This window comes from Curtobacterium sp. C2H10, assembly GCF_025407985.1.
Lineage (GTDB): Bacteria > Actinomycetota > Actinomycetes > Actinomycetales > Microbacteriaceae > Curtobacterium.
This window is the reverse complement of sequence record NZ_JABXGF010000005.1, coordinates 1-56,991: the sequence shown is the minus strand read 5'-3', so window position 1 is coordinate 56,991 and position 56,991 is coordinate 1. Positions and strand designations below refer to the sequence as shown.

Annotated in this window: 52 protein-coding genes and 1 tRNA gene (1 of these 53 only partly in view); 20 read left to right on the top strand and 33 right to left on the bottom strand. The window is 72.2% G+C overall.

Translation table 11 applies throughout. From position 1 onward, the window contains the following. Both HWD93_RS04280 and HWD93_RS04275 read left to right on the top strand, forming a co-directional pair. On the top strand, positions 1-219 hold the 3' portion of the coding sequence (locus HWD93_RS04280) for a TetR/AcrR family transcriptional regulator (protein WP_071295424.1). Its footprint begins 429 nt before the window's first position; 219 of the gene's 648 nt are visible here — the last part of the coding sequence; the start codon falls outside the window, past its left edge; the stop codon is at positions 217-219. A 127-nt stretch (positions 220-346) separates the two neighbouring features. After that, complete coding sequence (locus HWD93_RS04275; protein WP_261646127.1) at positions 347-874, top strand: YbhB/YbcL family Raf kinase inhibitor-like protein; 528 nt, start codon at positions 347-349, stop codon at positions 872-874. A gap of 70 nt (positions 875-944) precedes the next feature. Here the strand turns inward: HWD93_RS04275 and HWD93_RS04270 are convergent, their stop codons facing one another. Beyond that, the gene (locus HWD93_RS04270) at positions 945-3,218 is read right to left on the bottom strand and encodes a polyribonucleotide nucleotidyltransferase (RefSeq protein ID WP_071295422.1); all 2,274 of its coding nucleotides are present in this window, start codon (positions 3,216-3,218) and stop codon (positions 945-947) included. A 279-nt stretch (positions 3,219-3,497) separates the two neighbouring features. Between HWD93_RS04270 and HWD93_RS04265 the strand changes: the two genes are divergently transcribed. Then, a complete protein-coding gene (locus HWD93_RS04265; RefSeq protein WP_261646126.1) occupies positions 3,498-4,691 on the top strand; it encodes a hypothetical protein in 1,194 nt (397 codons plus the stop codon). Here the strand turns inward: HWD93_RS04265 and HWD93_RS04260 are convergent, their stop codons facing one another. The 5 genes from HWD93_RS04260 to HWD93_RS04240 form a co-directional block, all read right to left on the bottom strand. Further along, a complete protein-coding gene (locus HWD93_RS04260; protein ID WP_261646125.1) occupies positions 4,692-5,612 on the bottom strand; it encodes an FAD:protein FMN transferase in 921 nt (306 codons plus the stop codon). Further along, positions 5,609-5,917: a hypothetical protein gene (locus HWD93_RS04255; RefSeq protein ID WP_261646124.1), complete on the bottom strand. Its 309-nt coding sequence runs from the start codon at positions 5,915-5,917 to the stop codon at positions 5,609-5,611. Before HWD93_RS04255 ends, HWD93_RS04260 begins: the two co-directional genes overlap by 4 nt. A gap of 107 nt (positions 5,918-6,024) precedes the next feature. Continuing rightward, positions 6,025-6,675 carry a CE1759 family FMN reductase gene (locus HWD93_RS04250; protein ID WP_070416522.1) on the bottom strand — a complete coding sequence of 217 codons (651 nt, stop codon included), beginning with the start codon at positions 6,673-6,675 and terminating at the stop codon, positions 6,025-6,027. 139 nt (positions 6,676-6,814) lie between these two features. Further along, positions 6,815-7,084: a 30S ribosomal protein S15 gene (gene rpsO / locus HWD93_RS04245; protein ID WP_070416523.1), complete on the bottom strand. Its 270-nt coding sequence runs from the start codon at positions 7,082-7,084 to the stop codon at positions 6,815-6,817. A gap of 102 nt (positions 7,085-7,186) precedes the next feature. Then, on the bottom strand, positions 7,187-7,633 hold the full coding sequence (locus tag HWD93_RS04240; protein ID WP_175473608.1) for a VanZ family protein: 447 nt from the start codon (positions 7,631-7,633) through the stop codon (positions 7,187-7,189). A 112-nt stretch (positions 7,634-7,745) separates the two neighbouring features. Between HWD93_RS04240 and HWD93_RS04235 the strand changes: the two genes are divergently transcribed. Genes HWD93_RS04235 through HWD93_RS04225 form a run of 3 tightly spaced genes read left to right on the top strand, consistent with a single transcriptional unit; the run spans position 7,746 to position 10,177 of the window. Continuing rightward, positions 7,746-8,792, top strand: coding sequence for a glycoside hydrolase family 6 protein (locus HWD93_RS04235; protein ID WP_261646123.1), 1,047 nt, complete (start codon positions 7,746-7,748; stop codon positions 8,790-8,792). A gap of 34 nt (positions 8,793-8,826) precedes the next feature. Beyond that, complete coding sequence (locus tag HWD93_RS04230) at positions 8,827-9,876, top strand: M4 family metallopeptidase (RefSeq protein WP_261646122.1); 1,050 nt, start codon at positions 8,827-8,829, stop codon at positions 9,874-9,876. Between the two features lie 28 nt (positions 9,877-9,904). Further along, positions 9,905-10,177, top strand: coding sequence for a protealysin inhibitor emfourin (locus tag HWD93_RS04225; protein ID WP_092383984.1), 273 nt, complete (start codon positions 9,905-9,907; stop codon positions 10,175-10,177). A gap of 166 nt (positions 10,178-10,343) precedes the next feature. Here HWD93_RS04225 and HWD93_RS04220 read toward each other — a convergent pair whose 3' ends face one another. Genes HWD93_RS04220 through HWD93_RS04210 form a run of 3 tightly spaced genes read right to left on the bottom strand, consistent with a single transcriptional unit; the run spans position 10,344 to position 13,854 of the window. After that, a complete protein-coding gene (locus HWD93_RS04220) occupies positions 10,344-12,587 on the bottom strand; it encodes an ATP-binding domain-containing protein (protein WP_261646121.1) in 2,244 nt (747 codons plus the stop codon). A 59-nt stretch (positions 12,588-12,646) separates the two neighbouring features. Further along, positions 12,647-13,483, bottom strand: coding sequence for an aldo/keto reductase (locus HWD93_RS04215; protein ID WP_070416527.1), 837 nt, complete (start codon positions 13,481-13,483; stop codon positions 12,647-12,649). Beyond that, a complete protein-coding gene (locus tag HWD93_RS04210) occupies positions 13,483-13,854 on the bottom strand; it encodes an FKBP-type peptidyl-prolyl cis-trans isomerase (RefSeq protein ID WP_092094011.1) in 372 nt (123 codons plus the stop codon). The genes HWD93_RS04215 and HWD93_RS04210 overlap by 1 nt, the downstream gene beginning before the upstream one ends. A gap of 79 nt (positions 13,855-13,933) precedes the next feature. Here HWD93_RS04210 and HWD93_RS04205 point away from each other — a divergent pair, with 79 nt between their 5' ends. Further along, positions 13,934-15,256, top strand: coding sequence for an MFS transporter (locus HWD93_RS04205; protein WP_083403314.1), 1,323 nt, complete (start codon positions 13,934-13,936; stop codon positions 15,254-15,256). 102 nt (positions 15,257-15,358) lie between these two features. Then, a complete protein-coding gene (locus HWD93_RS04200; protein WP_070416528.1) occupies positions 15,359-16,450 on the top strand; it encodes a YihY/virulence factor BrkB family protein in 1,092 nt (363 codons plus the stop codon). 146 nt (positions 16,451-16,596) lie between these two features. On the opposite strand, the gene HWD93_RS04195 is transcribed toward HWD93_RS04200, so the two are convergent. The 3 genes from HWD93_RS04195 to HWD93_RS04185 form a co-directional block, all read right to left on the bottom strand. Beyond that, positions 16,597-18,069: an aspartate ammonia-lyase gene (locus HWD93_RS04195; protein WP_070419138.1), complete on the bottom strand. Its 1,473-nt coding sequence runs from the start codon at positions 18,067-18,069 to the stop codon at positions 16,597-16,599. Between the two features lie 198 nt (positions 18,070-18,267). After that, on the bottom strand, positions 18,268-18,564 hold the full coding sequence (locus HWD93_RS04190) for a hypothetical protein (RefSeq protein WP_070416529.1): 297 nt from the start codon (positions 18,562-18,564) through the stop codon (positions 18,268-18,270). Then, the gene (locus HWD93_RS04185; RefSeq protein ID WP_083294992.1) at positions 18,564-19,820 is read right to left on the bottom strand and encodes an inorganic phosphate transporter; all 1,257 of its coding nucleotides are present in this window, start codon (positions 19,818-19,820) and stop codon (positions 18,564-18,566) included. Before HWD93_RS04185 ends, HWD93_RS04190 begins: the two co-directional genes overlap by 1 nt. Before the next feature lie 116 nt (positions 19,821-19,936). Between HWD93_RS04185 and HWD93_RS04180 the strand changes: the two genes are divergently transcribed. From HWD93_RS04180 to HWD93_RS04170, 3 genes are all read left to right on the top strand, one after another. Next, the gene (locus HWD93_RS04180; protein WP_071295413.1) at positions 19,937-21,625 is read left to right on the top strand and encodes a sodium:proton antiporter; all 1,689 of its coding nucleotides are present in this window, start codon (positions 19,937-19,939) and stop codon (positions 21,623-21,625) included. 61 nt (positions 21,626-21,686) lie between these two features. Further along, positions 21,687-23,297 carry an ABC transporter permease gene (locus HWD93_RS04175; protein ID WP_261646120.1) on the top strand — a complete coding sequence of 537 codons (1,611 nt, stop codon included), beginning with the start codon at positions 21,687-21,689 and terminating at the stop codon, positions 23,295-23,297. 27 nt (positions 23,298-23,324) lie between these two features. Next, positions 23,325-23,615, top strand: coding sequence for a hypothetical protein (locus HWD93_RS04170; protein WP_071295411.1), 291 nt, complete (start codon positions 23,325-23,327; stop codon positions 23,613-23,615). Positions 23,616-23,640: 25 nt separating this feature from the next. On the opposite strand, the gene HWD93_RS04165 is transcribed toward HWD93_RS04170, so the two are convergent. Further along, a complete protein-coding gene (locus HWD93_RS04165; protein ID WP_261646119.1) occupies positions 23,641-24,165 on the bottom strand; it encodes an 8-oxo-dGTP diphosphatase in 525 nt (174 codons plus the stop codon). A gap of 64 nt (positions 24,166-24,229) precedes the next feature. On the opposite strand from HWD93_RS04165, the gene HWD93_RS04160 reads away from it, so the two are divergent. Both HWD93_RS04160 and HWD93_RS04155 read left to right on the top strand, forming a co-directional pair. Continuing rightward, positions 24,230-24,580, top strand: coding sequence for a tryptophan synthase subunit alpha (locus HWD93_RS04160; protein WP_070416534.1), 351 nt, complete (start codon positions 24,230-24,232; stop codon positions 24,578-24,580). A 34-nt stretch (positions 24,581-24,614) separates the two neighbouring features. After that, positions 24,615-25,505, top strand: a complete 891-nt coding sequence (locus tag HWD93_RS04155) for an aminodeoxychorismate lyase (RefSeq protein ID WP_070416535.1) — start codon at positions 24,615-24,617, stop codon at positions 25,503-25,505. 72 nt (positions 25,506-25,577) lie between these two features. Here the strand turns inward: HWD93_RS04155 and HWD93_RS04150 are convergent, their stop codons facing one another. Then, positions 25,578-26,777 (bottom strand): amidohydrolase, encoded by a 1,200-nt coding sequence (locus tag HWD93_RS04150; RefSeq protein ID WP_261646118.1) that lies wholly within the window; start codon positions 26,775-26,777, stop codon positions 25,578-25,580. A gap of 183 nt (positions 26,778-26,960) precedes the next feature. Here HWD93_RS04150 and HWD93_RS04145 point away from each other — a divergent pair, with 183 nt between their 5' ends. Continuing rightward, entirely contained in the window at positions 26,961-28,175 is a 1,215-nt protein-coding gene (locus HWD93_RS04145) for a Fic family protein (RefSeq protein ID WP_261646117.1), read from the top strand. Continuing rightward, positions 28,172-30,316: a S9 family peptidase gene (locus HWD93_RS04140; RefSeq protein ID WP_261646116.1), complete on the top strand. Its 2,145-nt coding sequence runs from the start codon at positions 28,172-28,174 to the stop codon at positions 30,314-30,316. The genes HWD93_RS04145 and HWD93_RS04140 overlap by 4 nt, the downstream gene beginning before the upstream one ends. Positions 30,317-30,393: 77 nt before the next feature. On the opposite strand, the gene HWD93_RS04135 is transcribed toward HWD93_RS04140, so the two are convergent. Continuing rightward, positions 30,394-31,923, bottom strand: coding sequence for a CYTH domain-containing protein (locus tag HWD93_RS04135; RefSeq protein WP_071301692.1), 1,530 nt, complete (start codon positions 31,921-31,923; stop codon positions 30,394-30,396). Positions 31,924-31,983: 60 nt separating this feature from the next. On the opposite strand from HWD93_RS04135, the gene HWD93_RS04130 reads away from it, so the two are divergent. Next, a complete protein-coding gene (locus HWD93_RS04130) occupies positions 31,984-32,256 on the top strand; it encodes a mycoredoxin (protein ID WP_261646115.1) in 273 nt (90 codons plus the stop codon). 126 nt (positions 32,257-32,382) lie between these two features. On the opposite strand, the gene HWD93_RS04125 is transcribed toward HWD93_RS04130, so the two are convergent. Beyond that, entirely contained in the window at positions 32,383-34,512 is a 2,130-nt protein-coding gene (locus HWD93_RS04125) for a DEAD/DEAH box helicase (protein ID WP_261646114.1), read from the bottom strand. Between the two features lie 466 nt (positions 34,513-34,978). Continuing rightward, positions 34,979-36,223, bottom strand: a complete 1,245-nt coding sequence (locus HWD93_RS04120; RefSeq protein ID WP_071295406.1) for an aminoglycoside phosphotransferase family protein — start codon at positions 36,221-36,223, stop codon at positions 34,979-34,981. 80 nt (positions 36,224-36,303) lie between these two features. On the opposite strand from HWD93_RS04120, the gene HWD93_RS04115 reads away from it, so the two are divergent. After that, entirely contained in the window at positions 36,304-37,398 is a 1,095-nt protein-coding gene (locus HWD93_RS04115) for an aromatic acid exporter family protein (RefSeq protein ID WP_092384860.1), read from the top strand. A 44-nt stretch (positions 37,399-37,442) separates the two neighbouring features. Here the strand turns inward: HWD93_RS04115 and HWD93_RS04110 are convergent, their stop codons facing one another. Further along, complete coding sequence (locus tag HWD93_RS04110) at positions 37,443-37,742, bottom strand: hypothetical protein (protein WP_261646113.1); 300 nt, start codon at positions 37,740-37,742, stop codon at positions 37,443-37,445. A 216-nt stretch (positions 37,743-37,958) separates the two neighbouring features. Here HWD93_RS04110 and HWD93_RS04105 point away from each other — a divergent pair, with 216 nt between their 5' ends. Next, positions 37,959-38,636, top strand: coding sequence for a response regulator transcription factor (locus HWD93_RS04105; protein WP_070416542.1), 678 nt, complete (start codon positions 37,959-37,961; stop codon positions 38,634-38,636). Continuing rightward, the gene (locus HWD93_RS04100; protein ID WP_083413697.1) at positions 38,633-40,117 is read left to right on the top strand and encodes a cell wall metabolism sensor histidine kinase WalK; all 1,485 of its coding nucleotides are present in this window, start codon (positions 38,633-38,635) and stop codon (positions 40,115-40,117) included. Before HWD93_RS04105 ends, HWD93_RS04100 begins: the two co-directional genes overlap by 4 nt. A gap of 8 nt (positions 40,118-40,125) precedes the next feature. Here the strand turns inward: HWD93_RS04100 and HWD93_RS04095 are convergent, their stop codons facing one another. The 15 genes from HWD93_RS04095 to rplU all read right to left on the bottom strand — a co-directional run bounded on the left by HWD93_RS04095 (position 40,126) and on the right by rplU (position 56,403). After that, the gene (locus HWD93_RS04095) at positions 40,126-43,590 is read right to left on the bottom strand and encodes an error-prone DNA polymerase (protein ID WP_261646112.1); all 3,465 of its coding nucleotides are present in this window, start codon (positions 43,588-43,590) and stop codon (positions 40,126-40,128) included. 22 nt (positions 43,591-43,612) lie between these two features. Continuing rightward, a complete protein-coding gene (locus tag HWD93_RS04090) occupies positions 43,613-45,223 on the bottom strand; it encodes a DNA polymerase Y family protein (RefSeq protein WP_070419144.1) in 1,611 nt (536 codons plus the stop codon). A gap of 113 nt (positions 45,224-45,336) precedes the next feature. Next, positions 45,337-46,161 (bottom strand): hypothetical protein, encoded by an 825-nt coding sequence (locus tag HWD93_RS04085; protein ID WP_175473611.1) that lies wholly within the window; start codon positions 46,159-46,161, stop codon positions 45,337-45,339. Between the two features lie 131 nt (positions 46,162-46,292). After that, entirely contained in the window at positions 46,293-47,822 is a 1,530-nt protein-coding gene (locus tag HWD93_RS04080; protein ID WP_261646111.1) for an anthranilate synthase component I family protein, read from the bottom strand. After that, positions 47,801-48,724, bottom strand: coding sequence for an aldose 1-epimerase family protein (locus tag HWD93_RS04075; protein ID WP_261646110.1), 924 nt, complete (start codon positions 48,722-48,724; stop codon positions 47,801-47,803). The genes HWD93_RS04080 and HWD93_RS04075 overlap by 22 nt, the downstream gene beginning before the upstream one ends. 96 nt (positions 48,725-48,820) lie before the next feature. After that, a tRNA-Ala gene (locus HWD93_RS04070) sits at positions 48,821-48,896 on the bottom strand. Between the two features lie 118 nt (positions 48,897-49,014). After that, positions 49,015-49,389 carry a ribosome silencing factor gene (rsfS, locus tag HWD93_RS04065; protein ID WP_070416546.1) on the bottom strand — a complete coding sequence of 125 codons (375 nt, stop codon included), beginning with the start codon at positions 49,387-49,389 and terminating at the stop codon, positions 49,015-49,017. Between the two features lie 106 nt (positions 49,390-49,495). Next, positions 49,496-50,962, bottom strand: a complete 1,467-nt coding sequence (locus HWD93_RS04060; RefSeq protein ID WP_261646109.1) for a hypothetical protein — start codon at positions 50,960-50,962, stop codon at positions 49,496-49,498. Beyond that, the gene (gene nadD, locus HWD93_RS04055; protein WP_022907294.1) at positions 50,959-51,558 is read right to left on the bottom strand and encodes a nicotinate-nucleotide adenylyltransferase; all 600 of its coding nucleotides are present in this window, start codon (positions 51,556-51,558) and stop codon (positions 50,959-50,961) included. The genes HWD93_RS04060 and nadD overlap by 4 nt, the downstream gene beginning before the upstream one ends. Positions 51,559-51,569: 11 nt before the next feature. Next, on the bottom strand, positions 51,570-51,770 hold the full coding sequence (locus tag HWD93_RS04050; RefSeq protein WP_070416548.1) for a hypothetical protein: 201 nt from the start codon (positions 51,768-51,770) through the stop codon (positions 51,570-51,572). A 42-nt stretch (positions 51,771-51,812) separates the two neighbouring features. Further along, complete coding sequence (locus HWD93_RS04045; protein WP_261646108.1) at positions 51,813-53,078, bottom strand: glutamate-5-semialdehyde dehydrogenase; 1,266 nt, start codon at positions 53,076-53,078, stop codon at positions 51,813-51,815. A 296-nt stretch (positions 53,079-53,374) separates the two neighbouring features. Then, positions 53,375-54,193 (bottom strand): glutamate 5-kinase, encoded by an 819-nt coding sequence (proB, locus tag HWD93_RS04040; protein WP_261646107.1) that lies wholly within the window; start codon positions 54,191-54,193, stop codon positions 53,375-53,377. Positions 54,194-54,200: 7 nt separating this feature from the next. Beyond that, complete coding sequence (obgE, locus tag HWD93_RS04035) at positions 54,201-55,742, bottom strand: GTPase ObgE (protein WP_261646106.1); 1,542 nt, start codon at positions 55,740-55,742, stop codon at positions 54,201-54,203. Positions 55,743-55,828: 86 nt separating this feature from the next. Then, complete coding sequence (gene rpmA / locus HWD93_RS04030; protein WP_070416551.1) at positions 55,829-56,080, bottom strand: 50S ribosomal protein L27; 252 nt, start codon at positions 56,078-56,080, stop codon at positions 55,829-55,831. A gap of 14 nt (positions 56,081-56,094) precedes the next feature. Further along, positions 56,095-56,403: a 50S ribosomal protein L21 gene (rplU, locus tag HWD93_RS04025; RefSeq protein WP_022905369.1), complete on the bottom strand. Its 309-nt coding sequence runs from the start codon at positions 56,401-56,403 to the stop codon at positions 56,095-56,097. Positions 56,404-56,591: 188 nt separating this feature from the next. Here rplU and HWD93_RS04020 point away from each other — a divergent pair, with 188 nt between their 5' ends. Continuing rightward, the gene (locus HWD93_RS04020) at positions 56,592-56,855 is read left to right on the top strand and encodes a DUF4031 domain-containing protein (protein WP_229085138.1); all 264 of its coding nucleotides are present in this window, start codon (positions 56,592-56,594) and stop codon (positions 56,853-56,855) included. Positions 56,856-56,991: the final 136 nt, after the last annotated feature.

Below are 56,991 nucleotides of genomic sequence, written 5' to 3'. Positions count from 1 at the left end.
CCGCGCGACCCCGTGCGCGAGGTCGTCGCGATGCACCGCGACTGGTACACCGAGCGACTGGCCGACCTGCTGCAGGAGTCCGGCCACACCCTGCCGGGCGACGGTGCGGACGAGCTCATGCTCGCGCGCGACGGCGCCATGTCCGGCGCGTACGCCGGTGACGCGATCGCGGCGACGGCGGCCCTCGGCCGCGTCGTCGAGCGCGTGCTCGCCGCCTGACGACGCACGTCGCGTCGACGAACGCGACCGTCTGTCGGCCTGGAGGCACGGGTCGGCCCCGCACCGCGCCTCCCGTCCGCCGGTGGGCACCGAGCGACATCCGAGCACGCGGGTGTTGGCTGGGGACATGGCCAACGACCCCAACTGGAACCTCCCCGAGGTCCCGTCCTTCACCCTGACCAGCCCCGACTTCATCGACGGCGGCGCGCTCCCGACGTCCGCCCGCGGCACCGACGTCGGCGGCGAGGACCGCTCCCCCGCGCTCGAGTGGTCCGGCGCTCCGGAGGGCACGCAGAGCTTCGTGCTCACGGTGTACGACCCCGATGCCCCGACGGGGTCCGGGTTCTGGCACTGGAGCCTCACGGACGTCCCGGCGTCGGCGACCTCGCTACCGGCCGGTGCCGGGACCGACGACGCGCTGCTCCCAGCCGAGGCGCTGCGCCGCCGCAACGAGTTCGGGACGGACACGTTCCTCGGCGCGGCACCGCCCGCCGGGCACGGTCCGCACCGGTACTTCTTCACGCTGAGCGCGCTCGACGTGCCCGTCCTCGAGGCGCCCGCGGACGCGACGCCCGCGGTGGTCGGCTTCGTGCTCCGCGAGCACCTGCTCGGCCGCGCGCAGCTCGTCGGCACCCAGGAGACCCCCGCCGCGTAGTCCCGCAACGGCGAACGGCCGCCGCCCCGGAAGGGACGGCGGCCGTTCGTGCGTCAGGACGCGGGAGGGATCAGCCCTCGGCCGGGGCCTCGGCGTGGGACTCGTGTCCCTTGCCGCCCTCGGTGTCCACCTCGTCGGCGACGACCGGCGCGAGCGACAGCTTGCCGCGGTCGTCCACCTTGGTGACCTCGACCAGGATCTTCTGGCCGACGCCGAGGACGTCCTCGACGTTCTCCACACGCTTGCCGCCGGCGAGCTTGCGCACCTCGGAGACGTGGAGCAGACCGTCGCGGCCCGGGAGCAGCGACACGAACGCACCGAACGTGGCGATCTTGACGACCGTGCCGAGGAACTGGTCCCCGATCTCCGGGTTCGTCGGGTTCGCGATCGCGTTGACCTGGGCGCGAGCGGCCTCGGCCGACGGACCGTCGACGGCGCCGATGTACACGGTGCCGTCGTCCTCGATCGAGATGTCGGCGCCGGTCTCGTCCTGGATGCCGTTGATCGTCTTGCCCTTCGGGCCGATCAGCTCGCCGATCTTGTCGACGGGGATCTGCACCGAGATGACACGAGGAGCGGTGTCCGCCATCTCGTCGGGGGCGTCGATCGCCTCGTTCAGCACGCCGAGGATGGCCGAGCGGGCCTCCTTGGCCTGCTTGAGCGCGGCGTCGAGGACGGACGAGGGGATGCCGTCGAGCTTCGTGTCCAGCTGGATGGCCGTGACGAAGTCCGAGGTACCGGCGACCTTGAAGTCCATGTCGCCGAGCGCGTCTTCGGCACCGAGGATGTCGGTCAGCGCCGCGTAGCGGGTCTGGCCGTCGACGGTGTCGGAGACGAGGCCCATCGCGATGCCCGCGACCGGGGCCTTGAGGGGCACACCGGCGTTGAGGAGCGACAGGGTCGAGGCGCAGACGGAACCCATCGACGTCGAACCGTTGGAGCCGAGGGCCTCGGACACCTGACGGATGGCGTAGGGGAACTCCTCGCGCGACGGCAGCACCGGCACGAGGGCGCGCTCGGCGAGGAAGCCGTGCCCGATCTCGCGACGCTTCGGCGAACCGACACGACCGGTCTCACCCGTCGAGTACGGCGGGAAGTTGTAGTGGTGCAGGTAGCGCTTCTTCGTGACGGGCGACAGCGAGTCGATCTGCTGCTCCATCTTGAGCATGTTCAGCGTGGTGACGCCCAGGATCTGGGTCTCGCCGCGCTGGAAGATCGCCGAACCGTGGACGCGCGGGATCACGGCGACCTCGGCGTCGAGCGGACGGATGTCGGCGAGGCCGCGACCGTCCATGCGGACCTGCTCGGTCAGGATCCGGCCGCGGACGACCTTCTTCGTGACCGACTTGTAGGCACCGCTGACCTGGCCGTTGGCGCTCTCGGGGAGCTCGCCGGCCGTCACCTTGGCGGCGATGGCCTCCTTGACGCGGGCCTTCAGGGCGTCGTCGGCGTCCTGACGCTCGAGCTTGCCGGCGATCTTGTAGACGTCGCCGAGCTCGGACAGCGCGATGGCCTCGACCGCGTCGTAGACCTCGGGGGCGTACGGCGGGAAGACCGGGTAGTCCTGGATCTCCTTGGCCGACTGGGCGGCCATCTTCGCCTGCGCCTCGACGAGCTGCTTGAGGAACGGCTTCGCCGCCTCGAGCCCCTGCGCGACGACGGCCTCGTCGGGCTTGGTCGCGCCGCCCTGGATGAGGTCCCAGCTGTGCTCGGTGGCCTCGGCCTCGACCATCATGATGGCGACGTCCTCGTTGCCGGCCTCGTCCGTGACGACACGTCCCGCGACGGTGAGGTCGAAGACGGCCTCGGCGAGCTGCGACGCCTTCGGGAACGCGACCCACTGGTCACCGATGAGCGCGAGGCGCACACCGGCGATCGGGCCGGAGAACGGCAGACCGGAGATCTGCGTCGACGCGGACGCCGCGTTGATCGCGAGCGCGTCGTAGAACTCGTCCGGAGCGATGCTCAGGACGGTGATGACGATCTGGACCTCGTTGCGGAGGCCGTCGACGAACGACGGGCGCAGCGGCCGGTCGATGAGGCGGCAGACGAGGATCGCCTCGGTGCTGGGACGGCCTTCACGACGGAAGAACGAACCGGGGATCTTGCCGGCGGCGTACGAGCGCTCCTCGACGTCGACGGTCAGCGGGAAGAAGTCGAACCCTTCACGCGGGTGCTTGCCGGCGCTGGTGGCCGAGAGGAGCATGGTGTCCTCGTCGAGGTACGCGGCGACCGCGCCCTGCGCCTGCTGTGCGAGCCGACCGGTCTCGAACCGGACGGTGCGCTTGCCGTACTTGCCGTTGTCGAGAACGGCCTCGGCGAACTTGATCTCGGGACCCTCCAAAAGGGTGCCTCCTTGATGTGTTCGGCAGGCTGGGGCCACGGCACCCGATGGTGCGTGCGCGCCGAAGGGATCGGGACGCATGTCTGGCCAGCAGTAGAAGCACTCGGGAAACCGTCCGGCCCGCGAGCCACCACCGATGACCAGCTCCGTGCCCGGCCTGCGCAGTGTTTGTCGTAACGCCCGGGGAAACGGTCCCTGGACGTGATGGACTTTACCAGTCCTCAGGGATTCGGCGGCGAGGCTCACGGCGAACCGGAGTGTCCTCGCTAGCCTGCTGCCATGCGCCTCACCCCCTCCCGGGGCTGGTTCGTCGCGGCCGCAGTGGTCGTCGGCGCGCTCGTCGCCCCCGTCGTCACCGCTGTCCCGGCGAACGCGACGGAGTACCCGAGCTGGCAGGACGTCGAGCACGCGAAGGGCAACGAGCAGACCAAGAAGGCCGAGGTCGCCAGGGTCCAGGCGGCACTGGAGTCCGCCCAGCAGGCCGCAGCCGTGAAGTCGCAGGCCGCGCTCGTGGCGTCCCAGCGTGCGGACGCGGCCGAGGCGGCACTGGCGTCGGCCACCCAGGCCTCCACGAGCCTCCAGACCCAGGCGGACCAGGCGGCGAAGACCGCGGACCGCGCCCAACAGCGCGCCGGCCAGCTCGCCGCGAACCTCTACCGCGACGGCAGCTCGAGCCAGATGACCACGCGCATCGCGACGGCGAAGGACCCCTCCCAGCTGCTGTACCAGCTCGGCGCGCTCGACCAGCTGTCGTCGACGTGGGCCGGCGTGATGGACGACGCCTCGGTCGCCGCGAGGACCGCGTCCTCGCTGCACGACCAGGCCACCCGTGCCGAGGACGAACGCGCCGACCTGGCCGACGCCGCCGAGACGAAGGCGAGTGCGGCGAAGGACGCCGAGGCCGCCGCGGACGCCGCGGTCGACGACACGCAGCAGCACAGCGACGAGCTGTACGCCCAGCTGGCGTCGCTCAAGGACACCACCGCGAAGACCGAGCAGCGCTACCAGCTCGGCGTGCAGGTCGCGGCGCAGAAGGCCGAACAGCAGCGGAAGCGCGAGGAGGCGGCCGCGGCAGCAGCAGCCGAGGCGGCACCGAGCTCCGCCGTGCCGTCGACGAGCGGCGGCGGTTCGTCCTACCCGAGCACGGGCGGCGTCGTGGTCGATCCGGCGGGTGCCCAGGCCTACGCCCGCAGCGCCATCGGGTCGTACGGGTGGGGGTCGGACCAGTTCTCGTGCCTGGTGTCCCTGTGGACGCAGGAGTCCGGCTGGCGCGCGAACGCCCTGAACGTCTCGAGCGGTGCGTACGGCATCCCCCAGTCGCTCCCGGCGGAGAAGATGTCCGTCGCCGGCGCGGACTGGCGGACGAACGCGGCGACCCAGATCAACTGGGGCCTCGCCTACATCCACGACGCCTACGGCTCGCCGTGCGGGGCGTGGAACCACGAGATGAGCGTCAACCCGCACTGGTACTGATCAGCCGTCGTCGGCGGGCCAGCCCCCGATCCGGACGACGGTGCCGTCCGCAGCGACCAGGCGTGCCGCGCGGCCGCTCCGCCGGAGCATCTCGGTGGCACCGTGTCCGCGGACGACCGCGGCGGTCGTCATCGTGTTCGCGGTGACGCACGACGGCGCGACCACGGTCACCGAGCGCCAGACCGGCTCGGCCGGCAGCCCCCACCGCGGGTCGAGGATGTGGTGCCGGGCGTGGCCGTCCTGCTCCCACCGCCGCTTCCGGGTGCTCGAGGTCGCGACGGACCAGCCGGAAGCGATCCGCACCTGGTCGGCGGGGTCGTCGTCGAGGTCCTGCACCCGGACCTGCCAGCCGCCGGACGGGTCGGGCCCGGCCGTCGCCACGTCCCCGCCGAGCGAGACGAGCGCGCCGATGCCGAGGCGGGCGGTGATGCTCGCCGCGGCCATGTCGGCAGCGGCGGCCTTGGCGGTGGCTCCGAGGTCGAGCGTGACGCCCTCGGGCACACGCAGGAAGGTGCCGGACAGCAGGACCCGCTGCCACGCCGGGCGACCGTCGAGCGCTCGGGCCACGGCCTCGGGCGTCGGCACGGGTGGGGCGTCGGCGAACGCGGCGTCGTAGCCCAGCGACGCCATGCGGGCGCCGAGGGTCGGGTCGACGTCGCCGTCGGAGGCGCGTGCGGCGTCGAGCGCGTGGTGCACGAGTGCGGCGAGGAGCGGGGAGACCTCGGCGCCGCGGACCAGGTCGGCGGCGCGGGCGACGAGCTCGGAGTCGCTGCGGAAGCGGCTGCACGCCGCGTCGACGGCGGCGGTGACCTCGACGACGCATGCCCGTGCGGCGGCGAGGTGGCGGCGGTCTCGGTGGTCGAGGACGACGCGGGCGGTGGTGGTCCAGAGGTCCCACTCGGCTGCGGCACGCACGGTCACGATCCCGTCGTGGTCGCGTCCGAGGAGCCGGAGCCACCGGTCGTGCCCTGGCTCACGCCCTGGTCGGACGAGGTCCCGGAGTCGGTCGAGCTCCCCGTGTCGGACGAGGTCCCGGAGTCGGTCGCGGTCCCGGCGTCGGACGAGGTCCCGGCGTCACTCGTCGACGAGTCGGCCGAGCCCGTCGTGGCCTGCTCGTGCCCGAACCACACCCCGGCCCCGGTCAGGGCCGCGACCACGAGCCCGCCCACGCTGACGAGCGCACTCGTCGTCCAGCCGGGTCGCCGGCCGTTGCCCCTGGTGTCCATCGGTCCTCCTCGTCGTCACGATCGGTCGTCACGACGAGGTTCCCGAGCCGACCGGTGAGCGGGCCGGGCAGGGGCTGCACCCCCGCCCGACGACCCCTGTGGCCGGCCTAAGAGCGCACGGCCGAGTGGCCGAGCCCACCGAGCAGGGACGCGAAGTCCGCCGTCTCGGGGAGCGCGTCGGCTTCCTGCGGGGTCCGACGGGAGGCGCGGATCGCCCAGGCAAGGTCTTCCCCGGCCCGGCGGATGCGACCGTCCAGTGCGGCCGAGTCGCCCTCGCTCCCCCAGTCGTCGGTGGCGGCGAACACACCGGTGGGGACGACCGCGGCGCGGAGGTACGCGAACACCGGACGCAGCGCGTGCTCGATCGCGAGCGAGTGCCGTGCGGTGCCGCCGGTGGCTCCGAGCAGGACCGGCATGTCGGCGAGCGAGTCCTTGTCGAGCACGTCGAGGAACGACTTCGCCAGACCGCTCACGCCGGCGGTGAAGATCGGCGTGACGAACACCACGGCGTCGGCCTCGACGACCGTCGCCATCGCGGCGGACAGCGCCGGTGCGGCGAACCCGGTGAGCATCGCGTCGGTGATCTCGTGCGCCAGCGGACGCAGGTCGACGTGCAGGACGTGCGCCGCGCCTCCTGGCAGGCCGGACGGGCTCGGTGCGGCGAGCGCCGCGATCGTGGCCTCGCCCAGGCGGTCGGCGAGCAGGCGGGTGGAGCTGGGCTCGGAGAGCCCGGCGGAGACGACGGCGATGGTGGTCATGGTGAGTCCCGACTTTCGATGCGTTTGCATGAACATCGTACCCAACCGCACGTCCCCCGCAACCATTCCCGGGGGAACGGAGAACGCCCCGGTCCTCGTGTGAGGGCCGGGGCGTTCGGTCAAGCCGTGGGTCGGTCGACTAGCGACGCAGGCCGAGACGCTCGATGAGCGCACGGTAGCGGGCGATGTCGACGTCGGAGAGGTAACCGAGGAGACGGCGACGCTGACCGACCATGAGCAGCAGACCACGACGCGAGTGGTGGTCGTGCTTGTGCTCCTTGAGGTGCTCGTTCAGGTCGTTGATACGACGCGTCAGAACGGCGACCTGGACCTCGGGGGAACCGGTGTCGCCCGGGTGGGTCGCGTACTCTTCGATGATCTCCTGCTTGACCTTCGCGTCAAGTGCCATGCGTAGATCCCCTTTCAGTCCGTTGCGCGGTGCCCGTGCCTGATGCACGAGCGCTCTTTGTCCGCGGCCGTTCGACGGCAACCGCGCAAGACTACCAGATCGCTAGACGGTCCTGGCGCGCAGCCGACGTCGACGCGGTGCCGGCAAGAGACTGCGGACGAGGCCGACGAGCGTCGCGCCGAGCAGGCCGCCGAGGCCGTTCGACAGGACGTCGCGCGGATCGGCCACGCGGTAGGGCAGGTAGGTCGCCTGCGCGAACTCGATGCCGGTGGAGAGCACGACCGCGACGACCGCACCGAGGATCCACCACCGGCGCGGGAGCCAGAGCGCGGCGAGCATCCCCACGGGCACGAACATCGCGATGTTGGCGAGGAACTCCACGCGGTCGTAGCTGAACCACGTGCCGTGCGGGAGCTGCTGCACCCAGGCGATCGCGTGCAGGACGAGGGAGTTCTGCGCCGCCGAGAAGACCTGCGGGGTCAGCGTCATCCGCCAGATCACCCAGGCGTACGCCGCGGTCAGGGCGAGGAGGAGGAGCTTCCGGAACATCCGGCTAGTCTGGGACACGGTCCTGGCAAGAACCGGCGGCGACGCTGGGTGAACGCCCGGCGGGACGGGCCGGGCCTGGGCACGCCGGGGGCGCACCTGCGAGCATGGGCGCATGCCGAGTCTCGAGGGAACCCGTGCACGCCGCAGCCCCGGCCGTCGTCAGTGGACGTGGATCGGGCTTGCCGCGGTCGTCGTCGCCGCGCTCGTCGTGACGCTCGTGCTGGTGCTCCCCCGCGGCACCGAGCCCACCGGCAGGCAGGTCGCCGAGCGGAAGACGGCGTCCGAGGCGTTCCCCGGCGGCCTCGCGGAGCAGCCCGAGGCCGAGAACCAACCCGGCAAGCGGGAGTCCGAGGCCCGTGCCGACGGCGACGACACCACGGCCCGGAAGATCGCCGTCATCGCGGACGAGCCGATCGCCACCTGGCTGACGAACACCTCGGTGTCCGAGACGCGTCAGACCATCCGGGACGTCGTCCGCAGCGCCGAGCGGCAGCAGAAGACACCGGTGTTCGTCCTCTACAACGTCCCGGACCGCGACTGCGGCAGCTACTCCAAGGGCGGGACCGCCGCGGACGAGTACCTGCCGTGGGTCCGGTCGGCGGTGCGGGCCATGGCGGGTTCCCGGGCCGTCGTGCTCGTCGAGCCGGACGCCATCGCCCAGATCCAGGTGTGCAAGCGCCTCGAGCAGGACCGCCTGCCCCTGATCCGCAAGGCCGTCGACGAGCTCAGCGGCCACGGCCTCACCGTGTACCTCGACGGCGGGAACGAGAACCGCGTGCCGACGGCGACGATGGCGAAGTGGCTGCGCGAGGCCGGGGTCGACCGGGTGCAGGGCTTCTTCACGAACGTCTCGAACTTCTACCGGGTCGACCAGGAACGCGCCTACGCCGATCGGCTCGCGGACGCGATCGGCGGCGACCCGCACTTCGTCATCGACGTCTCGCGCAACGGTCAGGGCTGGCGCGGCACGTGGTGCAACCCGGACGGCGCCGGCCTCGGCCAGGCCCCGCACGTCACCCGCGGTTCCACCCGGCTCGACGCGCTGCTGTGGGTGAAGACGCCGGGGCTGAGCGACGGCACCTGCAACGGCGGGCCGGCCGCCGGACAGTGGTGGGAGTCGTACGCCCTCGGGCTCGTGGACAACCGCAAGCAGGACTGACCGCGGTGTCGGTGCCCGGTGGTTGCATGACGCCATGACCCCGACCGACCGCATCCGATCCGTCGTCCCGCCCTACCTGCTCCGCGCCGTTGCCGACGCCCAGGGCTTCCCACGCGCGGCCTCGGCGGCACGGACGGCGCTGGCGTCGCTCGACACCGTCCAGCGTCCGAAGCACGAGCACCGGATCCGTCCGCAGGGCGTGAGCGGCGCGGTCGACCGGTCGCCGCAGCGGACCATCTCCGACGCGCACGGCAGCACCACGCTCCCGGGCACCCCGGTCCGGCGCGAGGGCGACCCGGACTCCGGCGACCCCGCGGTGGACGAGGCCTACACGGGCCTCGGCGACACCCACGCCTTCTGGCTCGAGGTCTTCGGCCGGGTGTCGATCGACGGCGCAGGCCTCCCCCTCGACGCCACGGTGCACTACGGGCAGGACTACGACAACGCCTACTGGGACGGCAGCCGGATGGTGTTCGGCGACGGCGACGGCGAGGTCTTCAACCGCTTCACGATCGCGGTCGACGTCATCGGCCACGAACTCGCGCACGGCGTGACCCAGTACACCGCCGACCTCACGTACGAGGGGCAGTCCGGGGCGCTGAACGAGTCGATCAGCGACGTCTTCGGCTCGCTCGTCGCCCAGTACGCCCGACGCCAGAGCGCCGACCAGGCGTCGTGGCTCATCGGCGAGGGGCTCTTCACGCCGGCCGTGCACGGCGTCGCACTGCGGTCGATGCAGGCCCCCGGCACCGCCTACGCTGACCCGGCGCTCGGCAAGGACCCGCAGCCCGCGACGATGGCCGGGTACGTCGACACCACCGAGGACTCCGGCGGCGTGCACACGAACTCCGGCATCCCGAACCACGCCTTCTACCTGGCCGCCACGGCGATCGGCGGCAACGCGTGGGAAGGCGCCGGAGCCGTCTGGTGGGACGCCCTCACGTCCGACGCCGTCACCGCCTCGATCGACTTCGCCGGGTTCGCCACCGTCACCGTCGACGCCGCCCGCACGCGCTTCGGGGACGGGTCGGCGCAGCACACCGCGGTGCAGGACGCCTGGCGCACGGTCGGCGTGCTCGACTGAGCCGGGCTGCCGGCGTACCGTCGGGGGCATGCACATCGACGTCCGCCGCAGTGGGGGCATCGCCGGCACCACCAGGGGTTGGCGCGTCGACACCGATGCCTGCGACGACCCGGGCGGGTGGTCGGCGCTCGTCGGTGCCCTGCCCCGCGACGCCCCGAGTGCCCCTGCGCCGGGTGTCCGCGACGACTTCACGTGGACGATCACGGTCGAACGGACGACGGTCACGATCCCCGGCACCCGCCTCGACGGCCCGTGGGCGGCGCTGGTGACGCGCGTGCGGGCCGAGGGCACCCCGACCTGACGGACGTGCGCCGCGCCTCCCGTGCGCCCGCGCGCTCGTGCGCCCGCTTCGTGAGCAGAAACGGTCGGGTCGCCCGCGCGCACCCGACCATTCCTGCTCACGAAGTGATGCGCGCCGCGCTCACGAAGTGACGCGCGCCGCGCTCACGAAGTGACGCGCGCCGCGCTCAGGCGACGTCGACGACGGTCAGGCGGCGCGTCGGGCGCGTCATGGCGACGTACACGGCGGCAGCCGCACGCGCCGCGTCCGCACCGACCCGCTCCGGGTCGACCAGCAGCACGCCGTCGAACTCGAGCCCCTTCGCATCGGCGCCCGTGAGCACCGTGACGGATCCCGGCCGGGGCGACCCGAGCGACCGGACGTCCACCTCGGTCCGGGCCAACCGCTCGCGGACCGCGTCCACGTCGGCCTCGGGCACGATGACGCCGATCGTGCCGGCGCCGATGTGCTCCCGCTCGCTGCCGACGATCGCGGCGACCGTGTCGAGCACCTCGGCCCGGCTGGACGTGACGCGCACCACGGGGTCGCCGTCGCGCACGGCCTCGGTCCGGGTCACCGCGAGGCCGGCGGCGTCCGCGAAGGCCCCGGCGGCCTCGACGATCGAGCGCGGCGTGCGGTAGTTCACCGTGAGTTCCTCGACGCGGTGCTCGATCGGCACCTGGGGCGCGCGGCCCCGACGACGGCGGGCGAGGGCGCCGACGACGTCGTCCCACGTGCGGGCGGCCCCGGGCGAGGACCCCTGCGCCATGTCCCCCACGATGGTGAACGAGCGGAGCGGGTTCCGGCGGGCGAGCACCCGCCACTGCATCGGGGAGAGCTCCTGCGCCTCGTCGACGACGATGTGGCCGTAGGTCCACTCCCGGTCCTCGGCGGCGCGCTCGGCGGTGGAGCGGGGGTCGCCGCCCTCGGCGAAGGAGCCGGCGACCTGCTCGGCGGTGACGATGCCCTCGACGCCCATGTTCTCGATGGCCTGGCGGGCGTTCTCGATGTCGCGGTTGCGGCTGGCCTTCGCCGCGCGCTTGGCGGCACCGCCGGTGGGGTCGAACGGGCCGAGGAGCTCCGCGGCCTCGTCGAGGAGCGGGACGTCCTCGACCGTGAACGCGGCTCCCCGCTCACGCAGCAGCAGGGCCCGGCGCTCCGGGGTCCAGTGGGGGGTGAGCGAGGCGAGCCAGTTCGGCCGGGCGTACAGGTCCTCGAGGAGCTTCTCCGGCGGCAGCGGGAGCCACGCGGTGTTGAGGAGCACGCGGGCGTCGTACGACGACCGGATGTCCTCGCGCAGGACCTTCTCGTCCGCCTCGTCGACGGTGGTCCCGCGCTGGCGGAGCTGCTCGGCGAGCAACCGCGTCATGGCGTCGAGCGCGGTCTTGTTGAACGTGACGCGGGCGGCGTTGTGGGGCTTCCCGCGGTCCTGCGCACGCTTCATGGCGTCGGCGACGAGCTCGGGCGGCACGACGAGCCGCTCCCCCTCGACGTCGAGCGTGACCGACTCGGTCGGGACGACCTGGCGGGACCGCACCGCGCGACGGAGCAGCTGCGCCATCTCGGCCGAGCCCTTCACCGCGGCGACGTCGCGCTGGTCGTGCTTCGTCGCGTGCACGCCCGGGTAGAGCGAGCCGAGCGAGGCCATCACCACGCCGGTCTCGCCGAGCGACGGGAGCACCTGCTCGATGTAGGTCAGGAACGCCGGCGACGGGCCGACCATGAGCACGCCGGACCCCCGGAGCCGCTCGCGGTACGAGTACAGCAGGTAGGCCGCACGGTGCAGGGCCACGGCGGTCTTGCCCGTGCCGGGGCCGCCCTGGACGATGAGGACGCCCTCGAGCGGGGAGCGGATGATCCGGTCCTGCTCGCCCTGGATCGTCGCGACGATGTCCGTCATCCGGCCGGTGCGCTCGGCGGTGACCGCGGCGAGGAGCGCGCCCTCGCCCTGCAGGTGCGTGCGCTCGTCGTCGTAGAGCGTGGCGTCGAAGACCTCGTCCTCGATGCCGACGACGCTGCGGCCGTCGAGGGTCAGGTGCCGGCGGGCGCGCATGCCCATCGGGTGCGCGGCGGTCGCCTGGTAGAAGGCGCTGGCACCGGGGACGCGCCAGTCGAGCAGGAGCGGTCGGTGGTCGCGGTCCCGAAGGCCCACGCGACCGATGTAGCGGAACGAGTCCTCGTCGTTGTCCGGCTCGGACACCTCGAGCCGCCCGAAGACCAGGCGGTCGCCGACGCGCTCGAGCGTCGCGATGGTGTCCTCGTAGAGCCGGGCGTACGCATCGCGCTCACTGCGGCTCTGGTGGTTCCCGCCGACCGCTTGACGACGGGTTTCGGCGAGACGCTGCTCGGCCTCGGCGGTCAGCTCGTCGAGACGGCCGAACAGGCCGTCCACGTAGCCGCGCTCGCGGTCGATCTCGGTCGGTTCTGACACACACAACCCTTCGGGACAGGGGAACCCAGTGTAGTCCCCCCATCCCGAAGTGAGGCTTCCTACATCTCTTCGTGCGTGTCCGGGTCGCCGTCCCAGAGGCGTCCGCGCTCGAGGCCGGAGATCGCCGCGACCTCGGCGTCGGTCAGCTCGAAGCCGAAGACGTCGAGGTTCTCGCGCTGCCGGGCCGCGTCGCCGGACTTCGGCACCGGGACGGCACCGATCTGGACGTGCCAGCGGAGCACGACCTGCCCGGGGGTGACCCCGTGCGCGGCGGCGGCGTCGACGATCGGCTGCTCCGTGAGGAGTTCCGACCGCTTCGCGAGGGGGCTCCAGCTCTCGGTGACGATGCCGAGCTCCTGGTGCACCTTCCGCAGTTCGCCCTGCGGGAAGTACGGGTGCAGCTCGACCTGGTTCACGGCCGGGGCGACACCCGTGGCGTCCACGATGCGACGCAGGTGCTCCGGGGTGAAGTTCGAGACGCCGATCGAGCGGACCTTGCCGCTGTCGCGGAGGTCGACGAAGGCCTTCCAGGTGTCGACGAACTTGTCCACGGACGGGTTCGGCCAGTGGATGAGGTACAGGTCGACCGAGTCGAGGCCCAGGTTGCCGAGGGTCTCGTCGATCGAGCGGTGCGCCTCGTCGTAGCCGTGGTGGCGGCCGGGGAGCTTCGACGTGACGACGAGGTCCTCGCGCGCCACCTCCGACTCGCGGACGGCCTTGCCGACGGCGTCCTCGTTGCCGTAGTTGAGCGCGGTGTCGAGCAGCCGGTAGCCGCCCGCGATCGCCGTCCCGACGGCCGCCGCGCCCTCGTCGCCGTTCAGCCCGTAGGTGCCGAGGCCGAGCTCCGGGAACCGGTGTCCGTCGTTCAGCTCGATGGTCGGTGCGCCGACCTGCATCAGCGGACCCCGAGCAGGTCGATGACGAAGATCAGGGTCTTGCCGGACAGGAAGTGGCCGCCGCCGGCGGGGCCGTAGGCGAGCTCCGGCGGGACGACGAGCTTGCGGCGCCCGCCGACCTTCATGCCGGGGATGCCCTCCTGCCAGCCGCGCACCAGGGCGGCGAGCGGGAAGTCGATCGGTTCGCCGCGGTTCCACGAGCTGTCGAACTCCTCGCCGGTCTCGTACTCGACGCCGGCGTAGTGCACCTTGACGGTCGACCCGGCGGAGGCCACGTCGCCGGAGCCCTCGACGATGTCGGTGATGACGAGCTCGGTGGGGGCGGGGCCCTCGGGGGCGTCGAACTCGGGCTTGCTGTTCAGGTCAGTCATGCCCGCCAGTCAACCAGAGAGCGCGGACATGGCCCCGCACGTCCACGGACGGCGCCGCAGCCCCCAGAATGGTTCCACCGTGACATCATCCACACCGACCGGCGAGCGCCGACGCCGTCTCCTCGCCGACCTCACCCCGCTCCGCCGCTCCCCCGCGTTCGCCCGGCTCTGGCTCGGCACCGCCATCGCCGGCATCGGCACGCAGATGACCACCGTCGCCGTCGGCCTCGAGGTCTACGACATCACCGGCTCGACCTTCGCGGTCGCCCTCGTCGGCGTGATCGCGCTCCTGCCGATGATCGTCGCCGGCCTCTACGGCGGGATGCTCGCCGACGCGTTCGACCGGCGCACCGTCGCACTCGTGTCCGCCGTGATCGCCTGGGCCGCCGTGGCCCTGATCGCCACGCACGCCTGGCTCGGACTGCACAGCGTCGCCCTGCTCTACGTCCTCGCCACGGTCAACGCCGTCGCCGCGACCGTGAGCAACGCGTCCCGCTCCGCGATCGTGCCCCGGCTCGTGGGCACGGACCTGCTGCCGGCGGCGAGCGCCCTCGGCGGCATCGCCTCGGGGTTCCAGGTCACGGTGGGTCCCGCGGTCGCGGGCGTGCTCATCGCGGCCGTCGGCTTCGCCCCGACGTACACGATCGACGTGGTCCTGTTCACGTTCGCGTTCCTCGGGGTGTTCACCCTGCCGCGGATGGCCGCCGACCGGGACGCGCTCCGTCCGGGGCTCAGCTCGCTCGTCGAGGGGGCGCGGTTCCTCCGACGGTCGCGGAACATCACCATGACGTTCGTGCTCGACATCGTCGCGATGACGTTCGGGCAGCCCCGCGTGCTCTTCCCCGCGATCGGTGCGCTCGTGATCGGCGGCGGGTCGATCACCGTCGGCACCCTCACCGCGGCGTACGCGATCGGAGCCCTGCTCTCGAGCGTCTTCTCCGGTCCGCTCGGACACGTCCGCCGCCAGGGCGAGGCGGTCGGCTGGGCGATCACCGCTTACGGTGGCGCCATCGCGGCGTTCGGCGTGGTCATCGCCTGCGCCCACGCGCTCGGCGGCCGCGAGGGCGACGCGTTCAGCACCGGCATCCTGCCCGCGCTCGGCCTCGCGGCGCTCTTCCTCGCGGCGGCCGGCGGCGCCGACAACGTCAGCTCGGTGTTCCGGAACACGATCCTGCAGGCCGCCTCCCCGGACGGCATGCGCGGACGCCTGCAGGGCATCTTCATCGTCGTCGTCACCGGTGGACCGCGGCTGGGCGACCTCTACGCGGGGCTGGTGGTCGCCGCCGGCATCGCGTACCCGCCGATCATCGGCGGCGTGCTGATCATCGGCCTGGTCGCGCTGCTCCTCCGCGCGGTGCCGTCCTTCCGCCGGTACGACGCACGGCACCCGCACGCGAACTGACGAGCGGAGCGGCCGCCGGACGCGACCGTCGGCCGGACGGGAGGCGCGGTGCGGGCTGCCACCGCGCCTCCTGGCCCGCAGGTGTCGGGTACCGTACAACGCATGCCGGACAGCGCATCGCGCGACCTCCAGCGGACGGGAGTCCGCGCCGTGGTCCGGCGCACCTACCACTCGGTCATCCGGCACCGCGTCGTCGACGCGGCGGCGTCGCTGACGTTCTTCGCGCTGCTCACGGTGTTCCCGACGACGCTGACCGTGGTGTCGGCCCTGTCGATCGTGGACCGGCAGGGCGACAGCCTCGAGGACATCATCGGGATCCTCGGGTTCATCGTCCGCCCCGAGACGGCGTCGCACCTCGAGGGTCCGCTCCGGCAGCTCCTCACCCTGGACAACCCGTGGCTCGGCTTCGCGATCGGCGTCGTGCTGACGCTGTGGTCGCTCTCCGGGTACGCGACGGCGTTCGGCCGGGCGATGAACACCGCCTACGAGGTCGAGGAGGGGCGTCGCATCTGGAAGTTCCGCAGCATGATGCTCCTCGTCACGCTGCTCGTGATGGCCGGCGGTGCGATCGCGATCGTGATCCTGCTCGGCACCCCGACGATCTCCGCCGCGGTCATCCGGTCCTTCGGGTGGGCGCCGTGGATCGACGACCTCTGGAACGTGGTGAAGTGGCCGATCCTCGCCGCCGACCTCGTCGTGATGGTCGCGGTGCTGTACTACGCGACGCCGAACGTGAAGACGCCGCAGCTGCGGTGGGTGTCCGCCGGTGCCGGGTTCGCCATCGTGACGTGGGCGCTGGCGACGCTCGGGTTCTCGCTCTACGTCGAGACGATCGGCGGCGGCAACAAGGCCTACGGGTGGCTCGGTGGCGCGATCCTGCTGCTCGTGTACCTGTACATCTCGAACTTCGTCCTCGTGGTGGGCGGTGAGCTCGACTCCGAGGTGATCCGGATGCGCCAGCTCCTCGCCGGGATCGAGGCCGACGAGTCCATCCGGCTGCCGCTGCGCGACGTCACGCGGAACTTCACGCTCGCCCGGTGGCGGGACGCCGACATCGCCGCCGCACACCACGTCCGGACGATCGCGGCGCAGCGGGCGGCCGAGGACGACGCCGATCCCGCCCGTGCCGAGGCGGCGGAACACCTGCGGGACCTGTCCCGGCAGGTGCGGGTCGGCGAGCCGCCGATGCCGTAGGCGCCGGGTGAACGCTGCTCGCACGGTGCGAGCCCGCGATCGCAGTGTGCGAGGTTCCGACCGGTGTGGGAGCGCGATTGCCCCGCACCGTGCGCGGAACCTCGCACACTGCGGAGGCGCGGCGCGGCGCGGCGCCGCGCCGCGCGTCAGCGCTCGCGCGCCGCCCGGTCGAGCATCTCCTCGGTGACGACCGGGATCGCCCCCGTGGCCAGCTCGATGCCCGACAGCCGCGCCGGGCTCAGGACGCGCTGGACCTGGTCCTCCTCCATGAGCCCCGCCGCGGTCACGAGCGTCGAGATGGGCGTCGAGGTCGTCAACGCCGTGTGCGCGATCGACGCCGCGGCCGCGTACCCGATGTACGGCGTGAGCGCGGTGACGACGCCGACGTTCGTGTCGACCTGGGCCGCGAGCTTCGCCTCGTTCGCCTCGATCCCGGCCACGCAGTTCACCCGGAGCGTCGCGCACCCGCTCGCCATCCACTGCAGCGACTGCAGGATCGAGTGGGCGATGATCGGCTCGAACGCGTTGAGCTGCAGCTGCCCGCCCTCGGCTGCCATCGTGACCGTGGTGTCCGCCCCCACGACCGCGAACGCGATCTGGTTCACGACCTCGGGGATGACCGGGTTCACCTTGCCCGGCATGATCGAGGACCCTGCCTGCCGCGCCGGGAGCGTGATCTCCCCCAGGCCGGCCTGCGGACCCGAGGCCAGCAGCCGCAGGTCGTTGCAGATCTTCGAGAGCTTCGCCGCGCTCCGCTTCACGGTGCCGGAGAGGGTCATGAACGCGCCGGCGTCGCTCGTCGCCTCGATGAGGTCCGGGGCCGTCACGATGTCGAGCCCGGACGCGACCTGCAGCTGGCGGCGGACCTCGTCGCGGTACTGGGGGTCGGCCGTGATGCCCGTGCCGATCGCCGTCGCGCCGAGGTTCGTCTCGGCGAGCAGCGGCATGACCGTCTTGAGCAGGAGGACGTCCTCCTGGATGGTGTGCGAGAAGCCGGTGAACTCCTGCCCGAGGGTCATCGGCACCGCGTCCTGCAGCTGGGTGCGCCCGATCTTCAGCACGTCCTGGAAGGCGTGCCCGCGCTCCGCGAAGGCGTCGGACAACGCCTCGAGCTGCGACACGAGCCGCCGCACGCCGAGGATCATCGCGAGCTTGATGCTCGTCGGGTACGTGTCGTTCGTCGACTGGCTGCGGTTGACGTGGTCGATCGGGTGCAGGTACCCGTAGTCGCCCTTCTCGCGGCCGAGGAGCTCGAGGGCGCGGTTCGCGAGCACCTCGTTCGTGTTCATGTTCGTCGAGGTACCGGCACCGCCCTGCACGATGTCGACGACGAACTGGTCCCGGAGCGAACCGTCGCGGACCTCCTGCGCGGCACGGTCGATGGCGTCGGCACGCTCGGCGTCGAGCACCCCGATCGCCTTGTTCGCCCGGGCGGCCGCCTGCTTGACGGTCGCGAGGGCCTCGATGAGGTCCGGGTAGACCGCGATCGGCACCGAGGTGATGGGGAAGTTCTCGAGGGCGCGGAGGGTGTTGATGCCCCAGTACGCGTCCGCTGGGACGTCACGCGACCCCAGGGAGTCGGTCTCGGTACGGGTCTGTGCTGCTTCGTTGCCGGTCACGCCCACGAGGGTAGCCCGTCCGGCCGGTCGGGGCCGGGCCCCGGCCCCGGCGGGCGCGTCGCGACGTGCGCGGACGTCGCGGGTGGCGCCGTGGACGCGCGCGGTGACGGCCTGGAGGCGCGGTGCGGGTCGGCACCGTGCCTCCAGGCCGTCAAGGGGTCGCGCCCAGGGCACGCACGCCGGTCGGCGCGGGATGCGTCAGTGGAACTGCGGGACGATGAGGTAGATGCCGTAGAGGACGGCCGCGCCGGAGACGACGAAGCAGGCGACGGACAGCGTCCGGAACCAGCGCACGGCGGTCGTGACGTTCGACGGGTGCGGGAACCCGACCGTCGCCGGACCGATCGTGCCGTCGTCCTTCACGGTGAACTTGCCGGCGCGGGTGTCGGCGGCGCTCCAGAAGCGGAGGCCGATCGAGTACACGGTGACCACGAAGCACGCGCCGACGAGCGACACGATCGCCACAGTGAGGAACGCGAACCAGTCGATGCTCATCAGCGTCGTCCTCCCTTGCGGCCGGCCATGCGGCGCAGGGTGCGCTCGCGGCTCAGCTCGGCTCGACGCGCGGCGACGGTCTCGGCGCGCTTCTTCCGCTGCAGGTCACGCAGCTCCTTGCGGGTGAACACCGCGTTGGCGGCGACGTCCACCTCGATCGCGGCGGCCTGCTCGTGCGGCTTGCGGAGCGACCACAGGTAGAGCCCGAGGATCACCGCGGCGCCGACGACCGCGTCGATGACGAGGCCCGTGACGCCGAGGCGGGCGATGCCGGACGCGACCGCGCCGACGGCAGCGGCTGCCGGGAGGGTGATGAACCAGGCGATCACGATCTTGCCGGCGGTGGACCACTGGATCTTCGACCCGCGGCGGCCCAGACCGGCGCCGATGATCGAGCCGGAGGACACCTGCGTGGTGGACAGCGCGAACCCGAGGTGGCTCGAGGCGAGGATCGTCGCCGCGGTCGAGGCCTCGGCCGCGAAGCCCTGCGTCGCCCGGATCTCGGTGATGCCGGACCCGAGCGTGCGGATGATGCGCCACCCGCCGGTGTACGTGCCGAGGGCGATCGCCAGGGCGCAGGCGATGACGACCCAGAACTGGACGCCCTGCTCGGACGACTGCGCACCCGAGGCGATGAGGGTCAGCGTGATGACACCCATCGTCTTCTGCGCGTCGTTCGTGCCGTGCGCGAGCGACACCATCGAGCTCGTGAAGACCTGGCCGATGCGGAAGCCGCCGCGCTCGTTCGGGAAGACCGGGCGCCGGGTGATCCGGTACGCGATCCGGGTGGACAGGAACGAGACCAGCGCGGCGATCACCGGCGAGAGGAACGCGGGGATGATCACCACCGTCAGCAGGGCCGCGTAGTTGACGGCGTTGAACCCCGCACCGACGATCGCGGCACCGATGAGCCCGCCGAACAGCGCGTGCGAGGACGACGACGGCAGGCCGCGCAGCCACGTGATCATGTTCCAGACGACCGCCCCGATGAGCCCGGCGAAGATCATCTCCGGACTGATCGCCACGCCTCCGGGCCCCTCGTTGATGAGGCCGTGCGAGATCGACGTCGCCACCGCGGTGCTGAGGAACGCACCGACGAGGTTGAGCACCGCGGCGACCGTGACGGCCACCTTGGGCTTCATCGCACCGGTGGCGATCGGGGTCGCCATCGCGTTGGCGGTGTCGTGAAAACCGTTTGTGAAGTCGAAGAAGAGGGCCAACGCGATGACCAGGACGACTATGAGTGTGATGTCCACCGCGGGCAAGTGTCCCAGGCTGGACGCCGCCTGGCAAACCCTGTCGGACACCTGCTGTTCATGTCGCCTTCGGACTCGTTCAGATCCGGAACCATTCCGATGGGAGAATGGACGGCATGGACACCGTCGAGCTCCTCATCCTGTTGGTCGGATCGCTCGCGGTGACGGGGTTCGCTCGGGCCAAGGGACTGCCGGCGCCACTGCTCGTGACGGCCGTCGCCCTGGCCGCGTCGTTCCTGCCGGGCCTCCCGCCGATCGAGATCGACTCCGAGGTCATCCTGACGATCATCCTGCCGCCGCTGCTCTACTCGGCGGCGCTCGACGTGTCGTGGCAGAGCTTCCGGCAGTCGATCAAGCAGATCCGTCGACTCGGCATCTTCCTCGTGATCATCACGGCACTGGCCGTCGGCCTCGCGGCGTACATCATCATCCCCGACATGGACTGGCCCGCGGCGATCCTGCTCGGCGCGATCGTCGCCCCGCCGGACGCGGTGTCGGCCGCTGCGATCGGCCGGAAGCTCGGGCTCCCCCGCCGCGTGATGACGGTGCTGTCCGGCGAGAGCCTCATCAACGACGCCGCGTCCCTGACGCTCGTGCGCGTGTTCACCCTGATCGCGGCGGGCACCTCGCTGACGATCTGGCAGGACCTCGGGATCTTCGGCCTCGCGATCGGCGTCGGGCTGGCGGTCGGCATCGTCCTCGGCGTCGCGGTGCACTGGATCCGGATGCGGATCAACGACCCGGTGGTCGAGACGATCATGAGCATCCTGCTGCCGTTCGTCGCGTACATCCTCGCCGAGGACCTCTCCGGCTCCGGGGTGATCGCGGTGGTGACCGCCGGCCTCTACATCGGCTACAACTCGCCGAAGGAGGGCTACGCGACCCGGCTGCAGGAGCGCCCGCTCTGGACGAGCATCGACGTCATCCTCGAAGGGTTCGTCTTCGCCCTGATCGGGCTCCAGCTCAACACCGTCGTGCAGGACCTCGTCGAGAGCGAGCGCAGCCTCGGGCAGACCCTGACCGCCGCGGCCGTGGTGCTCGTGGTGGTGATCCTCGTGCGGCCGCTCTTCGTGTTCGAGTCGTACGTGCGCAACCGCTTCAACGGCAGGTGGTTCCGACCCCTGCGCATCCGGCTGTCCCGCGGCCACCCGTCCCTACGGTGGATGCGCGGCTCGGCGGAACCGAAACTCAACTGGCGCGAGCTGACCGTCATCTCGTGGACGGGCATGCGTGGCGTGGTGACCCTCGCCGCCGCCGTGTCGGTCGTGGCGAACCCGGTCGACATCAAGGCCCAGGACACCATCTTCATCATCGCGTTCATCGTGACGGTGGGGACCCTCCTGCTCCAGGGACTCACCCTGCCGTTCGTGATCCGGTCGCTCAAGGTGCAGGACCCGGCCGAGGGCGAGGAGGACGTCCGCAGCGAGATGCGCCTCAACCAGCGCACGACCGAGGCCGCGATCGAGCTGCTCGAGAAGCGACGTCCGGACTGGTCGAAGCAGTACGGCGACGAGGCCGTCGACGCCGTGGTGAACCGGCTCAAGGCCCGGCTCGAGCGCCAGGCGGAGACGTTCCGCCGCGACGCCGAGGAAGAGGAGGACGAGGAGCGCAACGCCCCGGTCCGCCTGCGGGGTGCCCAGATCCAGGACATCCGGCGGGAACTGCTCGACCGCCGCCGCGAGATCGTGCTCGAGGAACGCGAGAAGGGCAACCTCGACGAGGAGGTCATGCGCCGCGTGCTCGTGACCCTCGACGCCGAGGAACTCGCGATGGACTCGGCGCAGGCGTCGCGCAGCCGGTCCTGACCGCGACCAGGATCCCGGGCGTATCCTGGCGGCCCGACCCAGAACAGGAGCGCATCGCCGAGTGAGCACGCCGCGGAACGACGTCCCCAGGAACAACGACCTCCCGGATCGTGACGGGGGGCCGCGGCAGTCATCCGCTCCCAAGCAGCGCACGACAAGGCCGTCCACCCGCGGTGGTTCGAAGCCCCGACGCGGTGCCCCGGTCGCCGGCACCCGGCCGACCCGCACCGGCTCCGGTGGTTCCGGTCGCGTCCGGCAGGCACCCGTCCCGGAGCCGCAGCGCATCAGCGGCTACCGGCGTTGGTTCGGGACGCTGCACCCGTCGCTCCAGTTGATCGGCCTGCAGCTCTGGATGCCGCTGTTCTTCATCGTCGGCTTCTGCCTCTGCTACGTCTTCGCGTTCCACGCCCCGCACCCGCACGACGTCCCCGTGGCCCTCGTCGGCAGCGACCCGACGCTGGTGGCCGCGATGCAGAAGGCGCTGCCGGGCGAGTACCTCTTCCACACCTACGACTCCCTCGCGCAGGCGAAGCGCGACGTGCTCGCCGGCACCATGGCCGTGGCGTACGACCCCTCGACGAACGAGGTCTTCAAGGCCACCGCGCACCAGTTCCAGGTCGCCTCGCTCGTGCCCGTGACGCTGACAACCGTCCTGACCGGCATCGGGGTCGCCGCCCCCACCGTGACCGAACTGGCTCCGCTGCCCGCCTGGGACGAGTACGGCACCGTCGCCATGTACGTCATGCTCGCCTGGTGCATCGGCGGCTACATGGTCGCGATGTTCATCGGCATCATGGGCGGCCCGCTCCGGCACCGCACGCGCATGGCAGTCATCGTCGTCGGTGGCCTGGTCATCTCGCTCATCACGAACACCCTCGCCGGGCCGGTGGTCGGCGCCATCCACGGGCACTGGATCGAACTCGTCCTCATCGCCTGGGGCTGGATCGTCGCGATCGGCCTCGCCGTCAACGGGCTGAGCTACTTCGTCGGCCGGTTCATCGCCGCGCCGGCCATGATCTGCTTCGTCTTCCTGTCGATGCCGTCGTCCGGCGGCGCCTACCCGAAGTGGTTCATGCCGGAGCCGTTCGCGTGGCTCAACAACGTCGTCGTCGGCTCGAGCATGGTCGACATGATCAAGCACCAGATCTACGGCGTCGGCCCGTCGTACTCGCGCGGCCTCATCACGATGGCCTGCTACGCCGGCGCCGGACTCGTCCTCATGTACTTCGGCAAGCAGTGGTGGGAGCGCCGACGCATCCGTGCCATCGTCACCGGCCGCACGACGATGTTCCAGGACGCCCAGACCGCGAACCGCGAGTTCCTCGGCAAGCAGCGCGACGCCGAGCTCGAGCGCCACGGGCTCACCTCCACCGAGACCGGCACGCTGAGCGTCCTCCACGACGACGACTGGGAGGACGAACGCGTCGGCGGCGACGTCTTCATGGGCGGTCGCGACGGCCTCGAGACCGAGACCACGCCCACGGGTCGCATCCCCGTCGTCCGCGGGGACCGCACCGGTCCGGTGCAGCGTCCAGGAGGCGCGGCGACCGGCCCCCGCACCCGTCCCGTCCCACGGGCGGACGGGTCCAGGGCACCGGGTCGCGCCGACGCCACGGGTCGCCCCGCCGACGGCGCCGGCGAGCGTCCGCACGGTCGGCACGCGGACCGCTGAGCCCCGGGCGCCGCGTATCCTGGGGTCATGAACCCGCGCATCGCCTGGCACCGCGTCCTCGTCACCGTCGTCGTCGTGTTCCTCGTGCTGACGGTCGGGTTCTACGCGGCGAGTGTGCTGCTCGCCCCCGCCGACGGCCGCAACGTCGCCGGGCTGTTCGTCGGCTGGGCGATGTTCGCGATGATCGGCGCGATCGTGTTCGGCATCATCGACTTCTTCGTGCGCCCGCTCGGCGGACGGAGCGGTGACGCCGAGGTCATCGCCGCGGCCGAGGAAGCCCGCACCGGCAGCACTCGCACGCAGACCCCCACCCGGTAGGACGACGCGCTGGGACGGCGACGGGTCAGGGTCCGGACGGCGCTGCCACCCCGGTGCCGGTGTAGCCCGAGACCGTGGCATCGTCCTCGGCGAACGTGAACCGCGCCCGCACCGATCCCCCGCCGAGCACGCCCGGCAACCAGTACTTCGCATCGTCCCACATCGCGTCGAACGGCACGGCGTCGACCGGGATCCAGCGGGGTTCGAGTTCGTCGCTGCCCGACGGGCTGCCCTGCCAGCGGCGGCAGACGAAGACGTCCGAGACCTGGGACCAGGACGGGCGGTACGGGAACCGGTAGTCCAACGTGCCCCGCGCCTCCAGGTCCGCCGCGTCGATCCGCAGGCCGACCTCTTCCGCGACCTCGCGCACCGCCGTCTCGACGGCGGACTCCCCCGGTTCCCGCTTGCCGCCGGGTCCGACGAGCCGGCCGGTCCCGAGGCCGCGTCGCTTCTCCCCGAGGAGCACCTCGGGGCCCCGCTCGCCGTCGCGCACGAGGTAGACGACGACCACGGCTGGGTGCTGGGACTTGCTCGGGTCGCGTGGGGTCACGCGTCCAGTCTGGCCGAAGTTCTGGCGTAGGCTTTTTCCATGGCGGGCATGCTGCGGGGGCACCATGGCTGAGCCGGGCAGGACCGGGCGCAGCCTCGAAGTGCTGCGCGCCGAGGCGGCCGAGGAGATCTCGATGATCGTCGAGCACCGCAGCCGCCAGGGCGAAGACCCGTGGGAGTTCATGCCGACGCTCCCCACCGTGGACGAGCAGGTCGTGCTCATCCTCCGCGCCGACGCCGTCGAGCTGGACGCCGCGATCGGGCAGCGGAGCGCGCAGTGGTCGATGCACCCCGCCTCCGGGCAGGGCACCCGCCTCGGCGAGGAGTACCACCGGCTCCGCCGCATCGCGCTGCAGCACCCCGAGCTGACGCCCGCGGTGTGGAAGCTCATGGGCGCGCTCCCCGAAGCCGGCTAGGTCGTTCCCGGCCGGGCTGCGGTTGGATGGCCCCATGACCGAAACCGTGCTCGCCGTCCTGAACCAGCCCTCCCGCGACCGCGCGCCGCACGACCCCGCGGCGGACGCGTTCACGTGGGCGAAGCCCCTCGAGGAGCACGTCCAGGTGCAGGACCTCGGCATCATCCGCGGCGACGGGGTCTTCGAGACCGTCACCGTGATCGACGGGCACCCGCAGGCGCTCGAGGCACACCTGGCGCGCTTCGGCCGCTCGGCCGCGATGCTCGACCTGCCCGCACCCGACACCGACGCCTGGCGCCGGGCGATCGAGGCGGTGTGCGCCCGGCTCGACCCGGTCCGCGAGGCCTTCGTCAAGACCGTCCTCACCCGCGGCGTCGAGGGCTCGGACCGCCCGACGGGGTGGGTCTACGCGGCACCGTCCGGCGACTCGACCGCCGCACGCACCGAGGGCATCTCCGTCGTCACGCTCGACCGCGGCTACCGACACGACGTCGAGCGGACGTCCCCGTGGCTGCTGCAGGGCGCGAAGACGCTGTCGTACGCGGTGAACATGGCAGCGCTCCGCGAGGCCGGCCGACGCGGAGCGGACGACGCCGTGTTCGTGTCGACGGACGGCTACGTGCTCGAGGGCACGCGCGCGAACCTCGTCCTCTCCGTCGGCGGGCGGCTCGTGACGCCGCGCACCGACATCGGGATCCTCGCCGGGACGACGCAGGCCGACGTGTTCCGCTTCGCCGAGGAAGCGGGCATCGAGACCGCCTACGAGCTCGTCACGCTGGACGACTTCCACGCGGCGGACGCGGCCTGGCTCGTCTCGAGCGTGCGCCAGGCGGCGCCGATCCGGTCGGTGAACGGTGTCGCGCGGGCGATCGACGCGGAACTCACGACGCGCATCAACGACTTCCTGCTGGCGCGCGAGGTCTGAGACCCGCCTGCGGGCGGCGGACGGGAGGCGCGGTGCGGGCCCGCACCGCGCCTCCAGTCCGGAACCTGGTCGCTACCAGCGCGGCGTGGTGACGCCCGTGCCGTCGGCCCACTCGAAGACGGACTCACCCTCGATCCAGACGCGCGTCGCGCGGCTGGTCGCGTCGAGCGGGTCGCCGTCCCACAGGACGAGGTCGGCGTCGTAGCCCTCGGCGAGGCGGCCGACGCGGTCCCCGAACCCGAGGAAGTCGGCGGGGTTCGTCGTGAGCGCCTCGAGCGCGGTCTGGCGGGGCAACCCCTCCTTCACCGCCGCGGTGGCCTGGCCCACGAGCATGCCGATCGGGACGACCGGGGCGTCGGTCGTGATCGCCACGCGGACCCCGGCCGCAGCGATCGCCGCGAGGTTCGGGATCCCGCGGTCGCGGAGCTCGACCTTCGAGCGGCTCGTGAAGAGCGGGCCGTAGATGACGGGGATGTCCTTCTCGGCGAGGACGTGCGCGATCTTGTGCGCCTCGGTGCCGTGGTTCACCACCAGGCGGTACCCGAACTCCTCGGCCAGTCGGATCGCGGTGGCGATGTCGTCGTGGCGGTGCGTGTGCTGGTCCCACGCGAGCTCGCCGTCGAGGACGCGGACGAGTGCCTCCTTCGTGAGGTCGCGGGCGAACGGATCGCCCTTCGCGGCGGCGGCGTCGCGGGCGGCACGGTAGTTCTGGGCCTCGACGAAGGCGTCGCGGATGATCTTCGCGACGCCGAGACGGGTGGACGGGGTCTGCCCCTTGCCGCCGTACACGCGCTTCGGGTTCTCGCCCAGCGCGCTCTTGATGCTCACCGCGTCGGAGATGAGCTGCTCGTCGATCGTGCGGCCGCCCCAGGTCTTGATCGCGACGGTCTGGCCGCCGATCGGGTTGCCGGACCCGGGCTTGACGACGATCGAGGTGATGCCGCCCGCGAGGGCGTCGCGGAAGCCCTCGTCGTCGATGTCGATCGCGTCGATCGAGCGAACCCCGGCCATGTTCGGGCCGGTCATCTCGTTCGTGTCGTTGCCCGCCTCGCCGTTCGCCTCCTCGTGGATGCCGACGTGCCCGTGCGACTCGACGAAGCCCGGGACGAGCCACGCACCGGCGGCGTCGACGACCGGCAGCCCGGCCGGGGGCGAGACGTCCGGGCCGATCGCGGTGATGCGACCGTCCTCGACCACGACGGCGCCGCCGTCGAACTCGGGGGCGGTGACGGGGACCACGTGTGCGTTCGTCACGACGAAGGTGTTGCTCATGCCACCACGGTACCGACGGGGGCGGACACCGCGGCCGTGCACACGACATGCAGATTCCTCGCGGCGGTGGCCGACGCCGCTCTAGCGTCGAGCCGTCGAGCCGTCGACCCGTCGTCCCGTCGTCCCGTCGTCCCGTCTCGTCTCGTCTCGTCTCGTCTCGTCTCGTCCACCGTGGAGGAACCGATGCCCCGCACCGAGCACCCCTGGCCGTCCCACACCACCGTCACGCTGCCCTGGCGCAGCAGCGTGCGCGGCCCGCGGCACGACCGCGAGACGACGTCGGTGGTGGCGTCGGTCCCGCCGCGCATCGCCCGGCTCCCCTGGTCCCCGGACACCGACACCGACACCGCAGCGCTGCTCGACCGCGCCGCCGCCGCGCTCGTGCACCTCGACGAGCACCACGGCGCCCAGCTCGCCGTGCTCGGTCGCGTGCTCGACCGGACCGAGGCCGTCGCGACCTCCCGCATCGAGGACGAGCACGCCACGCTCGACGACCTCGCGCGGGCCGTCGTCGGCGTCCGGGCGAACCGCAGCGCGACGGCGATGGTCCGGGCCGGCGGGGCGATCGAGACGCTCGTGTCCTCCGCGGCGTCCGGCACGATCACGGAACGGGCGCTGCTCGCGGCCCACCACCGGCTCCTGCGCGACGACCCGGTCGACGGCCGGTACGCCGGACGCTGGCGGGACGTGCAGAACTGGATCGGCGGCGGCGCCACGCCCCGGCTCGCGCGCCACGTCCCGCCGCCGGCCGCGCTCGTGCCCGAGCTGATGGACGACCTGTTCGCGTTCCTCCACCGCGACGACCTGCACCCGATCGCGCAGGCGGCCATCGCGCACGCGCAGTTCGAGTCGATCCACCCGTTCACCGACGGCAACGGACGGATCGGCCGCGCGCTCGTCGCCGCCGTGCTCCGCCGTCGTGGCCTCGCTCGGATCGTCACGGTGCCGGTCGCGACCGCCCTGGTCGCCGAGCGGGACCGGTACTTCTGGCACCTCGACCGGTACCGTCGCGGTGTCGTCGACGAGTGGGTCCGTGACGTCGCGATCGCGATCGGCACGGTGTGCGACGAAGCCACGGTCACGGCGCTGCTCCTCGACGAGGCCGCCGTCCCCCGCGGGTCGCGGTGGTGGCCGACCCGGGCGCACGACGCCGTCGCCCGGACCCTCCTCGACGATCCCGTCGTCACCGAGGACCACCTCGAGCAGCTGCTCGGCGACGACGCCCGCTCGATCGACACCGTGACCGACGACCTCTGCCGCGCCGGGGTGCTGCGGCCGGTGACCGAGCGGCGCCGTCGCCGAGCGTGGCTCGCGGTGGCCGCCGCCGACGAGGTCACGGCCTTCACCGACCGCGTCCACCACGCCGTCACACACCGGGCGAATAGGGTGGGGTGGTGAGCACCGAGCACGCCCAGGCCACCCCGCCCACCGCCGCCAAGCGGCCCGTGACGCGGACCCACCACGGCATCGACTTCGTCGACGACTACGAGTGGCTGCGCGACAAGGAGTCGCCGGACACCCTGGCCTACCTCGAAGCCGAGAACCGCCACACCGAGCAGGCGACGGCGCACCTCGACGGGCTGCGCGACCGGATCTTCGCCGAGGTGAAGAACCGCGTGCAGGAGACCGACCTCTCGGTGCCCGTCCGCATGGGCGACTGGTGGTACTTCACGCGCACGGCCGAGGGCAGCCAGTACGGCGTGCACTGCCGTGCGCCGATCAGCGGGCCGGACGACTGGACCCCGCCGGCGGTGACCGAGGGCGAAGCGACGCTCCCCGGCGAGCAGGTCGTCCTCGACGGCAACGCGCTCGCGGACGGCCACGACTTCTTCTCGCTGGGTTCCTACGACATCAGCGACGACGGCACACGGCTCGTCTACGGCATCGACGTCGAGGGCGACGAGCGGTACACCCTGCACGTGCGGGACCTCACGACCGGCACCGACCTCGGCGACGAGATCCCGAACACCGGCTCCGGGGCGACGTTCGACCCGTCCGGGCGCTTCGTGTTCTACCCGACCGTCGACGACTCCTGGCGGCCCGACCGCATCTGGCGGCACACCGTGGGCAGCCCGGCGGCCGACGACGTCGTCGTGTTCGAGGAGCCGGACGACCGCTACTGGGTCGGCGTCGGGGTCACCCGGTCGTCGCAGTACATCGTGATCGAGCTCGGGTCGAAGATCACCTCCGAGGCGCTCGTCCTCGACGCGGCCGACCCCACCGGCGAGTTCCAGGTCGTGTGGCCCCGGCGCGAGGGCGTCGAGTACGAGATCGAGCACGCGATCGTGGGCGGCAGCGACCGGTTCCTCGTCCTGCACAACGACGGCGCCGAGAACTTCGAGCTCGTCGACGTCCCCGCGGACGACCCCACGTCGGAGCGCGACCGGCGGGTCGTCGTCGCCCACCACGCCGAGCGTCGGATCGAGGCGGTGGACGCCTTCGCCGGACACCTCGCACTCGAGTACCGGTCCGAGGCGCTCCCCCGTGTCGCGATCATCCCGATCGAGGGCGACGGCTACGGCGACGCGCACGAGGTCCCCTTCGACGAGGCACTGTTCTCGGCCGGGCTCGGTGGCAACCCGGAGTGGGACCAGCCGACGCTCCGGATCGGGTTCACGTCGTTCGTCACCCCGTCCGAGGTGAGCGACCTCGACCTCGCGACGGGCGAGGTCACGGTCCTGAAGCGTCAGCCCGTGCTCGGCGGCTACGACCCGGCCGACTACGTCCAGGAGCGCGACTGGGCCACCGCCGACGACGGCACCCGCGTGCCGATCTCCCTCGTGTGGCGCCGTGACGCGGTCGACACCGACCGTCCGGCCCCGCTGCACCTCTACGGCTACGGCTCGTACGAGCACTCGATCGACCCCGGGTTCAGCGTCATGCGCCTGTCGATGCTCGACCGCGGCGTCGTGTTCGCCGTCGCCCACGTGCGCGGTGGCGGCGAGATGGGTCGGCACTGGTACGAGAACGGCAAGACCCTCACGAAGAAGAACACCTTCTCCGACTTCGTCGCGGTCGCCACGCACCTGATCGACACCGGACGCACCACCGCCGAGCGGCTCGTCGCCGAGGGCGGCAGCGCGGGCGGGCTCCTGATGGGCGCTGTGGCGAACCTCGCCCCGGAACGGTTCGCCGGGATCCTCGCGGCAGTGCCCTTCGTCGACGCGTTGACGAGCATCCTCGACCCCGACCTGCCGCTGACGGTCATCGAGTGGGACGAGTGGGGCGACCCGCTGCACGACCCCGAGGTCTACCGGTACATGAGCGAGTACTCGCCGTACGAGAACGTCCGCGACGACGTGCAGTACCCGAAGATCCTCGCCGTGACGTCCATCAACGACACCCGTGTGCTGTACGTCGAGCCCGCGAAGTGGACCGCGAAGCTGCGGGAGGTCGGCGCTCCGGTGCTGCTCAAGACCGAGATGGCAGCGGGGCACGGCGGCGTCAGCGGCCGGTACGCCTCGTGGAAGGAGCGGGCGTTCGAGCTCGCCTGGCTCCTCGACGTCCTGGGGCTGGCGGACAAGGCGCCCGCCGCGTGACGACTTCGTGAGCAGGAATGGTCGGATTGCCCGTGAGCACCCGACCATTTCTGCTCACCAAGCGAGCGCCCGCCGCGTCACACGCGGTTGAGCGCGTGCACCGCCTCGTCGTAGGACTCCTCGGCGAGGCGCACCCGGTCGCCCGCGAGCACCCCGTACCCGAACGTGCCCTCGCCGCCGCGCTCGGCGATCGCCGCGTTCGTGCGCAGCGTGTCGAGCGCGTGCAGGGAGCGCACCCGCTCGGTGAGGACGTCGGCCGCCGTCCCGATCCGCTTCCACAGTGCGTGCGGGAACGCGTCGTCGCCGAGCACGTCCATCGTCAGGCGCGCGCGCATCGTCGCCTGCCAGGCAGCCTCGGTCGTGGCGCGGTCGGCGGCCTCACGCGCAGCGGCGGTGTCCGAGGTGTCGTCGGCGACCGCGGCGCGCACGAGTTCGCGGACCTCCGGCTTCACCTGGGCGACGACGTCCTGCGCGACCTTCTTCGGCGACCGGAGGGCCCAGGCGGTCGGTGCGGGGCGCTCGACCGCGTCGTCGAGGGCGTCGAGGAGCTCGAGGAACGGCTCGCCGTGCAGGAACGCCACGACGTCCCGGACCGACTGGTCGCGACGTTCGCGGGTAGCCGCCAGGATCCGCTCGCGCGTCATCGCGTCGACGAGCTCGTCCTGCGCCGGGGTCGACGCGCGCGGCAGCCGGTCGATGAGGTACTCCGCCAACGCAGCGCGCGCGGTGACGGCGGCGAGTCCGTCCGCCCCCGCGGCAGCGCGGTCGACGGCGTCGCCGGCGGCGAACGCCGGACGGTACGCGCCGAGGATCGCGGCGATCTCGAGGGCGGTCTCGGCCGCCTGCCGGAGGTCGGTGGCGTCGCCGGAGCGGAGCCGCGCCTCCTGGGCGAGGAGCGCGGCGCGGAGCTTCCGCAGCCGCTTCACCAGCACGCGTGCGGTCGTTCCCTTGTCCGGCTTGTCCTCGGCCTGGAGGCGCGGTGCCGGTGCTCCTGCCAGCCCACGTGCCAGCTTGGACGAGACGGCGGCGGGGCCGGCGCCGACGGCGGCGAAGCGCCCGTCCAGCGACGCGAAGAGCTCGTGGGCGACCTGCGGGTCGACGCCGCCGACGATCTCGACCTCGACCTCGCGCCAGGTGCGCGGGGTCTCGGGGGCGTCGTCGTCGAGCCGCGTCGCGCGGACCTGGTCGTCGGCGAGCTCGGCGATCTGGTCGCCGTCCTCGTCGAGCAGCCGCGTCACGGTGCGGGTCGTCGTGATCCGGACCACCGGGTGGAGGCCCCGGCCACGGCGCTCGGTGAAGAGTGCGGCGAGGACCTCGTCGGGGACGGTGTCGGCGTCGTCGGTGAGCGGGAAGTGCTGCTCGTGCCGGACGGTGTCGGACGAGGCGCGCTTGATGTGCCAGCCGGCGTCGGGGCCACCGGTCCGGCGGCGCACCGTCACGCGGGCGGCCACGAGGTCGTACCGCTCGGTGTCCCAGTACGTCGCGTCGAGGTCGAACGGCTCCTGGTGCTCGGTGCGGATGATGCCGCCGATGCCGACGAGGTCCGGCAGGGCACCGCCCTCGGGCAGGTCGTAGGTTCGCTCGATCTCGAGGTGCGTGTCGCTCACGCGGTCCTGTCTACCAGGGCTTCCCCGTGTTCCCCGAACCGTCGGGGTTAGCCTGAGGACATGAGCGAGACGATCACCCGCGACGCGTTCGTGCCGGAGGCCGGCGCCGTCACGATGTTCACGACCAGCTGGTGCGGCTACTGCGCGCGCCTGAAGAACCAGATGTCCAAGGCCGGGGTCTCCTACCGCGAGGTCGACATCGAGCAGACGCCCGGCACGGCCGAACTCGTCGCCGAGGTCAACGGCGGCAACCAGACCGTGCCGACGCTGGTGTTCCCCGACGGCAGCACGGCGACGAACCCCTCGCTCGCCGAGGTCCAGTCGCGCATCTGACGCCGCGGGCGCACGCGTCGAACCACGAAACCGACATCGAACCAGGCCGAAGCCCCGGTTCGATGTCGGTTTCGTGGTTCACAGCCGCACGCGCCGCACGCGCCGCACGCGCCGCACGCGCCGGCCCTAGCCGCGCTCCAGCGCCTCGGTCAGCAGCGCCGCCATCGCGTCGAGCTGGATGTCGCCGGAGTCGACGATCTCCTCGTCCGAGCCGTCGAGCGCGCGGGCGGCCAGGGACGCCTTCGAGTCGATGAGCTCGGCGATCTTGGTGTCGATCGTCTGGGCGGCGATGATGCGCCACGCCGTGACGGGCTCCTCCTGCCCGATGCGGTGCACGCGGTCGATCGCCTGGGTCTGCTCGGCGCTCGTCCACGACAGCTCGGCGAGCACGACGTTCGACGACACCTGCAGGTTGAGGCCGACGCCCGCCGCGGTGAGCGAGCAGACGATCACGGCGACGTCGGGGTCGTTCACGAACGAGTCGATCTCGGCCGTGCGCTGCGCCGGCGTCTGGTCGCCCCGGACCGTCGCGGTGCGGAGGTGTCGACGTGCGAACACCTCTTCCGCCTGGTCCATGACGTCGAGGTGCTTCGCGAAGAACACGACCTTGCCGACGTTCGAGGCGAGCTGCGCCGCGTAGTCCGCCGCGAGCTGTGCCTTGGCCCGGCCGATGCGCCGCACCATCGAGAACACGTTCTCCCCGGTCGGCGAGGCGTCCTGGTCCTCGAGCTCCCAGCGCGCGACCTGGCGGACGAGCTTGTGGTCGATGCCGACGACCGGGTCCTGCCCGGTGCGGGCGTCGAGCGCCTGGTGGTACCGCTTGACGAGCTTCGCGGTGAGCTCGCGCTCAGCGTCGCGGATCGAGCGGCCGACCTCGTCGTCGAGTTCGACGGGGATGTCGGCGATCCGACGTGCCGGGATGTCCGCGGCGACGTCGACCTTGCGGCGGCGGACGATGCCCTGGTCGATGACGGCCCTGCGCGCCTCGACGAAGAACCCGGGGTCGGCCGGCGTCAGGCCGATCTCCTCGAGCTCGTTCATGAGCTTGGCGCGCGGCTTCTTGTCGTCGATCCAGCCGAGGTACTCCCAGATGGTGCGGAAGTCCTCGACCGAGTTGATCAGCGGCGTACCGGTGAGGGCCATCAGCAGCGGCGACGCGGTGCGCGACCGGATCGCCTCGGCGAGCTGCAGCACGAACTTCGAGCGCTGCGAGTCCTTGTTCTTGATGAAGTGCGCCTCGTCGACGACCATGCCCTTGAACCCGAAGTTCCCGAGCCAGCCGGCGTGCCGGTCGAGGATCTCGTAGTTCACGATGACGATGTCGGCGAACCCGTCGAGGTCGTCCCCGTCGCCGTGGATGACCGTGGCGGTGCGGTTCGGGACCCAGCGGGCGGCCTCGCGCTTCCAGTTCGTCTTGACGACGTTCGGCACGACGACCAGCAGCGGGAAGGCGTTCGCGGCCTCGGCGGCGAGGAGCGACTGCGCGGTCTTGCCGAGGCCGGGCTCGTCGGCGAGCAGGAACGTGCGGTGGCCCTGCGCCGCGGCGGCGATGAGCTCCGCCTGGTGCTTCATGAGCGTGGTGCCCGACCGCGAGTGCAGCGTCGTGGGCTCCGGCAGCGGCATCGTCGCCGCTCCCCCGCCAGCGCCGTACTCGAACGACTTGAAGAGCGGGCCGAACAGCTCCCAGTTCGCCAGGCGACGCGGGTGCGCGACGGGCTGGTCGGCGAGCGCGAAGTCCGGCGGCAGGAACGGGTTCGCGAGCTGTCGCTGCACGACCGCCTGCGGCACGACCGCACGCACCGGGCTCTCCACCGTCGGCGAGGGCTCCGCCGCGATGACGAGTTCCTCGGGCTGCAGTTCCATGCCGCCCGCGATCATCATGTCGCGCTTCACGGTGCGGGTCGTCTCGCTGACCGACGCCTCCTCCGTGAGGAGCTGGATCACGCTGGTGTCCCGCGCCGCGGTCTTCGCGAGGATCGTCGCGACGCCGTCGAGCCGCTTGAGCTGCTCGGCGCGCTGCGAGTCGGTGAGTTCGGTGTCCGCCTTGACCCGTGCGCGTTCCTCGCGCATGAGCAGGGCGACCGCCTGGAACTTCGAACGGTTCGACGCCTTGAGCGGTCCACGCTGCGCCGCCGCCTCGACCTCGCGCACGGCGCGGGCGAGCACGGGGATGACGCCGTCGTTGTCGAGCGGCCTGGTGCGACGCGACGCGGTCCGCGTCCCGCCGGCTGCTCGCCGGGTGCCTGATCGAGCCAACGCTCCTCCTGTTCCGCCCGTTCGTGCGGGCGAGCCGCCCCGCGGGGCGGAAGTCCTGAACCGGCGCCTGGCACGGCTCCGGTGTTCCGGGGGCCACCGTGGCCCACCGCTTCGCCGGTCCCCGTCCGGGGGACGTGGAGTCCCGCGGACCGTTCCCATCGCGGCCACCGGGTGGGGCCGGATGCGACTGTCCGCGCCGGGATCCGGCGCCGTCACACGCACGTGATGCCCCCTCGGAGCGATCACGGACCCGGTTCCCACGTCGGTCAAGTGACCGACTGCTGCGTCCGGAATCGACGCGGCACGCGGGAACGCGGTGCGTGCGCACTCAGTTTACTCCCCGACCACCGACGGAGGCGACTCGACGACGCCCGCGCGAGTCGCGCCTCCTGGGATCCGCCTGCTGTCGGGTCCAGGAGGCGCGGTGCGGACCAGTCCCGCGACCGGCGTCGCGCAGGTGGTCGCGTCAGGCCTGTGGTGCGGAGCGCGGACGGAGGAGGCCGTCGGACGGGACGATCGGCGTCGCCTCCGCGAGGGCCGCCTGCGTCGCCGCCAGCAGCTGCTCCGCCGTGTGGATGCCGTTCGCGGAACCGGTCGTGGCCTGGCCGCCGGCGTGCGCGAGCAGTTGCGCGCCGATCGCCGGACCGATCCGGTCCGACTGGTCGGGGTTGCGCGCGATCCAGTCCCGCGCGACGGCGTCGGCGAGGCGTTCGGCGGCCGCCCCGCGCTCCGCGTCGCCGCGCGACCGGTGCCACAACCCCGTGACGACGAGGTGCGCCACCACGGCACCGATGTCGCGCACCGGGTAGCCCCAGCCCGCCGTGTCGATGTCGAGCAGGCCGGAGATGCGCCACGGCTCGTCCTCGTCGACGAAGACCTGCTCGAGGTGCAGGTCGCCGTGCACGACCTGCTTCGTCGCGGTCGCCCAGCCGATCGAGCGTCGTCCGATGGCGTCGTAGAGCGCGTCGATCTCCTCGGCGTCCTGCGGCAGCGCGGCGACGAGGGTGCGGCGGTGCCAGTCGGCGTGGTCCATCGCGTCGGCGCGGGCCTGCTGCGTCATCGGGACCGTCGCGATCCGCCCGGTGAGCGCGGCGAGGGAGGCCACGAAGCGCGGGTCGTCCGCGATCTCGAGGATGCGACTGCCTGCGGGGACCCCGCGGATGCGTTCGAGGACGAGCAGACCGTCCCCACGGCTCGACAGCACCCGCGGCACCGGCAGTCCGGCGGCGACGAACTGCTCGTGCGACTTCTCGATCGGGGCCACCCGGTGCGGACGCACGACCTTGAGGAAGAGGGTCCCCTCGGCGGCGTCGACCCGCACCACGGCACGCTTGCCCGGTCGGTACGCCGCGACCGTGAGGGTCGGGTCGGTGACCGGCATGCCGAGCGTCGTGAGGAGCTCGGCGACGGCGTCGCGGTACGTCACCTGGGGCAACACCGGCAGCCCGGGGTCGTTCGGGTACGCCCACACCGAGACCGGCTCACCCGTCGCGGGGTCGGTGACGATCGCGCTGTTCTGGTCGTGGGTCCCGCCGGTGTCGACGTAGGTCAGGACCGTGGCGCGCTGGCCGTTGCGGTCCACGGTGTCGACCTCGTAGCCGTACAGGTAGCCGTTGCCCGAGGGTTCGACCGAGTGCGCGCGTGCGGCCACCACGGAGGTCCCGGAGCCGGCGAAGGCCTGCGGGATGACGCGCTCATGGTTGGGCCACACGAGACCAGTCAACCGGACGGGGCGGGATTCGTCGCGTTCGTGCACGGCTCGGCGCGCGCACCGTGGCTACCGTGGTCGTCGTGAACCCGGTCGCGCGTCTCCGCAGCTCCAGTCGCACGCCGTTCCTGCAGGTCGTCAAGACCGCGGTCGCGGTGGTCGCCGCCGTGCTGCTGTGCCGGGTGCTCATCGACGGGCCGTTCCCGACCTTCGCCGCGATCGCCGCACTGCTCGTGGTGCAGCCGAGCATCAACCAGTCGTTCGTGAAGGGACTCGAACGCAGTGCCGGGGTCGTCCTCGGCGTCGTGCTCGCCACCGGGTTCCACCTGCTGCTCGGCGACACCGTGTGGGTCGTGCTGCTGGTCATCGTGCTCGCCATCCTCATCGCGTGGGCCCTGCGGCTCACCCCGACCTCGGCGACGCAGGTCGGCATCAGCGGCATGCTCGTGCTGACCGCGGGCGTCGTCACGCCGAACTACTCGGCCGACCGGATCCTCGAGACCGTCCTCGGAGCGATCGTCGCCCTGATCGTGAACGCGCTCATCGTGCCGCCGGTGCTGCTCGGTCCGGCGCACCTCGCGGTCGCACGGCTCGCCCGGGACACCGCCGCCGCGTTCGAGCGGGTGGCGATCGGGCTCACCGAGGGGTGGGACCAGGACCGCTGGCACGAGGCGCTCCTGCAGGCCCGGGCGCTCCGACAGCAGCACGCCCGCGCCGAGGCGTCGCTCACCGCGGCCCGGGAGTCCCTCACGATGAACCCGCGCGGCGGCCGGCACCGGACCGTCCTCGACGAGGACATCGTCGTGGCCGAACACCTGCGTGTGCTCGTCACCCGGGTCACCGGCATGACCCGGGCGATCCAGGACAACACGGCGCCCGACCTCCGGGCCGACCCCGTCGTCGGGAGCATCGCCACCGAGGTCGCCCGGATCGCGGCCGACGTCCGAGCGCTCAGTGCCCGGGTCGCCGCGAAGGAGGTGCCCGTGTCGACCGCTGCGTCCCCTCGGCCCCGGTGGTCGGTGCCGACGTCGCCGCAGCACGACGAGGACGTCGCGGAGCCGGCACTCACGGCGCCGCTCGAGGTGATCCGGCCGAACTCGCGGCACTGGATCCTGATCGGGGCGCTGCTCGAGGACATCCGGCGCGTGCGCGAGGAGCTGCTCGGCGAGGACGACTGACGCGGAACGTGGGCGGGCGCGTGCGCGTGCGCGCTCGTGGCGCGTCAGCGTGCGGCGGACGCTGCCTCGGCCGCCGAGTGCACGATGTCGTCCCAGATCGTCGCCGTCGGCACGGTCGAGTCGCTCGAGACGACCTCGACGCTCGCGAACCGGCTGATCTCGGCCACGACGGCATCGGCCCCCGCGGCACGAGCAGCGACGCTCGCGATGTCCGGGACCGCCGCCCGGAGCTCGGCGACCACACGGTCGCGGCTGTCGCCCTCCATGTCGCCGAGCACGCCGATGCCCTTCCAAGCGGCGTCGAGCTCGGCACGCAGACGGACGAGGGCCGGGTGTTCCGGCATGTCGTTCATGGTGCCCCCACTGCGGATGTGACGTCGGGTACGCCGCTTCCGGTGCGCGAGCATAGCAACGAAGCAAGCAGTCCTCACGTCCCACGAACGGGGGACAGACCGTTCTACCTGTCCGACCGCCGTGACTGTGACGAGATTCAGCGAGTTCAGCCGTGGGATCTCCCGCATGTACAGGTTCGATGCCACGATGGGGTCGAGGAGGTCGCTATGCGCCTGTTGGTGGTCGAGGACGATGACGAGATGCGCGCGCTCATGGAACGTGGGCTCGCGGCAGAGGGGTACCGCGTCACCGCGGTCGAGAACGGGGTCGAGGCGCTGATCGCGCTCGGCGACCAGGCGTTCGACCTGGCCGTCGTGGACGTCATGATGCCCGGCATGTCCGGCTTCGAGCTCGCCCGCCGCATCCGCGAGCGCGAGGACCCGGTCCGGATCCTCCTCGTGACCGCGCGGGACGCCGTGGACGACCGCGTGTTCGGCCTCGACGCCGGCGCCGACGACTACCTCACGAAGCCGTTCGCCTTCGCCGAGCTCACCGCTCGTCTCCGCGCCCTCGGCCGTCGCGAGTCCGCCGGCGCCCCGCGCACCATCGAGGTGGGCGACGTCGCGATCGACTCCGAGGCCCGTCGCATCCTGATCAAGGGCCAGCGGGTCGCCGTGAGCCCCACCGAGTTCGCGCTCCTCCGGCTGCTCGCACGGTCGGTGGGCACCGTGGTCGACCGCCCGAAGATCCTCGAAGAGGTCTGGGACGGCTCGCAGCACGTCGACCCGAACGTCGTCGAGCAGTACATCTCGTACCTCCGCAAGAAGCTGACCTCGCACGAGGCGACGGTCGCGATCTCCACCGTGCGCGGCCGCGGCTACCGGCTCGATCTGCTCGGAGCGTGACCGGTTCCGGGCGTGGCCTGATCCGTCCGCTGCGGAACCTGTCGCTCCGCGCTCGGATCACCATCGGGTCCACGGCGATCGCGGCGGTGGTCATCGTGCTGCTCGTGCTCGTCATGCGGTTCCAGGTCGTCAGCGTCGTCGCGAGTGCCACGCGCACCCTGCTCGACGCGGACGCCGACCCGTACGTGGCCACGCTCGAGGTCGACAGCGATCCCGACCTGTCCCCGCCGGGCAACGCGCAGCTCGTTGCCGTGGTCTCGCCGTCCGGCGACATCGCCCTGTCGACCATGCCGCCCCGCGTCGAGCGCGCGCTCGGCAGCCTCACCGAGACGAAGGCCGGGACGTCCCTCATCCGGGTCGCCGGCTCGGAGTACCGCGTCGTCGTCGAGCACCCCGTCAACCAGGCGGGTCGGTGGACGGTCGTGGCGGCCCGCAACTCGCAGGCCGAGGCGATCGTCGTCGACGACCTGACCTCGACGCTGTCGCTCACCGGGCTCGCGATCCTGGTCGCGTTCGGCATCGCCTCGTGGGTGCTAGCGACCGCCGCCCTGCGCCCGGTGAACCGGATGCGCCGCGAGGCCGAGCGCCTCTCCGTCGCCCCCGAACGCGCCGAGCTGCCGGTCGGTCCTGCCCAGGACGAACTCGCCTCGCTGGCGACGACCCTCAACGCCTTCCTCGCCCGCACGCGCCAGGCCACCGAACGCGAGCGCCAGATGGTCTCGGACGCGAGCCACGAACTCCGCACGCCCCTCGCGATCCTGACGACCCAGCTCGACCTGGCGTCCCTGGACGGGGACGACGCGGCCGCCCTCGCCGCCCACATCGAGCGCGCGAAGCTCAGCGTCGCGCGGCTGTCCCGCCTGGCGAACGACCTGCTCGCGCTGTCCCGCATCGAGGAGTCCGAGCGCCGCGAACAGGACGGTGCCGAACAGCAGCCCACGGGCTGGTCGGACCTCGGCGACGAGGTCATGAGTGCCGTCGACCGCGTCCGGCTCATCGCGTCCGCCAAGGACATCACCGTCGACTTCGACCTGGAGTCCCCGGTCGCCGTCGGGGGTTCCGGCCCGGGCATCGGCGGCGGCACCGTGGAACCGCGGTACCGGCTCGACACCGGTGGCATGGCGCAGCTCGTCACGAACATCGCCGGCAACGCGGTCTCGGCACTCCCCCGCGGCGGCGGCGTCTTCGTCTCGTGGCGCAGTGCCGGCGGCGAGGGGATCCTGCAGATCACGGACGACGGCCCCGGCGTGCCGGAGTCGTTCATCCCCGTCGCCTTCGACCGGTTCACCCGCCCCGACGAGGCCCGGAAGTCCCGCCCGAACCCCGACCCCGCGACCGGCACGATCCCCCTGCCGGGTGGTTCCGGACTGGGGCTCGCGATCGTGCGGGCCGTGGCGGAGCGTGCGGGCGGGACGGCATCGCTCCGGAACGTGCGGTCCGGCGGGCTCGAGGTCACGATCCGCATCCCCGAGGTGCAGTAGCCGGTCGGTCACTGGAAGTCCCTCGACCGGGTGCGGACCGACAGGGACAGGTGTTCGATCCGGTCGGCCACCAGGTTCACGACCCCGTCCGGCGACCGCTCGAGGATCCCCCGCACGATCACGGCCGGCGCCTCGCGCGCGACCCGTCGGTACCGCCCCCACACCCCGACGCTGCAGATCACGTTCACCAGCCCGGTCTCGTCCTCGACGTTCATGAACGTGATGCCGGACGCCGTCGCCGGACGCTGCCGGTGCGTCACGATCCCCCCGACCTCGACCCGCCGTCCGGTCTCGGCCGTCGCGGTGTCCTGGACGCTGAGCACCCCGCGGGCCACGAGGCCGCCACGGACGTGCCGCACGGGATGGTCGTCCGTCGTCATCCCCGTCGACCACATGTCCGCGATGAGGACGTCACCGCTGGTCATCTGCCCGAACAGCGGCGGCTGCACCGTCACCTGGGTGTCGGGCAGCTGGTCGGGACGCTCGGCCGCGGCCTGTGCTGCCGACCACATCCCACCGCGCCGGTCGACCCCGATCGACGCGAAGGCGTCGGCGGCGGCGAGCGCCTCGAGCTGCGCCGTGGTCAGCCCGACACGGCGAGCGAGGTCGGACATGTCGGTGAAGGGACCGTGGGCATCCCGCTCGGCGACGATCTTCTCGGCGCTCTTCCGGCCGAGCGAGGAGACCTCGGCCAGCCCGAGGCGGACCGCGAAGGCGCCGTCCCGCCGGTGCCGCGCCGTGTCGTCGGGCGTGGCCTTGTCGAACGGCAGCACCGGGGGCTGCTCCTCGGCCAGGCAGTCGTCGTGACCCGTCGCGTGGACGTGCGCCGCGCCTCCTGGACCACCGTCGGCGTCGTCGTCGGCGGCGTCGTCGTGCAGCGGCTCCAACGTGGCGTCCACGCCGGAGCGCAGGATGTCCGGTCGCAGGACGGTGACCCCGTGCCGACGGGCGTCGGCCACCAGGGTCTGGGGTGAGTAGAACCCCATCGGCTGCGCACGGAGCAGCGCGGCGAGGAAGGCTCCGGGGTAGTGCAGCCGCATCCACGCGCTCGCGTAGACGATGAGCGCGAAGCTGATGGAGTGGCTCTCCGCGAAGCCGAAGTTCGCGAACGCCTGGATCTTGGCGTAGATGGCGTCGGCGTCCTCGCCGTGGATGTCGTTCGCGGCCATCCCGGCGTAGAGCTTCTCGCGGAGCCGGTCGATCTTCTCGTGCCCGCGCTTCGACCCCATCGCGCGCCGGAGCAGGTCGGCGTCGTCCCCCGAGCACCCGCCCACCGCGATCGCCATCTGCATCAGTTGTTCCTGGAAGAGCGGGACGCCGAGGGTCCGCTCGAGCACGGGTTCGAGCGACGGGTGGATGTACGTGATCGGCTCTTCGCCCGTGCGCCGCCGGATGTACGGGTGGACCGCGCCGCCCTGGATCGGCCCGGGGCGCACCAGGGCGACCTCGATCACGAGGTCGTAGAAGCGCCGCGGCAGCAGTCGGGGCAGCGTCCCCATCTGCGCTCGGGACTCCACCTGGAACACCCCGATGGTGTCCGCGCGGCACAGCTGGTCGTAGACGCCCTGTTCCTCCTTCGGGATGGAGTGCATGTCCCACCGCTCCCCGCAGTGCTCGTCGGCGAGGTCGAACGAGTACTGCAGCGCGGCGAGCATGCCGAGCCCGAGCATGTCGAACTTCACGAGCCCCATGTAGGCGCAGTCGTCCTTGTCCCACTGCAGCACCGTCCGGCCGTCCATGCGGGCGTGCTCGATCGGTACGACCTCGCCCACGGGCCGGTCGGTGAGGACCATGCCGCCGGAGTGGATGCCGAGGTGCCGGGGGAACCCGAGCACCTGCTGCGCCATGTCGACCACGGTGTCCGGGATGTCGTGGTCTTGGCTCTCGGTCACCGAGCCCCAGCGTTCGACCTGCTTCGACCAGGCGTCCTGCTGCCCGGGGCTGTGGCCGAGCGCCTTCGCCATGTCCCGCACGGCGCCCTTCGGCCGGTAGGTGATGACGTTCGCGACCTGTGCGGCGTTGAACCGGCCGTACTTCTCGTAGACGTACTGGATGACCTCTTCACGCCGGTCGGAGTCGAAGTCGACGTCGATGTCGGGTTCCTCGTCGCGCATGGCCGACAGGAAGCGTTCGAACGGCAGCCCGTAGCGGATCGAGTCGACCGCGGTGATCTCGAGCAGGTAGCAGACCGCCGAGTTCGCCGCCGAGCCGCGGCCCTGGCAGAGGATGCCGCGCTCCCGGGCGTACTGCACCATGTCCCGCACGATGAGGAAGTAGCCGGGGAAGTCCTTGTCCTCGATCACCGACAGCTCGCGTTCGATGCGCTCGCGCTTCTGCGGGTCGACACCGTCGGCGCTGCCGGGGTAGAACCGGCGGGCGCCGCGCCAGGTGAGCTCCCGCAGCCAGGACATCGTGGTGTGCCCGTCGGGGACGTCGATGTCGGGCAACCCGGGCTTGACCGTCTTCAGCCGGAACCCGAGCTCGTCGGCGAGTTCGACGCTGTGCTCGATCGCCCCGGGGTAGCGGGCGAACCGCCGGGTCATCTCGGCCCCCGAGCGGAGGTGGGCCGTCGGTGCGGCCGGCAGCCAGCCGTCGATCTCGTCGAGACTGCGGCGGGCCCGGACCGCGGCGAGCGCCGTCGCCACCGGGAAGCGGTCCGGGGTGGCGTAGTGCACGTTGCCCGTGGCCACCGTGGGCAGCGCGTGCTTCGCGGCGAGGGCGGCCAGGGCGTCGTTCCGCGCGGTGTCCATCGGGTCGCCGTGGTCGGTGAGCTCGACGACGACCCCCGCCGTGCCGAACCGGTCGAGCAGGGCGCGCAGGGCGTCCTCGGCCGCGGACTCGCCCCCGCGCTCGAGCGCCTGCCGGACGGCCCCCTTGCGGCACCCGGTCAGGACGCGCCAGTGCCCGTCCGATCGTGCTGCGAGGTCGTCGAGGTCGTACCGGGGTCGTCCCTTCTCGGCGCCGGCGGCCAGGTGCGCCCGGGTGACGGCACCGGCGAGCCGGTGGTACCCGTCCTGCCCGTCCGCCAGCAGGAGCAGGTGCGTGCCCTCGGGATCGGGTACGCCGTTCTGCGGTTCGGTCAGCCCGAGGGACAGCTCGGTGCCGTACACCGTGGCGACGGTCGGGTAGGCCTCGGCCACCTCGGCCATGCGCGCGGCACCGTAGAAACCGTCGTGGTCGGTGAGGGCGAGCCCGTGCAGGTGCAACCGAGCGGCCTCTTCGAAGAGCTGTTCCGGGCCGCTCGCGCCGTCGAGGAAGCTGAACGTCGAGTGCGCGTGCAGCTCGGCGTACGGCACGACCGGCACGTTCGTGTCGTCGGCCACCGGCGGGGTCGTCGGCGCGTAGGGCTCGCGCTTGCGGGACCACGCGGGGCTGTCCCCGCCGTCGCCGTCGTGCGTGCTGCCGGGGCTCCGCTTGTCGGACAGCGCACGTTCGAACTGGGACCACGGGATCGGCGGGTTGCTGTACCCCATCAGTGTTCCCCCGTCCGGGCGGTCACGTCGCCACCGCCTCGGCCCACCACCGGTGGTCGGCGAGCACGAGGTACCACGCACGTCCGTCGGCGTCGACGAGCTGCAACCGGTGGAGTCGGCGTCCGCCGGCCTCCCACCAGCGCACGACGAGCGGCCACGGTCCGGCCCACGCGGTCACGGCGTCGAACCGGCCACCACGCTCCCCCTCGGCACGGAACCGTTCCGGGACCCCGGTGAGGACGCCGCGGTCGTCGACGTCGACGGTGCCGCCGTCGCCGGTGACGACGTCCACCGGGCGCGGACGGTCGAGCACGGTCGCCGGCGGCGGACCGGGAAGCTTGCCGGGCCACGGGCGGTCGCGGACGGTCGCCAGCGCACGCTCGCCACCGGCGGGAGCGTCGCCCCACGGCACGAGCACCACGCGTTCGGCCAGGGTGCGCCCGCCGCCGATCCGTGGCGTGACCACCCCGTCGTGCCCGACCAGTCCCTGCACGCGGGCGAGACCGTGGTGCACGCGTTCGTCCGGTCCGGTCCCCCAGAGCCCGCGTTCGTGGTTCGCCATGTCGTCGACCGCGACGGGCTCGAGCACCACCTGGACGACCGGCGCCTCGAGCCCGGTCGGGTCCACCCCGCCGGCGAGCTGCCAGCGCACCCGGTCCACCACGTCGGCGGCGTCGAACCACCGCGGGTGCACCCACGTGCGCTCGAGCAGGATGTCCCGCTCGTCGACGATGCCGACCCGGATCGTGGTGGCGACGAGTCCGGCTGCCCGGAGGCGTGCGGCGAAGTCGTCGGCGGAGCGACGGAACGCGAACGCGATCTGGTCGGCACGGTCGAGCGGGGGTTCGAACGACGCCTCGACCCGGAGTTCGGGCGGGACCGCGCGCGCCGCGACCTCTCGCGGGTCACGACCGCCGGCGAGCCGGTGCAGGAACGCCCCGGCGAGTCCGAACCGGTCGCGCACCTGTTCGTCGGCCAGCGCGGCGAACTCGCCGAGGGTCTGGATGCCGAGGCGCCCGAGCAGCATCGCGAGGTCGGCGTCGCCGAGCACGCCGAGCGGCAGCCCGGCCAGGAACGGCGCCGAGCCGTCGACGGGCACGATCCGCACCCGCTCCCCCGGACGTGCCGGGCGAGCCCGTGCGGCCTGTTCGGCGGCGAACGGGGTGTCCGCGACGCCGGCGCGCACCCCGGGAGCGCCGTGGTCGGCAGCGATGCCGGCGAGGGTCGCCGCGGCGGCTCGTTCTCCGCCGTAGTACCGGGCCGGCCCGCGGGACCGCAGCGCGAGGGTGCCCGGGCGGAGGACCTCGACACCGGGGACCGCCGCCTCGACCGCGCGGATGACCGGTTCGAACGCCCGGTGGTCGAGCGCGTCGTCGTAGGGCTGCACGACGAGCTCGGGGCAGCGCGCCTGTGCCTCGCGCACGCGGAGCCCCCGGACCACGCCGTGCTGCCGGGCACTGGCGGAACTGGCGTACACCTGGCCCTTCACCACGAGGGCGAACGGGTGGTCCGGCGGCGACCCGGCAGCGCGAGCGGCCGCGATCACCGGCCAGTCCGGGCACCACAGCACGATCGTCCGGGTCGGCGGGGGCTCGGGCAGCGCCCCACCGCGGGCGAGTGCGTCGGCTCGGATCGACCGTGCATCGGGCACGCCCGCCGCACCCGCGCCGGCCCCGGGCCCGCGTCCGGCGAGGGCACCGGTGACCCGGGACCCGGTCGTCCGGGTCCGGCCGCCGCCACGGGGGCTCACGACGCCACCGCCACGGGACGCAGCACGGGTGTCGTCCGGCCGGGGCCGGACGCCGCAGCGGTGGGGACGGCGGCCCGGACCGTGCCGTCCGCCGCGGGCAGCAGCAGGTCGGCGTCCACCGGTCGCCCCGCTCCGGCACGACCGGACGCCGACACCGTGACCCGTCGTTCCGTCAGGAAGCCGTGCCCGTCCCCGATGCCGCTCCACTCGGACCGGGTCACCCGCAGCGAGACGTCGGCCCCGGGCCAGGAACCGAGCGCGACGAGCGCACCACCACGCTGTCGCAGCCGTGCCGACAGCCGGGAGACGTCGCCGGGAACCACCCGACCGAGCGGACGGGTGAGGACGATCTGGGCGACGTCCGCCAGCGCGGCCGTCACGGTGAGCCACTGGTCGCCCGGGTCCGGCACGAGCACGAGCCGTTCGAGGTCGATGCCGGCCGCGGCCGCTGCCTCGACCCCGAAGGACGGCACCCCCACCACCGCGCACCAGGCACCGGCGGCCGAGGCTGCCTGCAGCATCGTCATCGCGAGGAGCACCGACTCGTGCACCGAGTAGGACCCGCCCACGCGGATCGCGCCACCCGGCAGGAGCGGTGCGAGCGCCTCGGCCGTGGGCAGCCCCTCGGTGTCGACCCGGGTGGACTCCATCTCGGCCACACGCGACCGCAGCGAGGTGATCCGTTCGAGTGCGGCGCGGGCGTCACCGAGGTGGTCGACCCGCCGCACCGGCCGGGCAGGACCGGGCCGCCCGGTCGGCTCTGGGTGAGCCCCGGGCGATCGGAGTGCCGCCGCCGTCTGCATGCCCTCATATTCGAACATGTGTTCGATGATGTCAATCGGGTCCGACATCCTGTGGACAGTGCTTCGAACACGCGTTCGACACGCCGTGTGAGCGGTGGATCAGCGCCCTGTGGAGGAGTGCTCCGGCACCGCCGCCCGACGATCCGCCGTCACCAGCGGGCGACGGCCCCCACACCGGCGAGCACCGAGCGCGTCTTCGTCTCGACCTCGTCCGCCTCGTCCGCGGCGACCGACGACCACGTCACCGCGCCGCCGGCACCGAACGACCGCGACCGCACCGTGCCCCGGTCGTCGATGACCGTCACCAGTGTGCGGATCACCACCGACAGGTCGACCGCGCCGCTGGCCGAGAAGTACCCGATCGCACCCGAGTACAGCCCGCGAGGCCCGTCCTCGAGCCGATCCGCGATCCCCATGGCACTGATCTTCGGCGCGCCGGTCATCGACCCCGGCGGGAAGGCGGCGTGCACCACGGCTGCCCGCGACGTCCCCTCGGGCAGGACCGCACCGATCGTCGACACCATCTGGTGCACGCTCGCGTAGGTCTCGACGTCGCAGAGCCGGTCGACGTGCACCGACCCCGGTACCGCCGTCCGGAGCAGGTCGTTCCGGAGCAGGTCGACGATCATGACGTTCTCGGCACGGTCCTTCGCGCTCACGGCGAGTCCGGCACGGACCGCTTCGTCCTCCACAGGGTCGTCGGAGCGCCGTCGGGTCCCCTTGATCGGCTCCGCGGACACCGTCCCGGACGCATCGATCCGCAGGAACCGCTCAGGAGAACGGCTCGCCACGCGCAGCGGGCCGAGCCGCAGGTACGCACCGAACGGGACGGGGTCCGCCGCGCGCAGCCGCAGGTACTCGGTCAGGTGGGGGTCCGTGGCGGGGCCCCACCGCGCCTCCTGGACCGGCGGCACCGCGAAGCCGGTCGTGAGGCACACCTGGAACGCGTTGCCCGCACGGATCTCCGCGCGGCACGCGTCCACCGCCGTCTCGTGGGCGGCGCGCGTGACGCGCCCGGTCGCCGGAGCGGGGCCCGGGAGGAACGGGGCCACGTCGTCGACGTCGACCCGCGTGACCGGAGCGGTCACCGTCTCCAGCCATGCGCGGTTCCGCGCGCTGGCCCCGGGTTCCGCATCGCTCGCCAGGGCGAGTGCCCAGGCGTCACCGGCGGCGTCCACGACCACCGCGCGGTCGACGAACCGCAGGTCCGCGTCCGCGTGCCCCTCGGCCGTCCGGTCGACGCCGCCCGACTCGCGCCCGAGCTCGTAGCCGAGGAACCCGACCCAGCCGAGCGCGAAGCCGCAGCCCGCGACCGGTTCCGGCAGCACCGGGGTGCGCGCGAGCAACTCGGTGAGGACCGCGAAGGCGGGTCGATCCGATCCCTCGGCGGTCGCGACGCCCCCGAACCACGGTCGGGACGCCGGGGTCGTCTCGACGAACGCCCGTCGCGTCTCGTGCCGGAACCGCGCTGCGAACGGGCCGTCCGTCAGCGCCAGGACCGACCACCGGGCACGGGCGCGCGCGGTCGGGGGCGAACCGGCCGGCAGCGAGGAGTCGAGCCAGACCACGTCGGCGCCGGACGCGGCGGCGAGGGCGCCGAGGTCCGGAGTCGACGGCAGCCGCCGGACCTCGATCCGGGCGGACGCGGGTGCTGCCGTCAGACCGCCGCGATCGTCCACGAGGCCGCCGACGAAGACCCGGGCTCGAGCACGACGAGTCCGGCGTCGGACCCGGCGTTGAAGGCGTCCGGCGCACAGGTCATCGGCTCGACCGCGAGACCCGCACGGTGGTACTCCGGCACGACGTGGTCGGCGGTGTGCACCTGCGCCCACCCGCACTCCGGGCCGAACGAGGCACGGACACCGCGGCCGTCGGCGGCGGTGAGGACGATCGTCGCGGTGCCGTCGGCGTCGCGGTCGAACCCGGTGAAGGCGTGGTCGATGAACCGGTCGCCGATGCGCGTCGCGGAGCGCAGGTCGAACTCGTCGTGCACCGGCGCGAGGCCCGTCGGGACGAGGCGGTCCTCGGTGACCTCGAGCACCTCGGCCGCCGGCAGCGTCAGGGTCCAGTCGTCGACACGACCCTCGCCGCCGACGAGGTACGGGTGCGGACCGGTCCCCCACGGAGCCGCGTCGGCACCGGTGTTCGTCCCGGTGATCGTCGTGTGCAGCCCCTCGCCGTCGACGCGGTACTCGACGAGCACCTCGACGCGGAACGGGTACCCGTCCTGGGCGGGCACGGTCGTGGCGAGGACCGCGCGGTCCGGTTCGTGCGCGACGATCCGGAAGTCGGTCCAGGCGACCAGTCCGTGCAGCGCGTGCTGTCGCTTCGGCTCGGTCAGCGCGAGCTCGTGCTCGGTCCCGCCGAACGTGTACTTCCCGTCGACGACCCGGTTCGGCCACGGCGCCAGGACGGCTCCGCGGAAGGCCGGGCGGACCTCGTCGGCGTCGAACGGCACGACCAGGTCGCGTCCCTCGAACCGGAACGTCCGCAGTGTCGCCCCCACCGAGGCGATCTCGGCCGTGTAGCCGCCGGCGGTGATCGTCAGGGCGGAACCGGACAGGGGTGCGTCGCTGCTCATGCGCTCAGCGTACTGGGGACGCGGGAGCCGGATCGCCTCGGGCGCGCTTCCCCGGAACGAGAAGACCCCCGCGGTTCCGGAGAACCGCGGGGGTGATGGTGGATCTGAGGGGACTCGAACCCCTGACCCCCTGCATGCCATGCAGGTGCGCTACCAGCTGCGCCACAGACCCGAAGTGTTGGTGTTCCCACCGACTTCAGTGTGCCCCCGTTCCCCGGAGGCACCATAGAAGCGTACACCATGCGAACGCCGGGTGACGAAATCGTCGCCGCCACCCGGGCGCGTCGCAGCTACGCGGTGTGGTCCACCGGGAGCTCGAGCGGGATGGTCGGGCAGTCCGACCAGAGACGCTCGAGCGAGTAGTACTGGCGGTCTTCTTCGTGGAAGACGTGCACGACGATGTCGCCGAAGTCGATGAGGACCCAGCGGCCCTCGCTCCGGCCTTCACGACGGAGCGGCTTGGCCCCGGCTTCGAGGAGGCGCTCTTCGATCTCGTCCGCGATGGCGAGCACGTTGCGCTCGTTCCGGCCGGTCGCGAGCAGGAACACGTCGGTGAGCTGCAGCGGCCCGGTCACGTCGAGGGCAACGAGGTCCTCGGCCTGCTTGGCGTCGGCCGCCTGGGCGGCGATCTGCACGAGTTCCACTGCGCGTGAGGAGGCGGTCACGGATTCCTTCCGGTCGGTCGACCTGGCAGGCTGCCGGATCGCTTGATGGGTCACGATCATAAGCCACCCACCGACACACGGCCAGGCCGTGCGCGGTGGGGAAGACTCAGAACGTGTGGGTCGTGACGAGGGCCACGATGATGACGGCTGCAGCGGCGACGCCGACGGCACCGACCGTCACGCCGAGGATGAGTGGCGTGCGCGACTCCTTCGGCTTGGCCGCCGCGAGGACGACCTGCCGCGTCGAGGTGTGGCTCGACACCGCACGGCTGGCACGGACCGGGCTGGCGTCCGTGTCGGGCTGTTCGTCGTGCTGCTCGAGCAGACGGTCGACCTCGGCACCGTCGATCGGCCGGTGCGACCCGGTCGAGGACAGCGACGCCGGCAGGTCGATCGAGCCGGTGAGGATGACCTCGCCCGTGGCGTTCAGCGCACCCGTCGGGTCGGCGAGGGCCGAGTTCGGCAGGATGATCGCGTTCGTGTTCGTCACGGCGACGCGGCGGGTGCCGGTCTCCTCGTCGTGGACCTCGGCGTCGTTCGAGTCGTGCGCCTGCTGCGACCAGTGGCCGACGGGCGGCTCGAACGCGGTCGTGAGGGGCTTCGGCTCGGCCGGACGCTGGAACGAAGCCGGCACGCGGGGGGCATCGGCGTTGCCATCGGTGTCGCCGGCGGACGACGGTGCACCACTCGACGTGGGTGCCGAGGCGGCGCGCGCGGGCTGGGTGGCGTTCTGGACCGGGACCTCGTTCGTGTCGTCCTCGTCCAGCGAGAGCGGGAACACCGCCGGCGTGGAGGACTGGATCGGGGTCCGCTGCGCCGTGGCAGGGACGTCCGGGGGGCCCAGCGTGTTCGGAGCGTCCGGTGTGTCCGGCGCGTCCGAGTCGGCTTCGGTGCCCGACGGCTCGGTGGCCTCGGGCGGGGCCCAGGTCGAACGGTGGCGACGCGGCTCTTCGCTGTGGGCGGCGGCTTCCTCGAGGGGCTCGACCGCGTCGGGCGATCCGTCCGCCTCGGTCGCCTGCGCCACGGCTGCCTGGTCGAGCACGACCGTCTCGGCCGAGGGCTCGGAGTCGACGGAGGACTCCTGCGCGATCGGCTCTGGCTCGGCAGTCGACGTGCCCGTCGCGTCCGGCGTGCCCGGGCGCTCCGGTCCACCGTGCAGCGCGTCGACCGAACCGAGGACGTCCTCGACGGTGCGGTCGGACGACTGCGGTGTCGGGTTCTGCAGCGGGACGGGCTGGATCGCCTGTCCCTCGGCCGCACGCAGCTGCCGGATCTGCCGACGGGTGAGTCCGCCCGAGCCGGGGACGATCTCGGTCGCCGACGCCGGGGGCATCGACGGCACACCGGAGCCGGCGGACGACGGCGACGAGGCCGACGACGGCACGGCGGACTGTGCGGGTGCGCCGGGGGCGGGAGCGACGTGGCTGCCGGGACGGTGGCGCACTTCCGGCTGCTCGGCCGGGGCGGCGACGGTCGGGGGCGGCGTCACGGGCTGCGCACCGCCCGCGGCGGCACGCTCCCGCTCGCGCGCCTGGCGCCGCGACAGGGGCGGCTGCGCGTCGGACGAACTCATGCAACGCTCCGATACAGATGGTGCTTGGAGATGTACTGGACGACACCGTCGGGGACCAAGTACCACACGGGGAAACCACGTCTCACCCGGTCGCGGCAGTCGGTCGACGATATTGCCAGCGCGGGAACTTCGAGCAAGCTTACGTCTCGTTCGGGCAGACCCGTGATGCTCAAGGCGTGTCCCGGACGTGTCACAGCGACGAAGTGCGCGAGGTCCCAGAGGCCATCATGGTCCTTCCAGTCGACAATCTGCTGGACGGCGTCTGCGCCGGAGATGAAGACCAGCTGCGCGTCGGGTCGCTGCTCGTGCAGGTCCTTCAGCGTGTCGACCGTGTAGGTCGGGCCCGGGCGGTCGATGTCGACGCGGCTCACGGTGAACATCGGGTTCGACGCCGTGGCGACGACGGTCATGAGGTAGCGGTGCTCGGCGTCGGTCACACCGGACTTCATGTACGGCTGCCCAGTGGGGACGAAGACCACTTCGTCGAGGTCGAAGGCGCGCGCCACCTCGGACGCTGCCACGAGGTGGCCGTTGTGGATCGGGTCGAACGTGCCACCCATCACGCCGATGCGAGGCCGCCCCGTGCTCTCGAGCATGGAGTCGCGGGTCAGTGCTCGGCGCGACCGAACTCGTCGACACCCGTCTCGTGGGTGCGCGTGGCCTCGAACTTGTGCGAGTGGCGGTAGGCCACGTCGCGGAAGCTCCAGGTCACGAACCCGAGGAACGCGAAGAAGAGGGCACCGACGAGCGGGAACACGTACGCGGGGACCCCCGAGGCGTGCTCAGCGGCTTCTGCGAGGAAGGTCATTGATCCGATGCTCCGTTCGGTCGGGGGAATTCGCCGTTCAGTCTAGCCGCGGATCTGTCCCTGCCCGCGCACGATCCACTTGGTGCTCGTCAGCTCGGGCAGCCCCATCGGCCCACGAGCGTGCAGTTTCTGCGTGGAGATCCCCACCTCGGCACCGAACCCGAACTCCCCGCCGTCGGTGAACCGCGTCGAGGCGTTCGCCATCACGACCGCGGAGTCGACCTCGGCCAGGAAGCGCTCGGCCGTGTCGACGTCGTTCGTGACGATCGACTCGGTGTGGTGCGTCGACCAGCGCGCGATGTGCGCCATCGCCGCATCGACGTCGGGCACCACCCGGACGGACAGGTCGAGGTCCATCGACTCGGTCGCCCAGTCGTCGTCCGTCGCCCGGAGCACACCGGGCACGAGCACCCGCGTGGCGTCGTCACCGCGGAGCGTGACGCCCGCGGCCCGGAGCCGGTCGGCCAGCGCGGGCAGGAGCCGGTCGGCCGCCCGCTCGTGCACGAGGAGCGTCTCGAGCGCGTTGCACACGCTGGGCCGCTGCACCTTGCTGTTCAGGACGATGTCGATCGACCGGTCGAGCGGTGCCGACTCGTCGAGGAACACGTGGACGACCCCGGCACCCGTCTCGATCACGGGCACCTGCGACTCGGTCACGACGGTCTGGATCAGTGACGCGCTGCCCCGCGGGATGAGCACGTCGACGAGCCCGCGTGCCCGCATCAGGTCGGTCGCGCCGGCACGCCCGAACTCGTCGATCGTCTGCACGAGTTCGCGCGGCAGCCCCGCCGAGGCGACGGCGTCCTGGATCCGGGCGACGAGCACCGCGTTGGTGCGCTGCGCCGCCGAGCCGCCCCGGAGCACGACCGCGTTGCCGCTCTTCAGCGCGAGGCTGGCGATGTCGACCGTGACGTTCGGCCGCGCTTCGTAGATCGCGCCGACGACCCCGAACGGCACCCGCACCTGGGAGAGCTGCAGCCCGTTCGGCAACCGCGACCCGCGGACGTGCTGCCCGACCGGGTCGGTGAGGCCGACGACGTGCTCGACCGCGGCGGCGAGGGCGTCGATGCGGGCAGGATCGAGCCGCAGCCGGTCGAGGAGCCCGGACGAGAGCCCGCTCTCCTCGCCCGCCAAGAGGTCCTCGTGGTTGGCCGCGACGATCTCGCCCGTCGCTTGTCGCACGCCCGCCGCGATCGCGAGGAGCGCCGCGTCCTTCACCGCGGTCGTCGCCGTGGCGAGGACCGACGCCGCGTCGCGCGCAGCGACGAGCTTGTCGGTCAGGGTCGGGGCGGATGCGGTCAGCGACATGGCTCGATTCTAGGCGCGGGGGTCCGCCACATGACGGCGGTCCGGCTCACCTGTGGAGGGCCCTGGAGGCGCGGCTCCTGTGGAGGAGTCAGCACACGCCCGTAGCGCCCGCACCACTCGATCCGCGCGCCTCGCGAGCGGGCACGACACGCCGCAGGCGTGCCGCCGAGGTCGCGGAATCCGTCGCTCGGAGGCGCCGAGAGTGACGAACAATGCCCCCTCGGCGGACGTGAGCGGCGCGTCGAAGCCGACCCGCGCCTCCCGAACCGAACCGAACGAACCGGAACCGACCCCCGTCAGCCCCGCACCGCCGCCTCGAACCAGGTCCCGATCTGCTCCCCCGCCAACGCCCGCTCCACGAGCGCCGTCGCCGTCACGAGCACTGCCGTGCCGGCCTCGGCCGCGAGCCGGGCGGCAGCGACCTTCGTCCCCGCTCCCCCGGTCCCCACGCCCGCGGCACCGATCGACCCGAACGTGACCCCGGCGAGCTCGTCGCCGAACGGCACGTGCGTGATCGGCTCCGCACCGGGCTGGTCCGGGGGCCTCGTGTAGAGCGACTCCACGTCGGACAGCAGCACGAGCGCATCGGCCCCGAGCAGCCGGGCCACGAGCGCCGCGAGCCGGTCGTTGTCCCCGAAGCGGATCTCGTGCGTCGCCACGGTGTCGTTCTCGTTCACGATCGGCAGCACCCGCAGTGCGAGCAACCGGTCGATGGCCCGCTGCGCGTTCACCCGGTGCGTCGGGTTCTGCAGGTCCCCCGCGGTCAGGAGGATCTGCGCCGCGACGACCGCGTGCCGGTCGAGTTCCTTCTGGTACCGGAACATCAGGACGTTCTGCCCGGTCGCGGCGGCGGCCTGCTGGGTGGCGAGGTCGTCGGGGCGACCCTCGAGCCCGAGGAACGGGAACCCGGTGGCGATGGCGCCGGAGGACACGAGGACGACCTCGGTCCCCCGGGCGTGCGCTGCGGCGATGGCGTCGACGAGCGGAGCGATCTGCCCGGTGTTGTCACCGCTGACCGACGACGACCCGACCTTGACCACGATCCGCTTGGCACGCGGGATGTCCTCGCGCCGGGTGACGGGTCCGAGGTCGGTGCGTGCGGTCGTGTCGGTCATGCCGTGGTCAGTCCCTGTCGTCCCGGTCGGCGTCGGCGGGAGACAGGTCTCCGTCCTCCGCCCACAGCCCGGCGATGCGCTCCTGCTCGAGCTCGGCACGCGCCGCGGCCTTGGCGTCCATGCGCTCGAAGTACTCCTCGCGACGCTCGTTGCGGGTCGGACGCGAGGTCGCGCCGATCCGGGCGTCGGTCCCGCGGGCGCTCGTGATGAGCTCCGCGGTCGAGGTGAGCGTGGGCTCCCAGTCGAAGATCGTGCCGCCGTCGCCACCGATGACGACGGTGGACCCGGCGACGGCTCCGGCCTTGAACAGGCCGTCCTCGACGCCGAGCTTCGCCAGGCGGTCGGCGAGGTAGCCGATCGCCTCTTCGTTGGTGAAGTCGGTCTGCTGCACCCAGCGCTCCGGCTTCGCACCGCGGATGCGGTAGAAGCGGTGTTCCTCGCCGCCTTCTGCGCGGATGGTGAAGGGCTTGTCGTCGACCGCCTTGGGGCGGAGGACGATGCGCTCGGCCACCGGCTCGGCGGCACGGGAGGCGCGGGCCTGCTCCACGACGTCGGCCAGCGCGAACGTCAGCTCGCGCAGGCCCTTGCGGGACGCGGTCGAGATCGGGAAGACGCGGTAGCCACGGCCCTCGAGCTCGTCGCGCACGAAGGCGGCGAGCTCTTCGGCCTCGGGCACGTCGACCTTGTTGAGCGCGATCATCTGCGGGCGCTCGAGCAGCGGCACCTGGCCCTCGGGGACCGGGTAGCGCTCGAGCTCGCCGAGGATGACGTCGAGGTCGCTGATCGGGTCACGGCCGGGGTCGAGCGTGGCGCAGTCGATCACGTGCAGGAGTGCCTCGCAGCGCTCGACGTGACGGAGGAACTCGAGGCCGAGGCCCTTGCCCTCCGACGCACCCTCGATCAGACCGGGGACGTCGGCGACGGTGAAGCGGGTGGACCCGGACTCGACGACGCCGAGGTTCGGCGTGAGGGTCGTGAACGGGTAGTCGGCGATCTTCGGCTTCGCAGCGGAGATCGCGGCGATGAGCGAGGACTTGCCGGCGCTCGGGAACCCGACGAGGGCGACGTCGGCGATGGTCTTCAGCTCGAGGCTGACGTCACCGGCCCAGCCCTCGGTGCCGAGCAGCGCGAACCCGGGGGCCTTGCGCTTCGTGGTCGAGAGCGCGGCGTTGCCGAGACCGCCCTGACCGCCGGGGGCGATGACGACGCGCATGCCCGGCTCGGTCATGTCCGCGAGGACGTCGCCGTTCTCGTCGTACACGACGGTGCCGATCGGCAGCGGGAGCTCGAGCGTCTCACCGCTGATGCCGCTCCGCATGTCGCCCATGCCGGGCTGCCCGTTCTTGGAGGAACGGTGCGGCGAGCGGTGGTAGCCGAGCAGGGTCGTCACCTGGGGGTCGGCGACGAGGACGATGTCGCCACCGTCACCGCCGTTGCCGCCGTCCGGGCCGGCCAGCGGCTTGAACTTCTCACGGCGGACCGACACGCAGCCGTTGCCGCCGTTCCCCGCGGTGAGGTGCAGGGTCACGCGGTCGACGAAGGTCGCCATGGGTCCACTCCTTGGTGTTGCAACGAAAGAGCGGGAGGGGCGGGCACGTGGCCCGCCCCTCCCGCAGAGTCAGATCGTCGAACTGCTTACGCGTTGACGATGTTGACGACCTTGCGGCCGCCCTTGGTGCCGAACTCGACCGCACCGGCCGAGAGGGCGAACAGCGTGTCGTCGCCACCGCGGCCGACGTTGGCGCCCGGGTGGAAGTGGGTACCGCGCTGGCGGAGGATGATCTCACCGGCGTTGACGACCTCGCCACCGAAGCGCTTCACGCCGAGGCGCTGTGCGTTCGAGTCACGACCGTTGCGAGTGGAGCTCGCACCCTTCTTGTGTGCCATCTTCTACTCCCGCCTTACGCGATCGAGGTGATCTTGACGCGGGTGAGCTCAGCGCGGAAACCCTGACGCTTCTTGTACCCGGTCTTGTTCTTGAACTTCTGGATGACGACCTTCGGACCGCGGAGGTCCTCGAGCACCTCGGCGGTGACCGTCACGTTGGCGAGCTCGGAAGCCGCCGACGTGATCTTGTCACCGTCCACGAGGAGCACCGGGGCGAGGTCGATGTTGCCCTTGTCGTCGGCCTTGGCACGGTCGATCGTGATGATCGTGCCGACCTCGACCTTCTCCTGACGGCCGCCGGCGCGCACTACTGCGTAAACCACGTGGAAATCCTTACGTAACTCTGCTTGAGGGAAGTCTCGGGTGCCCACTTCTGCACGAGCGGTTCCCGGAGGGCCGGGCCCGATCGGCGACGCAGGCAGAACGGCCCGCTGACACCAGGGATCGAGAATACTCGATGCCCCCAGGTCCGGTCAAACGGCGACACACGTACGATTGCCGTGTGACCGTGATGATCGACCCGCCGACGTGGCCCGCACACGACACTCTGTGGTCGCACCTCGTCAGTGACACATCATACGACGAGCTGCACGAGTTCGCTGGACGCGTCGGTATCCCACGCCGTGCGTTCGACCACGACCACTACGACGTGCCGTTGTCGCGCTACGAGGAACTCGTCGCCGCGGGGGCCACGGCGGTCACCGGGCGGGAGCTGGTGCTGCGCCTGATCGGCAGCGGGCTGCGGGTCGCCCAGCGGGACAAGCACACGTTCTGAGCGCGCGGCCGCCCACGCACGGTGCGAGGTTCCGTGCTGGGTGCGCCGGTCGTTCCCTCGCACCCTGCCCGGCACCTCGCACGCGGCACGGCGCGGTAGCGCGCGGCGGTCCAGGAGGCGCGGTGTACCCCCGCCC

Bases quoted from the DNA above. Each gene is read 5' to 3' on its own strand.
- HWD93_RS04275 (WP_261646127.1), top strand. From the start codon at position 347: ATGGCCAACGACCCCAACTGGAACCTCCCCGAGGTCCCGTCCTTCACC.
- HWD93_RS04265 (WP_261646126.1), top strand. From the start codon at position 3,498: ATGCGCCTCACCCCCTCCCGGGGCTGGTTCGTCGCGGCCGCAGTGGTC.
- HWD93_RS04255 (WP_261646124.1), bottom strand. From the start codon at position 5,917: ATGGACACCAGGGGCAACGGCCGGCGACCCGGCTGGACGACGAGTGCG.
- HWD93_RS04250 (WP_070416522.1), bottom strand. From the start codon at position 6,675: ATGACCACCATCGCCGTCGTCTCCGCCGGGCTCTCCGAGCCCAGCTCC.
- rpsO (WP_070416523.1), bottom strand. From the start codon at position 7,084: ATGGCACTTGACGCGAAGGTCAAGCAGGAGATCATCGAAGAGTACGCG.
- HWD93_RS04240 (WP_175473608.1), bottom strand. From the start codon at position 7,633: ATGTTCCGGAAGCTCCTCCTCCTCGCCCTGACCGCGGCGTACGCCTGG.
- HWD93_RS04235 (WP_261646123.1), top strand. From the start codon at position 7,746: ATGCCGAGTCTCGAGGGAACCCGTGCACGCCGCAGCCCCGGCCGTCGT.
- HWD93_RS04230 (WP_261646122.1), top strand. From the start codon at position 8,827: ATGACCCCGACCGACCGCATCCGATCCGTCGTCCCGCCCTACCTGCTC.
- HWD93_RS04225 (WP_092383984.1), top strand. From the start codon at position 9,905: ATGCACATCGACGTCCGCCGCAGTGGGGGCATCGCCGGCACCACCAGG.
- HWD93_RS04215 (WP_070416527.1), bottom strand. From the start codon at position 13,483: ATGCAGGTCGGCGCACCGACCATCGAGCTGAACGACGGACACCGGTTC.
- HWD93_RS04210 (WP_092094011.1), bottom strand. From the start codon at position 13,854: ATGACTGACCTGAACAGCAAGCCCGAGTTCGACGCCCCCGAGGGCCCC.
- HWD93_RS04200 (WP_070416528.1), top strand. From the start codon at position 15,359: ATGCCGGACAGCGCATCGCGCGACCTCCAGCGGACGGGAGTCCGCGCC.
- HWD93_RS04190 (WP_070416529.1), bottom strand. From the start codon at position 18,564: ATGAGCATCGACTGGTTCGCGTTCCTCACTGTGGCGATCGTGTCGCTC.
- HWD93_RS04180 (WP_071295413.1), top strand. From the start codon at position 19,937: ATGGACACCGTCGAGCTCCTCATCCTGTTGGTCGGATCGCTCGCGGTG.
- HWD93_RS04170 (WP_071295411.1), top strand. From the start codon at position 23,325: ATGAACCCGCGCATCGCCTGGCACCGCGTCCTCGTCACCGTCGTCGTC.
- HWD93_RS04160 (WP_070416534.1), top strand. From the start codon at position 24,230: ATGGCTGAGCCGGGCAGGACCGGGCGCAGCCTCGAAGTGCTGCGCGCC.
- HWD93_RS04155 (WP_070416535.1), top strand. From the start codon at position 24,615: ATGACCGAAACCGTGCTCGCCGTCCTGAACCAGCCCTCCCGCGACCGC.
- HWD93_RS04150 (WP_261646118.1), bottom strand. From the start codon at position 26,777: ATGAGCAACACCTTCGTCGTGACGAACGCACACGTGGTCCCCGTCACC.
- HWD93_RS04145 (WP_261646117.1), top strand. From the start codon at position 26,961: ATGCCCCGCACCGAGCACCCCTGGCCGTCCCACACCACCGTCACGCTG.
- HWD93_RS04130 (WP_261646115.1), top strand. From the start codon at position 31,984: ATGAGCGAGACGATCACCCGCGACGCGTTCGTGCCGGAGGCCGGCGCC.
- HWD93_RS04110 (WP_261646113.1), bottom strand. From the start codon at position 37,742: ATGCCGGAACACCCGGCCCTCGTCCGTCTGCGTGCCGAGCTCGACGCC.
- HWD93_RS04105 (WP_070416542.1), top strand. From the start codon at position 37,959: ATGCGCCTGTTGGTGGTCGAGGACGATGACGAGATGCGCGCGCTCATG.
- HWD93_RS04095 (WP_261646112.1), bottom strand. From the start codon at position 43,590: ATGGGGTACAGCAACCCGCCGATCCCGTGGTCCCAGTTCGAACGTGCG.
- HWD93_RS04085 (WP_175473611.1), bottom strand. From the start codon at position 46,161: ATGTTCGAATATGAGGGCATGCAGACGGCGGCGGCACTCCGATCGCCC.
- HWD93_RS04075 (WP_261646110.1), bottom strand. From the start codon at position 48,724: ATGAGCAGCGACGCACCCCTGTCCGGTTCCGCCCTGACGATCACCGCC.
- HWD93_RS04060 (WP_261646109.1), bottom strand. From the start codon at position 50,962: ATGAGTTCGTCCGACGCGCAGCCGCCCCTGTCGCGGCGCCAGGCGCGC.
- nadD (WP_022907294.1), bottom strand. From the start codon at position 51,558: ATGCTCGAGAGCACGGGGCGGCCTCGCATCGGCGTGATGGGTGGCACG.
- HWD93_RS04050 (WP_070416548.1), bottom strand. From the start codon at position 51,770: ATGACCTTCCTCGCAGAAGCCGCTGAGCACGCCTCGGGGGTCCCCGCG.
- HWD93_RS04045 (WP_261646108.1), bottom strand. From the start codon at position 53,078: ATGTCGCTGACCGCATCCGCCCCGACCCTGACCGACAAGCTCGTCGCT.
- proB (WP_261646107.1), bottom strand. From the start codon at position 54,193: ATGACCGACACGACCGCACGCACCGACCTCGGACCCGTCACCCGGCGC.
- obgE (WP_261646106.1), bottom strand. From the start codon at position 55,742: ATGGCGACCTTCGTCGACCGCGTGACCCTGCACCTCACCGCGGGGAAC.
- rpmA (WP_070416551.1), bottom strand. From the start codon at position 56,080: ATGGCACACAAGAAGGGTGCGAGCTCCACTCGCAACGGTCGTGACTCG.
- HWD93_RS04020 (WP_229085138.1), top strand. From the start codon at position 56,592: ATGATCGACCCGCCGACGTGGCCCGCACACGACACTCTGTGGTCGCAC.